This window comes from Pseudoalteromonas sp. CO348 (assembly GCF_004208845.1).
GTDB lineage: Bacteria > Pseudomonadota > Gammaproteobacteria > Enterobacterales > Alteromonadaceae > Pseudoalteromonas > Pseudoalteromonas maricaloris.
In genome coordinates this window covers 230,686-288,356 of sequence record NZ_SGPI01000040.1, presented here as the reverse complement: position 1 = coordinate 288,356, position 57,671 = coordinate 230,686, and the positions used below count along the sequence as shown (strand labels likewise).

General features: G+C 42.1%; 42 protein-coding genes and 1 pseudogene (2 of these 43 only partly in view). 16 read left to right on the top strand and 27 right to left on the bottom strand.

The window, feature by feature from the left end; genetic code table 11:
* Positions 1–922, bottom strand: partial view of a phosphopentomutase gene (locus EXT48_RS22285; RefSeq protein ID WP_130165831.1) — the 5' portion only. It extends 290 nt beyond the left edge of the window; 922 of the gene's 1,212 nt are visible here — the first part of the coding sequence; it begins with the start codon at positions 920–922; its stop codon lies beyond the left edge, outside the window.
* 308 nt (positions 923–1,230) lie between these two features.
* Here EXT48_RS22285 and udk point away from each other — a divergent pair, with 308 nt between their 5' ends.
* On the top strand, positions 1,231–1,860 hold the full coding sequence (gene udk / locus EXT48_RS22280) for a uridine kinase (RefSeq protein ID WP_010603723.1): 630 nt from the start codon (positions 1,231–1,233) through the stop codon (positions 1,858–1,860).
* A 12-nt stretch (positions 1,861–1,872) separates the two neighbouring features.
* Entirely contained in the window at positions 1,873–3,096 is a 1,224-nt protein-coding gene (locus tag EXT48_RS22275; RefSeq protein WP_010369948.1) for a NupC/NupG family nucleoside CNT transporter, read from the top strand.
* Between the two features lie 170 nt (positions 3,097–3,266).
* On the opposite strand, the gene EXT48_RS22270 is transcribed toward EXT48_RS22275, so the two are convergent.
* Positions 3,267–4,151: a DMT family transporter gene (locus EXT48_RS22270; protein WP_130165830.1), complete on the bottom strand. Its 885-nt coding sequence runs from the start codon at positions 4,149–4,151 to the stop codon at positions 3,267–3,269.
* 140 nt (positions 4,152–4,291) lie between these two features.
* On the opposite strand from EXT48_RS22270, the gene EXT48_RS22265 reads away from it, so the two are divergent.
* Together EXT48_RS22265 and EXT48_RS22260 are read left to right on the top strand one after the other, a co-directional pair.
* Positions 4,292–5,281, top strand: a complete 990-nt coding sequence (locus tag EXT48_RS22265) for a WD40 repeat domain-containing protein (protein WP_130165829.1) — start codon at positions 4,292–4,294, stop codon at positions 5,279–5,281.
* A 386-nt stretch (positions 5,282–5,667) separates the two neighbouring features.
* Positions 5,668–6,090: a hypothetical protein gene (locus EXT48_RS22260; protein ID WP_240703432.1), complete on the top strand. Its 423-nt coding sequence runs from the start codon at positions 5,668–5,670 to the stop codon at positions 6,088–6,090.
* A 67-nt stretch (positions 6,091–6,157) separates the two neighbouring features.
* Here the strand turns inward: EXT48_RS22260 and EXT48_RS22255 are convergent, their stop codons facing one another.
* The 3 genes from EXT48_RS22255 to EXT48_RS22245 all read right to left on the bottom strand — a co-directional run bounded on the left by EXT48_RS22255 (position 6,158) and on the right by EXT48_RS22245 (position 9,392).
* A complete protein-coding gene (locus EXT48_RS22255) occupies positions 6,158–6,409 on the bottom strand; it encodes a DUF2999 family protein (RefSeq protein WP_010369956.1) in 252 nt (83 codons plus the stop codon).
* 8 nt (positions 6,410–6,417) lie between these two features.
* A complete protein-coding gene (locus EXT48_RS22250) occupies positions 6,418–7,617 on the bottom strand; it encodes an RsmB/NOP family class I SAM-dependent RNA methyltransferase (protein ID WP_240703428.1) in 1,200 nt (399 codons plus the stop codon).
* A 335-nt stretch (positions 7,618–7,952) separates the two neighbouring features.
* Complete coding sequence (locus EXT48_RS22245; RefSeq protein WP_130165828.1) at positions 7,953–9,392, bottom strand: chitinase; 1,440 nt, start codon at positions 9,390–9,392, stop codon at positions 7,953–7,955.
* 206 nt (positions 9,393–9,598) lie between these two features.
* On the opposite strand from EXT48_RS22245, the gene EXT48_RS22240 reads away from it, so the two are divergent.
* Both EXT48_RS22240 and EXT48_RS22235 read left to right on the top strand, forming a co-directional pair.
* Positions 9,599–10,156, top strand: a complete 558-nt coding sequence (locus EXT48_RS22240) for a GNAT family N-acetyltransferase (RefSeq protein ID WP_130165827.1) — start codon at positions 9,599–9,601, stop codon at positions 10,154–10,156.
* A 1-nt stretch (position 10,157) separates the two neighbouring features.
* The gene (locus tag EXT48_RS22235; RefSeq protein WP_130165826.1) at positions 10,158–11,492 is read left to right on the top strand and encodes an FAD-binding oxidoreductase; all 1,335 of its coding nucleotides are present in this window, start codon (positions 10,158–10,160) and stop codon (positions 11,490–11,492) included.
* Between the two features lie 42 nt (positions 11,493–11,534).
* On the opposite strand, the gene EXT48_RS23955 is transcribed toward EXT48_RS22235, so the two are convergent.
* From EXT48_RS23955 to EXT48_RS22180, 10 genes are all read right to left on the bottom strand, one after another.
* Positions 11,535–12,221 (bottom strand): porin, encoded by a 687-nt coding sequence (locus EXT48_RS23955; RefSeq protein WP_240703427.1) that lies wholly within the window; start codon positions 12,219–12,221, stop codon positions 11,535–11,537.
* A 483-nt stretch (positions 12,222–12,704) separates the two neighbouring features.
* Positions 12,705–13,391 carry a porin gene (locus tag EXT48_RS22220; RefSeq protein ID WP_130165825.1) on the bottom strand — a complete coding sequence of 229 codons (687 nt, stop codon included), beginning with the start codon at positions 13,389–13,391 and terminating at the stop codon, positions 12,705–12,707.
* Between the two features lie 246 nt (positions 13,392–13,637).
* The gene (locus EXT48_RS22215) at positions 13,638–14,333 is read right to left on the bottom strand and encodes a hypothetical protein (RefSeq protein ID WP_240703426.1); all 696 of its coding nucleotides are present in this window, start codon (positions 14,331–14,333) and stop codon (positions 13,638–13,640) included.
* Between the two features lie 160 nt (positions 14,334–14,493).
* Positions 14,494–15,477: an HD domain-containing phosphohydrolase gene (locus EXT48_RS22210; protein ID WP_130165824.1), complete on the bottom strand. Its 984-nt coding sequence runs from the start codon at positions 15,475–15,477 to the stop codon at positions 14,494–14,496.
* On the bottom strand, positions 15,477–18,755 hold the full coding sequence (locus EXT48_RS22205; protein ID WP_130165823.1) for an MHYT domain-containing protein: 3,279 nt from the start codon (positions 18,753–18,755) through the stop codon (positions 15,477–15,479). Before EXT48_RS22205 ends, EXT48_RS22210 begins: the two co-directional genes overlap by 1 nt.
* Positions 18,756–18,933: 178 nt before the next feature.
* Positions 18,934–20,001: a lipocalin-like domain-containing protein gene (locus EXT48_RS22200; protein ID WP_130165822.1), complete on the bottom strand. Its 1,068-nt coding sequence runs from the start codon at positions 19,999–20,001 to the stop codon at positions 18,934–18,936.
* Positions 19,991–22,366, bottom strand: coding sequence for an ABC transporter permease (locus EXT48_RS22195; RefSeq protein ID WP_240703425.1), 2,376 nt, complete (start codon positions 22,364–22,366; stop codon positions 19,991–19,993). Before EXT48_RS22195 ends, EXT48_RS22200 begins: the two co-directional genes overlap by 11 nt.
* A gap of 82 nt (positions 22,367–22,448) precedes the next feature.
* The gene (locus tag EXT48_RS22190; protein WP_130165820.1) at positions 22,449–23,105 is read right to left on the bottom strand and encodes an ABC transporter ATP-binding protein; all 657 of its coding nucleotides are present in this window, start codon (positions 23,103–23,105) and stop codon (positions 22,449–22,451) included.
* Positions 23,106–23,213: 108 nt separating this feature from the next.
* A complete protein-coding gene (locus tag EXT48_RS22185; protein WP_130165819.1) occupies positions 23,214–23,906 on the bottom strand; it encodes an SDR family oxidoreductase in 693 nt (230 codons plus the stop codon).
* A 142-nt stretch (positions 23,907–24,048) separates the two neighbouring features.
* On the bottom strand, positions 24,049–24,435 hold the full coding sequence (locus tag EXT48_RS22180) for an STAS/SEC14 domain-containing protein (RefSeq protein WP_039496489.1): 387 nt from the start codon (positions 24,433–24,435) through the stop codon (positions 24,049–24,051).
* A 170-nt stretch (positions 24,436–24,605) separates the two neighbouring features.
* Here EXT48_RS22180 and EXT48_RS22175 point away from each other — a divergent pair, with 170 nt between their 5' ends.
* From EXT48_RS22175 to EXT48_RS22150, 6 genes are all read left to right on the top strand, one after another.
* The gene (locus EXT48_RS22175; RefSeq protein WP_039496487.1) at positions 24,606–25,409 is read left to right on the top strand and encodes a putative porin; all 804 of its coding nucleotides are present in this window, start codon (positions 24,606–24,608) and stop codon (positions 25,407–25,409) included.
* 144 nt (positions 25,410–25,553) lie between these two features.
* Positions 25,554–28,805: a S41 family peptidase gene (locus EXT48_RS22170; RefSeq protein ID WP_205992132.1), complete on the top strand. Its 3,252-nt coding sequence runs from the start codon at positions 25,554–25,556 to the stop codon at positions 28,803–28,805.
* A 298-nt stretch (positions 28,806–29,103) separates the two neighbouring features.
* Positions 29,104–31,416 carry a ferritin-like domain-containing protein gene (locus EXT48_RS22165; protein WP_130165817.1) on the top strand — a complete coding sequence of 771 codons (2,313 nt, stop codon included), beginning with the start codon at positions 29,104–29,106 and terminating at the stop codon, positions 31,414–31,416.
* Between the two features lie 13 nt (positions 31,417–31,429).
* Positions 31,430–32,380 carry a DUF692 domain-containing protein gene (locus tag EXT48_RS22160; RefSeq protein ID WP_130165816.1) on the top strand — a complete coding sequence of 317 codons (951 nt, stop codon included), beginning with the start codon at positions 31,430–31,432 and terminating at the stop codon, positions 32,378–32,380.
* Positions 32,380–33,255, top strand: coding sequence for a DNA-binding domain-containing protein (locus EXT48_RS22155; protein ID WP_130165815.1), 876 nt, complete (start codon positions 32,380–32,382; stop codon positions 33,253–33,255). Before EXT48_RS22160 ends, EXT48_RS22155 begins: the two co-directional genes overlap by 1 nt.
* Before the next feature lie 111 nt (positions 33,256–33,366).
* Positions 33,367–35,313 carry a winged helix-turn-helix domain-containing protein gene (locus tag EXT48_RS22150; protein WP_130165814.1) on the top strand — a complete coding sequence of 649 codons (1,947 nt, stop codon included), beginning with the start codon at positions 33,367–33,369 and terminating at the stop codon, positions 35,311–35,313.
* Positions 35,314–35,364: 51 nt separating this feature from the next.
* Here the strand turns inward: EXT48_RS22150 and EXT48_RS22145 are convergent, their stop codons facing one another.
* The 4 genes and pseudogenes from EXT48_RS22145 to EXT48_RS22130 all read right to left on the bottom strand — a co-directional run bounded on the left by EXT48_RS22145 (position 35,365) and on the right by EXT48_RS22130 (position 40,297).
* On the bottom strand, positions 35,365–36,474 hold the full coding sequence (locus EXT48_RS22145; RefSeq protein ID WP_130165813.1) for an alpha/beta hydrolase-fold protein: 1,110 nt from the start codon (positions 36,472–36,474) through the stop codon (positions 35,365–35,367).
* 203 nt (positions 36,475–36,677) lie between these two features.
* Positions 36,678–37,078, bottom strand: a pseudogene (locus EXT48_RS22140) (hypothetical protein).
* A gap of 401 nt (positions 37,079–37,479) precedes the next feature.
* The gene (locus EXT48_RS22135; RefSeq protein ID WP_130165812.1) at positions 37,480–39,384 is read right to left on the bottom strand and encodes a S9 family peptidase; all 1,905 of its coding nucleotides are present in this window, start codon (positions 39,382–39,384) and stop codon (positions 37,480–37,482) included.
* Between the two features lie 121 nt (positions 39,385–39,505).
* Positions 39,506–40,297 (bottom strand): AraC family transcriptional regulator, encoded by a 792-nt coding sequence (locus tag EXT48_RS22130; RefSeq protein WP_130165811.1) that lies wholly within the window; start codon positions 40,295–40,297, stop codon positions 39,506–39,508.
* Positions 40,298–40,395: 98 nt separating this feature from the next.
* On the opposite strand from EXT48_RS22130, the gene EXT48_RS22125 reads away from it, so the two are divergent.
* Together EXT48_RS22125 and EXT48_RS22120 are read left to right on the top strand one after the other, a co-directional pair.
* Positions 40,396–41,118 carry a type 1 glutamine amidotransferase gene (locus EXT48_RS22125; RefSeq protein ID WP_130165810.1) on the top strand — a complete coding sequence of 241 codons (723 nt, stop codon included), beginning with the start codon at positions 40,396–40,398 and terminating at the stop codon, positions 41,116–41,118.
* Positions 41,119–41,454: 336 nt separating this feature from the next.
* The gene (locus tag EXT48_RS22120; RefSeq protein WP_130165809.1) at positions 41,455–41,946 is read left to right on the top strand and encodes a hypothetical protein; all 492 of its coding nucleotides are present in this window, start codon (positions 41,455–41,457) and stop codon (positions 41,944–41,946) included.
* 158 nt (positions 41,947–42,104) lie between these two features.
* Here the strand turns inward: EXT48_RS22120 and EXT48_RS22115 are convergent, their stop codons facing one another.
* Positions 42,105–42,881, bottom strand: a complete 777-nt coding sequence (locus EXT48_RS22115) for a complement resistance protein TraT (protein WP_239982044.1) — start codon at positions 42,879–42,881, stop codon at positions 42,105–42,107.
* A gap of 156 nt (positions 42,882–43,037) precedes the next feature.
* Between EXT48_RS22115 and EXT48_RS22110 the strand changes: the two genes are divergently transcribed.
* On the top strand, positions 43,038–47,138 hold the full coding sequence (locus tag EXT48_RS22110) for a VWD domain-containing protein (protein WP_165384135.1): 4,101 nt from the start codon (positions 43,038–43,040) through the stop codon (positions 47,136–47,138).
* An 813-nt stretch (positions 47,139–47,951) separates the two neighbouring features.
* Positions 47,952–48,764, top strand: coding sequence for a reverse transcriptase family protein (locus EXT48_RS22105; protein WP_130165807.1), 813 nt, complete (start codon positions 47,952–47,954; stop codon positions 48,762–48,764).
* Positions 48,765–48,904: 140 nt separating this feature from the next.
* Here EXT48_RS22105 and EXT48_RS22100 read toward each other — a convergent pair whose 3' ends face one another.
* The 7 genes from EXT48_RS22100 to EXT48_RS22070 form a co-directional block, all read right to left on the bottom strand.
* Positions 48,905–49,651, bottom strand: coding sequence for an autoinducer binding domain-containing protein (locus tag EXT48_RS22100; RefSeq protein WP_130165806.1), 747 nt, complete (start codon positions 49,649–49,651; stop codon positions 48,905–48,907).
* A gap of 10 nt (positions 49,652–49,661) precedes the next feature.
* Complete coding sequence (locus EXT48_RS22095) at positions 49,662–50,900, bottom strand: bifunctional 2-polyprenyl-6-hydroxyphenol methylase/3-demethylubiquinol 3-O-methyltransferase UbiG (protein WP_130165805.1); 1,239 nt, start codon at positions 50,898–50,900, stop codon at positions 49,662–49,664.
* Positions 50,901–51,467: 567 nt separating this feature from the next.
* The gene (locus EXT48_RS22090; RefSeq protein ID WP_130165804.1) at positions 51,468–52,454 is read right to left on the bottom strand and encodes a Calx-beta domain-containing protein; all 987 of its coding nucleotides are present in this window, start codon (positions 52,452–52,454) and stop codon (positions 51,468–51,470) included.
* Between the two features lie 9 nt (positions 52,455–52,463).
* Positions 52,464–52,952 (bottom strand): hypothetical protein, encoded by a 489-nt coding sequence (locus EXT48_RS22085; RefSeq protein WP_128727492.1) that lies wholly within the window; start codon positions 52,950–52,952, stop codon positions 52,464–52,466.
* The gene (locus EXT48_RS22080) at positions 52,952–53,590 is read right to left on the bottom strand and encodes a glycine zipper domain-containing protein (RefSeq protein ID WP_165384134.1); all 639 of its coding nucleotides are present in this window, start codon (positions 53,588–53,590) and stop codon (positions 52,952–52,954) included. The genes EXT48_RS22085 and EXT48_RS22080 overlap by 1 nt, the downstream gene beginning before the upstream one ends.
* Complete coding sequence (locus tag EXT48_RS22075) at positions 53,580–55,715, bottom strand: hypothetical protein (protein ID WP_130165802.1); 2,136 nt, start codon at positions 55,713–55,715, stop codon at positions 53,580–53,582. Before EXT48_RS22075 ends, EXT48_RS22080 begins: the two co-directional genes overlap by 11 nt.
* Positions 55,708–57,671, bottom strand: partial view of a hypothetical protein gene (locus EXT48_RS22070; RefSeq protein ID WP_130165801.1) — the 3' portion only. The gene runs 238 nt beyond the window's last position; only the last 1,964 of its 2,202 coding nucleotides appear in the window; its start codon lies beyond the right edge, outside the window; it ends in the stop codon at positions 55,708–55,710. Before EXT48_RS22070 ends, EXT48_RS22075 begins: the two co-directional genes overlap by 8 nt.

Below are 57,671 nucleotides of genomic sequence, written 5' to 3'. Positions count from 1 at the left end.
CCACTGCATTTCTGCGGTGACCAAACTTTTCGTCGAAGTCGACTAAGTTGGTGAAGATAAGGCTGTGGTCTGGCGCTGTGTCCATCACTTCGCTTGTCTTTGCTAGCAGATTCAAAAGACCCGGCGCTTTGTGTTTTTGCGTGATCCCTTGATGCGCATAAATATCTGCAATTTTACCAATACTAATTACTTCGCCACCGTCATTGGCTAGCTTATCTAGCACAGTCGGCGAAGGTGGTAATACCGAATAGTCTCGGCGGTTACCAGTACGAATAAAGTCGGCACTTGAAGTGCCTATAAATGGCCGCGCAATCACTCGTCCTATATTCATTTCATCAAGCAGTGCCCGTGCGATTTCACATACTTGATAAAGCTTGTCAAGTCCGAACGATTGTTCATGAGCGGCTATTTGAAAGACGCTATCAACTGAGGTGTAGCAAATCGGCTTACCGCTTTGTACGTGTTCTTCACCCAGCTGTTCTAAAATCGTTGTGCCCGACGCGTAACAGTTACCCAAAATGCCAGGTATGTCTGCACGTTTGCACAATTCATCTATAAATTCTTGTGGGAAACATGGGTTAGTATTTGGGAAGTAACCCCACTCAAACAATACTGGCACCCCTGCCATTTCCCAGTGGCCAGACGGCGTGTCTTTGCCACTCGATAATTCTTTTGCATATCCCCAAGCAGCACTTGGTTCTATGGTTTGCGCCACGGCGCAAGCTTCTTTACCTGCAGCTTCACATGCTGCAATAAGGCCGAGTTTAGAAAGATTAGGTAAGTCTAACGCTTGTCCTTTTTCTTCTTTATACGCCTGCAATAAATGAGCGAGAGTATTAGCGCCTACGTCACCAAACTTTTCTGCGTCCGGTGCTGCGCCAATGCCTAGGCTATCCGCCATTAAAATGATTGCTCTTGCCATAGATACCTCTCTATACTGCTCAGGCTGTTATTTATTCTTAAATACATGGTTACCTTAAGCGTTGGTTACTTTATGTTTGGTTAAAAAAATCGTACAGGACATAAGTCCGCTGTCATAAAATAGTCACAAAATTCACGAAAAGCTGCGATCTTGCTAATTTGGCTCTGTCGCCCTTAAGCGGACATAAGTCCTGTTTTGAGTCCGCCAAACCCGTTAAATTTGCTCATTAAGCGAGGCAAAAGAGATTAATCGTGTCTTTTTTGCTATTGTGATCTTCCAACATAAACAACTGCTGGGTGTGAACTTTAGTGACACGAACTATTATAGCCATAGCTGGCGCATCTGCGTCTGGTAAGTCTCTTTTTAGTCAAACGATCTACAACGAACTAGTGAATGAGCTTGCCTCAGGCACTATCGCGGTAATCGAAGAGGACGCCTATTATAAAGATCAATCGCATTTACCTATAGAGCATCGTACTCAAACGAATTATGATCATCCTGATGCGTTTGAACACGAGTTGTTACGCGAGCATTTAACTAAGCTTCGCCTAGGTGAATCCGTAGAGGTTCCTACCTACGATTACGGACAGCATACACGTAGTGATAAAACCCGAATAGTAAACCCTGCTAAGATACTAATCGTCGAGGGTATATTACTACTGAGCGATCCTGCATTAAGTGAAGAGTTTGATATCAAGGTGTTCATTGATACACCTTTGGATATTTGTTTGCTGCGTCGCATGCAAAGAGATATAGAGCACAGAGGAAGAAGTCTGTCATCTGTGGTAGAACAATATCAGGCGACGGTAAGACCGATGTTTTATCAGTTTATCGAGCCATCCAAGCATAATGCCGACTTGGTTGTGACCCGTGGCGGTATGAATCGCGTTGCGATTGATATTATTAAAAGTAAAATAAAATATTTGCTACAAGAATAACGGGAAATTGGCATGACAACAATTATGAGCTTAGTGGGCATGATGATGCTCCTAGGCGTAGCATTTGCGTGTTCGACAAATCGCAGTGCTATTAATAAGCGTACCGTAGGCGTTGCATTTTTATTGCAAGTCCTTATTGGTGGCTTTGTACTCTTTATTGAAGCGGGTAAAAATGTATTAGCTTCAATGTCTAGCGCGGTTGCTAAAGTGATTAGCTATGCTAATGACGGTATCGGTTTCTTGTTCGGACCATTAGCCAAACAAGACTCGCTAGGGTTTATCTTTGCGATTCAGGTATTACCAGTGATCGTGTTCTTCTCAGCGCTCGTTGCTGTGTTGTATCACCTTGGTATTATGAACTGGATCATTAAAATTTTGGGTGGTGGCTTGCAAAAGCTGCTGCAAACGTCACGACCAGAATCGCTTTCAGCTACGGCAAATATTTTTGTCGGCCAAACGGAAGCCCCTTTGATCGTAAAACCGTTTATTCCAAAAATGACGCAATCAGAGTTGTTTGCAGTTATGGTGGGCGGCTTGGCGACGGTGGCAGGCTCTGTTATGGCGGGCTATGTGGCGATTGGTGTTGAGCTTAAATACCTCATTGCCGCGAGCTTTATGGCAGCTCCTGGTGGTTTCTTGATGGCAAAAATGATTGTGCCAGAAACCGAGAAGCCACACGAAAACCTATCTGATGTAGATAGTGGTGATGATAAACCAGTAAACGTAATTGATGCAGCTGCATCAGGTGCATCAAGCGGTATGCACTTGGCACTGAACGTCGGTGCGATGCTACTTGCGTTTGTGGCACTAATTGCGCTACTAAACGGTTTACTAGGCAGTATTGGTGGAATTTTTGATTACCCAACACTGACGCTACAAGAAATTTTAGGCTACGTCTTTGCCCCTGTTGCTTGGCTACTTGGGGTACCTTGGTCGGAAGCCGTGACGGCAGGTAGTTTTATCGGCCAAAAATTGGTAGTTAACGAGTTTGTTGCCTACCTAGATTATATGAATTATCGCGATACGTTGAGCACGCACACTCAAGCGATTGTCACATTTGCTTTATGTGGATTTGCTAACTTATCGTCGATTGCCATCTTACTAGGCGGACTTGGTGGTATGGCCCCAAGTCGTAGAAAGGATATCGCTCGCCTAGGGCTCAGAGCAGTGTTAGCAGGGTCTATGGCTAACCTCATGAGTGCAGCAATTGCAGGTTTCTTCCTCTCGCTAGCTTAGAAACTTATTGAGATAAGCCGCAGTTGCAAAACAATTGGTTGGTTGCTTTAAGGGGTTAAAGTGACCACACTAACTTGAACGATACTTCACCAAAGGGCCTTTTAGGCCCTTTTATCGTTTCTGAGAAACACTTTTTTGACCACCCTTCTTAAGAAACCAGTACCTCTCACCTACAGCTCCTTCATCGCTTTTGATGGGAATATCTTTTCTTGTAGCCCAGTTACTAGGCTGACTCCTAGCAAGACTAAAATACTGCCAAGGATTGTGTTAGCACCGATTTGCTCTTGCAAAAAGAGATGTCCCCATAAAATCCCAAACACAGGAATTAAAAAGGTAACAGATAAAGCAGATGCAGCGCCGAGATCTTCGACTAACTTAAAATAGAGAATATAGGCAACGCCCGTACATAATATGCCAAGTCCAACTACTGCACTTATCACTGTAGAGTCAGACGTTTCTCTCATTGGCATAAACCAAATAAAAGGCAATACCAATAGCGCAGAGCCCCATAAGTTACCATGGGCATGATTGAATGCGCTCATTTTTGGTGCCGTTTTGGTGTAATGAGAGGCCACCGCATAGCTCATAGTCGCACACAGGGTTGCAACAATAGGTAACCATGCACCTTCGTCCAATACGGTGCTATCCAACCCAACTAGCGTGATAACACCTGCAATCCCAAATCCACACCCTAGCCACACCGACTTTTGCGTTGGCACTTTTAGCCAAAACACACTGATTAACACCCCCCAAAATGGTGCGGTTGAATTTAAAATTGAGAGCATGGAAGCATCAAGCGTTTGCACAGCATAAGCGAATAACATAAAAGGTAACGCTGAGTTAAACAGTCCGAGGATTAAAAAGTGCTTTTTGTACTGCCAAAAATGTAAATTACGCTTTAATACTAAAGCAACCGCGGCGAGCGTTAGCGCACCAAATAAGACTCGAAATTCAATGAGTACAGCAGGACCAAGGACACCGGCAGCCACCTTCATAAATAAAAATGAGCCACCCCAAATTGCGGCAAGTAACACTAAACCAAGAAACCCTTTCACTCCATACTCCAAGGTTAATATTAATGGAGCTTTACCTTACGCCGATATATAAATACAGCACAAGCCATTTTTGGTACTGTCATTAGGATGTGTTTAACTTTCTTTGAGAAAGAGGGAAAGGCTAAAACTTAAGGTATAGAATGAGACTCGCTTTTTACGCAATGATAGTCGCTTTGCTTATCCTCACCGGATGTAGCAAAAGGCAAACTCTAGAGCCAACAGAGCAAATACAATTGACTCAGTTGCCAGTCAGCCTCGCCCAACTTTCCAGTGACGCGGCGCTAACCTTATTACTCATTGATGATCATTTACTACAAGTATGGGATAACCAAAGCCAACAGCTGATTAAACAAATCGAAGGAAGTAAATACCAACTTACTTTTCGTGACGCTTTAATAGCGCCGAGCAAGCGCAGTATTCTGAGTATTTCGGACGCCCAACTCAACATCTGGCAATTGCACTCAAACGAAGTTGTCAGTTATCCATTACCTGAGTTTGACTCATTCATTCGCGTTACCAAGGCCCAGTGGTCCAGCGACGAGCAGTTTATCGCCCTTGGCTACAATGACGGTAGCGTACTACTTTTGAGTTTAGACGAGCGGATCATCACCAGAATAAACCTTCATGAAAGCAGCATTACACATTTGATGTTTAATCGGAGTTTAACCTCGCTCTACTCGGCCTCTTTAGACGGTCACGCTAAAAGGCTTGAGTTAACTAGTAAAGAAGTCACTGTAGATTATGAGCTGCCTCATCGTATTACCAGTTTGGCATTATCACAAAATGAACATTGGCTGTTCGTATCTGACGCCCTGCAAGACCAAAAATTCATTGATACGCGTACAGGTCAAGCAGTGTTATCTCTATCCTATCCTCAGCGCTTCAAGTTTTTTCGTAGTGCGCAGTTCGTCGCTGACGACAAATTTCTGCTAACCACCTCTTCCAAGGAATATATTTCGCTATGGGAATTAACGTCGGGAAAAGAGATTGTCAGCTGGCCAATTACACAACTGAATCTGGGCAGCACCGTTTATGATGTACACATCTCCGATAGCAATGTGCTTACGACGATAAGTTCAGATGGGGTATTAGAAAAGTGGGCCTTAACACCTATATTGTTTGATTATTAGAGACAAAAAAAGGTAGCATTCGTCGATAAGAAAAAATAATAAATACATCTATGGAACACGCAAATTTTGACAATCAATCGCACTGTTTAAATTGTCACACTCAACTTGTTGGCGAGTACTGCTCAGGTTGCGGACAGAAAAAAGCGTCGAGACTGACCTTTAAACACTTACGCATTTTGCTTCAAAGCGCACTGCTTGAACTCGAATCCCCTTTTTTTAAATTACTTTTTGGATTATTACTTCGACCTTTTAAGACCATTCTTGGATACTTGAATGGACAGAGAAGCCGTTTTGGTAATCCCTTCAAGTTTAGTTTTATTCTACTCACCGTGATCGTGCTTGCCTCGCATCTACTTGAAATCAGCTTCATATCCAGCAGTCAACTTTTGGAATCGAAAGAGCAGCTCAAATGGCAATCTGAAATCGCACTATATGAAGCAACGCACATTTATCGCGTCTTTATTCTGGCATTCTTACTCGGATTAGCCTCTAAGCTAGTGTATCGTTCTGCGCCCTACACAATGCTGGAGTACGCTATAGGACACCTACTCATTCTAACCCTAAGCATACTGATATTCTCAATTCCACTAATGCTGGGTATCTTCGCCGAGCAGCTTTATGCAATTTTTTCGCTCTTATTTTCTGGTTTGTACAGCATAATACTTAACTATAAAATGACGGAAAATGAGCTAATAAAGTGGAAAAATTGGGGTAAGGCAATACTTGCCTACGCGATAGGATCGACCCTATTTTCTGGTATTCTCGGATTTTTATTTGGGGTGTACGGTGGTTTTACTCACAAGATTTGATCTGCATGTGAGTTATTTAGCTATGCCCTAGACAAGGCTGAGCTTGTCTAGGGCATAGCCATTAATACTACTGTTTTAGCTGTGCTTTTGCAGCCTCAACCTTTTCAAAATCAAGACCTAATTCGTTAACTGCTTCTTTGATCAATGCAGGATTTTGCATTACCAAGCCCATCAACTGCTGAAGCTTTTCGGGTGGAATACCTAGTTGCTGAATAGTCGCCATCGCCATCATTGGATTTTCAGTCAGCTGGGTAAATACCGCTTGGATCTGTTCATCCGAAATATTGTGCTCTTTAAGTAATGCAATGATTGGGTTCATCTTGTTTCCTAACTAATTTTTACTAATCGTGCGGCGTAAAAACCGTCAAATTCTGAATTTACTCCTGGAAGTAAATGTAGTGAGTCTTCTAACTGCCAATTGGGGTTATTTGCCAAAAAGCGTTCAACCTGCTGCTCATTTTCAGAAGGAAGAATGGAGCAAGTTGCATACACCAGTTTGCCGCCTACCTTACACATTTGACTGTAACGCGCCAGAATATCGGTTTGCAAAGCAATAAGTGTGTCTAAATTTTGCGAATTCAAGTGCCACTTTGCATCTGGATTCCGCTTTAATACACCAAGACCAGAGCACGGCACATCCAATAGCACGCGATCAAACTTCTCTTTTTGGCGCTTAATGGTTTTATTGTTTTGAATAACACGCGTTTCAGCAACATGCACACCTGCACGTTTCGCGCGTTGTTTCAACGTTTCAAGTTTATGTTCATGGATGTCCATAGACAACAAGCGACCTTTATTCTCCATTAGCGCCGCTATATGTAAGCTCTTGCCACCAGCGCCTGCACAGGCATCAACCACTTTATGGCCAGGCTGTATTTCTAAAAAAGGCACAATTTGCTGAGAACCTGCATCTTGCATTTCAAACCAACCCGCCTGAAACGCTTGAGAGCGAAACAGATGGCTATTGGACTCAACTTTTAGCGCAACATGAGAATCAAGTGCAACCTGTGAAACCTTGACCCCCTCTTTTGCTAGAGACTCTGTTACTGTCGCAATATCGCTTTTTAGGCTATTGACTCGCAAATATTGTTGGGCACTTTGATTTAGCGCGGATGCAACCGCTGGCCACTGCTCACCCAGTTGCTCATTCGCAACCTCGTTTAACCAATCAGGTAAAGATAAACGAACGGCTTGAGGCGCCTGCTCAATTAAGCTTTGCAGCTTTTCCAGATTATAACGCTCGGTATCCACCCACTCTGGAAGCGGCTGCGCTGTAACAACTTGGCAAGTTAACCAGTAGCCAAAGCCATCTAGCGGCATTTCTTCATGCTCAAGTAGGTAAGCCAGTAACCGTTTAAAGCGGAAGATATGGTAATAATTGCTCACCACATACTGCCTTTCATCAAGGTTCCACTGTGGGTTGTTCTGTAGTAATTGAGTTAATGCTTTATCGGCATGAAGAGAAGTATCTAGCACATGTTCAATGCACTCAGACAGGGTTTGGACTAACGAGCGAGTTACAGACACGATATGGTCTCGATTATTGCTAAAACACTATTTTAGCGCGCATACCATGGGGCATCAATTAGAGTTTATGATCTTTGCCAGAGAATCTTAAAAGTTGTGGGGCAAATATAGTAAGCCCCACAGCTATTAGCTTATTTAACCTGAGGTTTGGATAAGAAATAAACTAACTCATTGTTTTTAAAAAAATATTAAATTATTTCCTTGTCTAGCCAGAGAGTTTTAGGGGTAATTAGGCGAATTTACGCACCAATAGCTTGCTATTGGAAGTGAATTCAACGCAGTTAGCGCTAAAACTGGCTGCTAGAAAGGCATTAATTATCCGAAGCTCAGGTTATTTAGTTAACCGCTAACCAAGGACCCGAGCCATCGGCAGTTGGGATATTTCCTTTGGTCCACCACTTGGCTTCGTAGATCACACCATTGTAGCTCGCTCTATCACCTTTTAAGTAAACCTTGTCGGCATCCCAAGCAGGTACACCGTCAACAGGCGGTTCAGTCGGGTTGGTTGGTAAGTCATCAACGACACGAACTTCAGGCCAGCTTGCGTGTGATTGATAAAAGTTTGTCACGCATTTCTCGTAGTCTCCCGGCACAAGTGCGGAATAAGCTGTTTGATACCCCACGAGTTTGCACTCAAATGAATAACCTCCTGGGCGGTCTGCATAATAAGCCCAATCACCTTCCCAGTTGGTGTAAAGGACATCAGTCGCGCCGTCGAGGTTTAAGCTGCCGTATGGTGTTTGCTGCCAACAGGTATTTTCTTCATCAGCTTCAATGGTGATGTTGTAATAATGCGAGAGTCCTTCCCAATAACGAATGCGGTTAACGGGCTGACCTTTGTCTTTATTTTGCGCGCCGCATTCAATACCACCATTGATAATATTAATCGTGGTACCAAAGCCATAACCAATCCCCGCCTCACTTTCACGCAATGATGGCGTCCAAGTTCTATCAATAACGTGTAACATTGCAGGTTTTGGTGCTTGCGGCGTTAAGAAAAACCAAATTGCAGACGCTAAATTTAGCCAAGAGTCTGCTACTAGACCCGGATTGTTTAATAGCACTGTTGCATCACCATTAAACATGACTTCACTGAATGCGCCATAGTTGAAGTGATATGAAAGCTGCTTAGCGCCTCGGCCAAAATATCCTTGCCCTGTCCCGCATGGCCAGCGACGATTCTGCCAGTCATTTTGTCCGCACCCCGTGGTATAGCCAGCTTGCCCTTCTGACCAACCCATTTCACGCACATGAACCAATGCTTGTTGCCACTCTTCTAACCCGAGAGGGTTATCAGAAGTGTTGTCTTTGGCAATATGCCCCCCCGTTTCTTGGGCAAAATGCGCAAATGCAGTCACGATTGAGCGTTTACAGATTGCGTCGGCGTCTCTGCCATCAGTATAGTCGCCACAAAATGCGGGAAACTTGCCAATAGCACGCAAAAAGCGCGTATAAGTGTATTCAGGCGCCGCCATTTGCGTAAGAAATTGCCACTGGGTTTGACCAAATACTCGCTCAGCTCTTTTTACATTATCTGGATTACTGGCAAGCCCCGGCGCAATGGCCTCTACAACCGCATTATTTCTCGTTTCCAATGCTTTTGACCAAATCGCATACATTGGGTTACTGGTCTTCGCGCTCTCGGCATTATCCAACTCTATTCGAGAAACAATATAACCATTGGGGTTTTGTGGATCGGGTTGCGGACTCATGGCCATCACTTGACTTGCAGTTATGGCAAGCGAAACTGCGGTCGCTAATTTTAGACTGTTCATACTTTTCCTTTACATGTTGTTGTTAATAGTGGAACCCACCGATTCAACAATTATTAACAAAATGACATCGCTGTCAAATTTTGTTCACTTTTTATTATTGCCACTCTTCTATAAGCGCCAGTTAAAATTGCTGAATCTTCGCGTTTTTGGTACATGATCTAAAGTGGTATGCTAGAACCCCACCGTAAATAACAACAGAGCAGCCTATGAAAATTATTCCTTTACAACCAGAACATTTCGAGCGTGTTATCGCACTTGGTAATCTCGTTCATGGTGATAATTATCTTGATAACGCAGGCATTGAACAAATGCGCCAAAAAGGCTGTAAAGACGGTATAAATGCTTCCTTTGTTGCCCTAAACGATGAAGATGAGTTACTCGGCTTCAGAACGTCATATAGTGCCGGACAATGGCCTATAGATAAGTGGAGTTCACCGTCTTTGTGGCCGGTTGATCAAAATGATATGGCATATTTTAAATGTATCGCGGTATCACCGAACGCACAGGGCCAAGGTATTGGACCCCAATTACTAAAACACGCAATAACAGCATTAACACAACAAGGCGCGAGAGCTGGCGTTGCTCATCTTTGGAAACAAAGCCCAGGTAACGGAGCCGTTAAATACTTCACTAAGGCCGGTGGCAAACTGATTAAAGTCCATGATGATAAGTGGTTAGATGACTGTATCTATCACGGCTATGTTTGTACTATTTGTGGTACTGAATGCCATTGCCAAGCAGCAGAAATGGTATTGGAGTTTTAAGATGTCAGGGTTTGATCCACTCACTCAGCCACATTGCCAAGGCCAAGCTTTTGCCAATAGTTACTGGGCTGCAACTTGCCCTTTAGGTGCGCCCACCCCTTCGCTAGATAAACCATTACAAGTAGATATCGCGGTGATCGGTGGTGGTTTTACGGGCTTACTTACCGCCTACCATTTGGCAACCACTCATCATCAAAGCGTCGCCCTATTTGAAGCAAATCAAGTTGGCTTTGGCGCGAGCGCGAGAAATGCGGGATTTGTACTACCAAGTACGGGACGGCTTGGTTATGCGCAACTGGCCAAAAAGTATGGTCTGGATGTCAGTAAAGCCATACATCAAGAGTACAACAACGCCGTTGCTTTAGTCCGTGAACATATCGACGCCAATCACATTGATTGCAACGTGCAAGCATCTGGCTATTTGAAAGTTGCACACAATCAGCAAGCATTTTCGCTACTAAAAGCGCAGTCTGAATTTCTCACTGCAACCATGGGTAGCAAGAGCCATCAATTACTGTTTCGGCAGCAACTGACCGAAACCTATATGCACAACCAGCAAGGGTTTGGCGCATTGCGATTTGACAACGCGTTTGGTATTCACCCTTTGAAGCTGTTGCTAGGTTACAAGGCATTAGCTCAGCAAGCTGGTGTGCAACTTTATGAAAACAGTCTGGTCACCCGCCACCAGAACCAAAATGGCAACCACCAGCTCGAAGTGAACGGCCACAAAGTCTCAGCAAATAAGGTAGTGATCGCAGCGAATGCCTATGCTCAGCGACAGTTTTCACCGTTAACTCAAGGGCGTTACTTGCCTATTTTAAGTAGTATTATCGTGACTGAACCACTCAGCGACGAGCAACTCGCAGCCAATGGCTTAATCACAGAGCAAGTCGTCATGGATACCAGACGGCTTAAATACTACTATCGTCGTCTTCCTGACAACCGTATTTTGTTTGGTGGGCGAGGCGCGGTGTTTGGCCATGATCAGGACAATGCAAAATATCAATACAACTTGCGCTCAGCACTTAACGATTGCTTTCCTAAACTCGATGTTAAAGTTGATTATTTTTGGAGTGGTTATATTGCCGCTGCACTGGATGACCTTCCTCATATCTACAGCGAAAACAATACCGGATATGTACTTGGATATTGCGGCTCAGGTGTAGCGTTTAGTGCTCAGGCAAGTATTCGACTTGCTGAAAAATTAATGGGTCTTAAAGTCCCTAATTTACCAATCTATACTAAGCCACTACCCAAGTTTCCGATGCCGCAATTAAGAAGAGTAGGCCAACTCGCGTATTACCAATATGCTCAGTTGATGGATAAATACGCTTAGCAAATTAAGAAGGTGCGCCCATCACGCACCTTTTTTCAACGACTAAAAGCTATAGCGCAGATTAAAACCAACGTTGTTGTACACATCAGCATTTCTATAGTTTAGATTTGCAGAAATATTATCAGTAAAATGGTAGCCAATCTCAGCAAGGTATACAAAACTACTTTCTCCTTCCTCACCATTGATGCGTTCAAACCCAATACCGGCCCTCGCATCAAATGAGTCTACTGAGCGCGCATAAGCCAATTCAAGATGATAAAGATCGGCATCGTTGTTAGCTGATACGTCAATTTCATTTCTATAACGGTATTCACCGTTGATAATATATTCCACTTCCGCAGTTGCATCCATTTGCAACTTGAGCCGAGAATAACCACCATATAAATCAAGCGATGATTGCTCTGATAGTTGAAATTCATGACCCACTAGTAAAGTAAATTGTTTCCAGTCTGTATCAACTTTTGTTTCGATGATTCGAGCGCCAACGCCACTAGCGATATCATTTTGCTGACTGTTTTTATCACTCGATATTATATAGGTACCTTGTAGGTAAAATTGGTCGAAGGATTTTTTTGCGCTCAGCGCAATCCCTGTTGGTTTTATTTCGCTCAGCTCTTTGATTGAGATTTTCCCATAACCTATCTCAACGTAATCTTTTGACTGCGCGAAGCAATTTGAGCTTACCAAAGCTAATGAAAGGCAAGCAGCTAACTTAACTGTAGAATTCATGATCATCTCCTTATCTATCTACATAGTAAAGGTCGGAGAATAACAAGGTTTTGTTGCACGTTTAAGTGTTTCTAGAATAAAAACACCTTTAATATTAATTTATTTAACCTGAGGTTTGGATAAGGAATGAGCTAACTAATTGTTTTTAAAAACACATTAAATTATTTCCTTATCTAGCCAGAGAGTTTGGGCACCAATAGCTGGCTATTGGTAGTGAATTCAACGCAGTTAGCGCCTGATTTACTCCTTTAAATTGAGCAAGTGTTAAGACTAATTGGTATTACATGCTGGGTGCGATGCTAAAAGCTTAATTTGATATGAAAACTCGAAGAGATGAACACGAATGTCAGAGAAATAATAGCTTGGTGTTAACAGGTATAGTAGCAAAAGTTTGGATTAGAACATGCATTTTGTTTTAGATACGATTTCTACTGAAAGAAACCGCATCTTACCTAGGGACTGTCGACCCTAGTAACCGTGATATCAGAAACTATATCTTAGGTTTACACCAAAGTTATCATATTCGTCTGCATTTCTGTAGCTAACATTAGCCGAGATGCTGTCGGTAAATTGGTAACTAAGCTTGGCTAAGTATACAAAGTTAGTTTCGCTTTCATCATCTTGAATACGTTCAAGACCAAGACCAACACGTGCATTCAGAGCTCCGAATGAATGCTCGTAGGCAGCTTCAATATGGTAATGATCGCTCGTGTCACTCTCTTTATCAGAGAAGCTTTCTTGATAACTATAGCCATCGTTATAAGCAATATCTGCGATGCCTGAGTAATCCACTTCTAATTTGTATCTAGAATAACCACCATATACATCGACAAAGCCAGCATCTGTTACATCAAACTGATGACCAACTAAAAGGGTAAGATAGTTTAAATCTGTCTCAACTTTAACCGTTGTTTCTATATTTGCGTAATAATCGCTTTCGATTAAAGTACCTTTAAAATCATCACTTAATGCAGCATAAGTACCTTGAAGATAAAAGCCGTCAAATGCCTTATTTACCGTAACTGCGATACCCGTAGGCTTGAATTCATCAACGCCATCAAGCGTGATTTTTCCATAACCTAGTTCAACGAAGTCTGTTGAGTTTGCTAGGCTGGCTGTTGATGCAAATAATGCAGATACTAATGCCACTTGCTTTAAAATTGAATTCACGATCCACTCCATCATTCTCGTATTTAATTCGTGGCGCATACTACGGCAATTACATATAAATACAACCAGAACCCAAAATAAATACAAAATGACTTTGTAACAAAGTTTGTTACTATTAATCAATGCATTAACTTGTTCGGGTTCAGTCAGTGTCGTAAACTACGCGGAAGAAAATTAGCTAGGCGCTTTGGAAGTGGATGTTATGCCGTTCACAACAAGATTAACGGCATAACAAGGGCATTGTAGTCAGAAGCTATACCTCAAATTCAGACTGAGAGTATTGTAGACCTCAGCATTTCTATAGCTCACGTTTGCGGAAATATTATTGGTAAAACGATATCCAACCTCAGCCAGGTACACTAAATTATTCTCACTTACATCATCCTGGATCCGCTCAAAGCCAACACCTAGCCTAAAATTAAGGTCTACATGAGTATAGTCATAAGCAGCTTCTAAATGATAATGATCACTTGACTCATTAGCCCCTTGATCAAGAAATAATATAAGCTCTTTATTGGTGTAACCATCATAGTACATCGTATTGACTAAGCCTGAATAAGCTATCTCCAGTCTATGCCTAGAATAACCGCCATAAATATCAATAAGGCTATGATCATTCAAATCAAACTGCTTACCGGCCAATAGGGTATAAGCTCTAGAGTCAACATCGAAATCTAATGTAGTTAATACGTCTTCTTCTGCACCATAAACTAATCCGGTAACCGCGACGTCATCAGCCATAAGAGCAGAAGAACCTTCTAGGTAAAGCCCACCAAACTCTATATTTGCTGTAATGACAAAGCCTTTAGGCTCAATCTCACTGACGTTATCGAACGCTAACCGACCAAATCCAAGCTCCATAAAATTTGTTGAACTGGCGATGCTAGGTAGTGAAGTTAACAAGGCGGTAAGACTTATTGCCATAGTTGAAACTGAATTCACAATCGTATCCTTGTTGATAGTTCCATGGTTAGAACCCAATATAGATACAAATTATTCGCATGGCAAATGCTTTACAATATATGCTGCCTAAAAATGCCTTACTACTCTCTCTATGCTCACAAGAATTAATCTTCAATTAGCCAGCGAAGATAAACTCCCCTCAGTCATACTGCGCTTTAATCTTTAGGATTTCTGGTAGGTTTTCATCGAGTAATTCAACTAATTTTGGGTCAAAGTGCTTACCACTTTCAGAATGAATGAAGGCCAATGCCTTTTCGATAGGCCATGCCTCTTTGTATGGGCGCTTTGAAGTAAGTGCATCAAACACGTCTGCAAGTGCACAGATCCGCCCTTCAAGCGAGATTTCTTCTCCTTTTAATCCTTTTGGATAACCGCTTCCATCAAATTTCTCGTGGTGCTCCATTGCCATTAAATATGCAAGCTTGACGAGTTTTGAATCAGAGTCCGCGAGTATACTTGCACCCAGCTCAGCATGTTGTTTCATCACCTCATACTCTTCGGCATCTAAGCGTCCGGGTTTCAGCAAAATGCTGTCGGCAATTCCGACCTTGCCAATATCGTGCATCGGGGCGGCGAGCATCAAATCTTCAGCATACGCTTCCGGTAAACCACAAGCTTTAGCAAGCACAAAGCAGTAGCGGCTCATTCTCGCAATATGTTGGCCTGTTTCATTGTCTTTGTATTCCGCCGCCTGACCGAGCCGTTGCATCAGTTCAACGTATGCACTTTTAAGCTCAGTGGCACTGACTAAAGACAAGTGCGTCTTCACTCGGGCTCTAGTTATTGCAGGGCTGATAGGCTTTGTGATGTAATCAACACCACCTAACTCAAAACCTCGAGCTTCGTCAAACTCTTCACTCAAGGCGGTCACAAAAATCACAGGGATCCTCGCCGTAGTAGGGTCTTCTTTTAATTTAGAGCAGACTTCAAAGCCTGTCATTTCCGGCATCATAACATCAAGTAAAATTAAGTTAGGTAGTTCCTTATCAACTAATTCCAACGCCAATTTTCCTGACTTTGCAAACTTCATACGATATTGATTGCCCAGCGTTTGCTTTAGAATTTGCAAATTTGTCGCTTCATCGTCAACGGCTAGGATCAGAGGCTTGTGTTCATTTATCATTACACATCAGTACTCATTAATTGTGCGAGAATTTCCTCCGCACGTTCAAATTCAAAATCATCCAATGCATGTTTCAACGCCTCTACCTGGCTTCGGTAAGTGAGAGGGGCACTCTCTAGCAAAGCGTCAAGCACATCATCCTCGACTTGTGCCTCATCTATCATCTCTTTTACTTGTGGCAAGTTTTGCTTAAACAAAAAAACGTCGCCCTCACTCAACGCGTTGGTCACGACTTCTTCATCACTTAGCCCAACCACGTCGTCTAGTTTTTCAATAATGAGCGCCATTTTGGCTCTCAAGCGCTCGTCAATTTCCTTTTTACGCTCGATTTGCTCGAGCAGACCAAATAGCGTCTCCAAAGCCAAGTTTCCAGCAACGCCTTTGATAGTATGAATACTCTGTAGTACATCATTCGTAAACTGACCTTCGTGCGCAAAGAGCGCTATCACTTCTTCTCTTTTACCTTCCCAAAAACGCGCCAACTCTTTTAAAAACCGAGCTTCACTGCCCCACAAATTTATTGCTCTAGCTCTATTTATAAGCTGTTTGTTGCTGGTTTGTCTTACTCCAATCGCCGTATGAGCAATATTGATATTGAGCGTCTCAGCAATGGTGCGAGTTAAATCTTCTATCACCACTGGTTTTGAGGCGAATGCGGCCATACCAGCAGCTTTTGCAGCGGCTCTATCCTCGCCCAACACACTCGCGGTGAGTGCGATTACCGGTGTCTCTTGTTGCCTATTTTCTCGTTCATATGCTTTGATAGCGCGCGTCGCCTCAAGTCCATCACAACCCGGCATATGAATATCCATTAGAATAAGATCGTATTGTTGCGCTTTTGCTTTTTCGATGGCCTCAAGCCCATCTCCTGCGACCTCTATACTATGACCTTGCTTTTCAAGTAATAAGCTCAACAATTCAGTATTTTGTTGAATATCATCAGCAACCAATATATTTAACGGGGGAAGCTCGACATGAACATCTTGCGCTATTGTGAATGCCGCGATTTTCTTAAGAGGCACAGTAAAGTAGAAAGTAGACCCTTTTCCAAGCTCACTATGAGCCCATATTTTTCCACCCATTAACTCGACTAGCTGGCGACTAATGGTCGTCCCAAGGCCTGTGCCACCAAAGCGGCGACTCATGCTCTCGTCGGCCTGCTCAAAGGGGTTGAAAATAGAATCTAGTCTATCGTTGGCAATCCCTATACCTGTGTCTGCAATTTTAAACAGTACATAATCGTCATGGGATGACTCAACACTAAGCTCGACACTGCCCTGTGCAGTAAACTTAATGGCATTACCCAATAAATTAACCAGTACCTGCCGTAAGCGGTCTGAAGCACCATGATAAGTTTGATGCAAACTGTGACTCATCGTGAGCTCTAGTTTCAAGCCCTTTTTCTTTGCTTGATACCAAAACGTCGATACCACATTGTCGAGTAGCTCAGAAATACAGAAATCATTTTCAATCAGGTCGAGCTTGCCTTGGTCCAGCTTAGCGGAGTCTAAAATATCATTAAGTAAGTGCAGTAGCGCCTTTGCACTGGTAAGTATCGTATTTACATGCTTACTTTGATCGGGCTTCAGTTCAGACTCTCTCAGTACTTCACTAAATCCTAAAATAGCGTTCATCGGCGTGCGAATTTCATGACTCATGTTCGCTAAAAACGCTTGCTTGGAAGCTGCTGCGCTTTCAGCGATGCTTTTCGCGGCACGTAGTTCGTCTTCCATGTTCTTGCGCTCGCTAATATCAAGTAATACGCCCGCAATACCCTCAACTTTACCCGCTTGATCGTATTCAAATGAACCTTTATCCAGCACCCACTTGGTATGGCCTGACTTGTGTAATATTCGATACTCCTGCGAGTAACTCGCTTTGCCGCATTGCAGTGCTTGTTCAACCACATCGTTTGTTAAGCTTTTATCGTCTTCAATAATCAAGCTAGCAAAATGAACTTGCCCAGAAATAAACTCCTCTGCTCGATAGCCTGTAAGCTGCTCGACAATGGGACTTACGAACGACATTGTCCATTCGCTATCAATCCGGCAGCGAAACGCCACGCCAGGCATATTATTTAATAGTGTTCGATAACGCGTTTCCTGCTCAATCAGCGCTTTTTCCATTTGCTTTTGGGCTGTTAGGTCAGTGATAAAACCCACATAAAACGCACTTTGGTCTTTTAGCTCTACCTCTCCTATTCCCAATCGGATAGGCACCAAATGCCCTTGCTTGTGTAGCGCCTTGATTTCACGGCCAGTCCCTTTAAATTGTTCAAGGTAAGCGCTGTTGAATGATACTTTCGTTTGCGCTTCTTTAGGTAAAAACACCGCAACATTGCGACCAAGCGTTTCTCGCTCAGACCATCCTAAAATTCGTTCAACTAACGGGTTACAGCTCTTAATAATACCGTCACTATTGATAGTGATGATCCCGTCAACGGCTGTTTCTAGGATCGCCGCAAGCCTAGATTCATTAGCGGCTTTGTCTGCAGCCACCGAACGGTACTTGCTCGCAGTATGAATAAGCGCAGATAAAGCGCTAATGATCATACTGACAGCAGCAATAAACAATGCGAGTGACTGTGTGTGCTGATCTTGCATTTCTTGGCTGATTATTGGTGAGTCAGATACAAATTTTGCCGCCTGCATACCCGTGTAATGCATTCCCGATACCGACGCCCCGAGCGCCAAAGCACCTAAGCACCTCACGACACTGATATTGTTGTCGCTGACATAATCGCGCAGCTTACTTCTCGTTTGAATTGCAATGAAGGCGAGTGACACTGCAACAATAATGGATAAACCAAAAAGTGTAGGGTCATAGCCCAACATAGGGCCAAGCTGCATGGCTTCCATACCGCTATAGTGCATGGTACCAATACCGGCCCCCAAAATGACAGCGGCAAGCCCCTTAACTGCAAGTGTGACATTTGGTCGAGTTATCAAATCAAACGAAACCCAACAGCCTAAGAAAGCGGGGAAGATAGACGCCGCAGTAAGCCAAGGATCGTAATCCACTTCTACACAGAGTGAGAACGCTAACATGCCAATAAAGTGCATACTCCAAATACCACCAGCCATGGCCACAGCACCGCCAAATTTTGCGAGTCGATTTATACGGCTATTTTGGTTTTGCTCAGCAAAGTCGATCTGGATAAGCGTAAAAAATGAGGCAATAACAGCCACCAGCACAGATAATGCCACAAGCGTAGCATCATAAGTTCCGTTGAGTAGCAACTCTGGTGCGGGGTCGGTTACAAAAAACGTATTTAACATAGCAACACAGATAGTAAGATATTCTTAGAGTCTAGCTTTCTAGGACTGAGTTTGACAGAAAAAAGCGCTGTCAAAACAAGATTTCAGGATAAATTCATGTTTATTGTGGGCTAGTACTATCTCACTAGGAAATATAAAGACAATATAGGTACAAGTTAATCGGTATAGCCAATGCGGGCTATTCGTATCCGACTAGCTCAGCGTACCCTTCACCGGTATAGCCCCCGGACACTTTTACTCTTCCTTCCCAATACGGGATAGTCAGCTGATTTCTCGCATCACGATTGATAGTTTCGATCAGAATAGCAGGACTGTGCTTTAGCCGTAGTTGCCATTTAAATGGATAGCTTACTCCATCTAATGAAACCTGCTCCAAAACACTTAATTGAATATCCTTATGCGCTATTTCTGTCGCGCTACCCTCAGCTGTAATTTCAGTGCCTCGGCAATCTTTGTAGACTTGTTGGCTATCACGAATGCAAAATACCATTAGTGCACCATTCGACCTGTCTTGACCGCGAATGCTAAACCAGTCCCAGCCGCGTTGTGATTTGCTGATAAACGAGGAAGACCATTCTCTATCGAACCACGCGTCACCGCTGACTTGATGTGTTTCACCTTGAAAAGTAAGCTCACCCGAGACGCTTAAAAAAGGATAGCTGTAGTACATGGAGGCATGGCCGTCGGACGTTTTTTCACTGTAGCCATTCTTCCCATGAAGCACTATTGGACTTTTTCTCAGTGTTAAATTAACACGGTTTTTTTCTTCCTCAGCATGGAGCGTTAACGGAAAAAATGTTTCCGTCTCACTGCGCAAATACCAATTATCTAATTGCGTGATAAATGGGTCCGCTTGAATTTTTACTTGTCCTGCTCTGCCATAACGTTCGAATGCTTGGTGCCTTATATTGTCTTGAATTGCAAAATGCGCAAAGTATAACTCACCATCCCACCATGGACTGACATATTGACCGCTGACAACTGAGGTTCTAAATAACGTCCATTGAACACCAAACTCTTGCCCTGAATCACTTTTTAAGTTTGCAGTAACATACCACCATTCAATGCCTTGGTCCGGGTGACTGCCGTGATCACGTGGAAAACTTAACTGATATAATGGAGAGACCGGATCGCCCAACTCAAGATTGAAAAAATCACGTTTTGAAGCAGGCGCTTCTGATAGCTCTGGTGTGCAGCCAACTCCCACGATTAGCAGTAATAAAACGATAAAATAATTAGTCTTCATACAACAGATCCGCAGTATCGTGACGACTCAGTTTGAGTAGAGGTAGTACACTAACCAGCAAAGCTAAACCAAAAATGAAGGTGATAAAGACTGCGATCTCAAGATAAGGTAATAGAAAAGGGATCGTCCAACCGAAGCCAATTGGCATCACAAATTTAAGCAAAATCCAGCCGAGCATTCCCCCAAGTATCGTCGCCAGCACTAAACTCACAAGCAGAATAACAGCGCTCTGTGCTAATTTAATGGCAAACGCTTGCCAAGTGGTAACGCCTAATGTTTTTAAGATGGCCAAAGGTTGAATTTGCTTAGCACCGAGTGTCAATAATGATACCCACAAACCAAATAGCGCGATAGCAACTATCATTAAATTTAACGCGTGTGTTGCGTAAAACGTATGTTCAAACAAACGCGTAGCGTATTGTTTAAAGTGCTGATTTTGAACCACTTGAGAGTCGTTTAAATGGAGTTGCTGTATGACCTTTTGCTTAAATAAAGCGGTATCAATATCTGGCTTTAGAACAATTGAAAAACCATATGCTTCATAGTTAAGCCCAGCCTTTTCAATTACATCACTAACAGCGACGAACACCGCGCGCTGTTCACCATAATCGTAATAAAAACCCGTTATCTCACAGTTAATATGCTTTTTGCCTTGCTGCAACCGAATACGCTGGCCCATCTTTACGCCATACAATAATTTGCTTGGCTCATTAGCAAGACACCCACTCACGTTCTTATTCGCATCATAGTAAAGCACCTCATTATTAGAAGGCGATCCCGAAAGTAGCGTAAGATTGTAGTGATGTTCGCCAGAGCGACCAAAGCTAATCAAACTTGCAGGTAGAGTATCTAGTTGACGTGAGCTCAGGCCATAACTTATCTCTGCACGCCAAAATACACCAACCTTGTCGATATCTTGTTGGCTTAAGAGCCATTGATATTGCACATCGGTAACTTCACTAGGCCTCACATATAGATCTGCGCTAAGGCGACCATCTAAATGGATCTGCAAAGCTGAACTAAAACTGCTCACCATAATTTGCAACCCTACGGAAGTGCCAACCGCAAGCAATACAGCATAAACACTGATTGCAAGTACTCTGATCTGCTCGCCACTGTCTGCTTTCATCCATTTAACTAATGGATGCTGAGTTGGTATGCCTTCAAACACAGCTCGTAGTACCACTGGTGTTATCATAAAAAAGAGTAACAGAAGGCAAACGCATAACCCAAGCGCATGAAATGGCGCTTCGCTACCAAGATAAAAATACCCAGCGGCCACAGCCAGTAGACCTCCACTCACTATTATACTCTGCCAAGATTTGTAAAAAGTAAGAGGCCTTACTTGGCAATAGGCTACACTGGCGAGTACCAAAAGGTTTAACACAAATGCTTGCAGTACGACTAACCAACTGAAATGAACCGGTAAACGCCTATCTAATGCAAATAGGCTCTCTAACGCCATAGAGATCTCGCTCACCAATAAGTTTGCCCCCAAGAAAGCCACACTTGCGCCCACCAGTGCGGCAATCAAGCTTAAGACGAGCACCTCAATGACTACCGCTGCGACTACATTTGCTTGAATACATCCGAGTAGTGTGAGTTGCTGATGTAGTTTTTTTCTTGCGTGCAGACAAAGTTTTATGGCGTTAAAACTTAAAAAAGCGCCAACTACGTAGCCTAGGAATGCAAGTGCTTGCAGGTTGAAGAAAAATGCCTTCGACAACGAGTCGAATGACTGTGCTTGTGCACTTTGCAACTGAGCTTTGTCACCAATAATCTGCCTAACCTTTGTCTCATCCAATACTGCATTTGAGATCTCTATATAACTTATTCGACCTGCTGAATTCAGTAAATGGTCAACTAATGCAATATCGGCTAATGCGACATCACCGGTCAGTTCCGATACAACAACGAAGTGTACATCCGTATCAAGAAGCTTGATCACTTCATGCCTACTGAGCGACAACTGTTGAGCCATCGTGTCAGATACGTAAATTGTGCTAAATCCAAATTGTAACGATGCAGTTTGGTTGCCTAACTTGTCTCCCTGTGATTGCGCTTTAGGCACAGACAGCCATTGCAAAGTATTAACTCCTTTGATGCGAAGCCTATTCCCGCTCGGCAGGGTAAGCACACCTTCCAAAACAGGCTCAGCAGATACGACTCCTGCGTTTCGAAGCGCCGTCCATACATCGGCAGTCAACAGCTCGCGGCCTACGCTTGGCCGAACAAAGTGGCTAATTGGATTGTTAATAAGTGCGCTGGTTTGCTGATAGCGATCTGTTGCTTCTTGATTTAGTCCTCGAATTGAGCCAAGCAAAGCACTACCCAAGGACAAGCCAAAAACGAATAGCAAAAACAACCAAAGATGCCTTTTGTAGAACAGGATAAAAACTGTGAGTATCAGTCTAATTTCTGATAACGCGCTCAGCCTCTCCATCGTTTTAGCCATAAGCACGGTTATTTTGAATGGTGATTTTTCTATCGAGGCTGTCAGCAAGGTGTTGGCTGTGCGTAACCATAAGCAAGTTAACGCCTTGCTCTTCGCACAGTTCACGTAGAAGTAATACCACTTCTTCGCTTTTCGCGGCATCTAAGTTTCCCGTCGGCTCATCGGCCAGCAATAACTTAGGCTTGTTGATCATGGCACGTGCGATACCAACTCGCTGCTGCTCACCACCTGACAATTGCTGAGGCAAGGCTGTTAATTTATGCAAAATCCCCAATCGCTCAGCCAGCGCATTAACATCGCTTTGCTTTGGGTTCAATTGATTGAGCTGGGCTTGAAAAACGATATTGTCGTAAACAGATAGAGGTGCAAGCAATTGATAGTGCTGAAATATCATCCCCAAACCACGACGGTATAGCGCCAGCTCAGTATCATTAAATTGAGTAATATTTTGGCCATCAATAACAATGCTGCCGCTATCAGGCCTTAATAAACCACCAATAAGATGGATAAGTGTAGTTTTACCCGACCCACTATCGCCAACAATCGCGACCTGTTCTTTAGCGGCAATACTGAGGCTAAGCTTATCTAATACGGCTCGATTCACTTCACCATCACGACGCGTGAAGACTAAGTTTTGAACTTCTACCACTATATGCACATTCCTTTACTACTATGTGGGCGCTACTCAATGCATCAGTCTCGTTAAGTAGCCAGGATCTTTTATTTCTCGTGTCAGCGCAGGTTAGCTAATGTTTAACTACCAAGGAATAGCATCTCCGCTATAGTCGTAAAAACCGCCGCTTTGTGCATCCACAAAATGAGATAACACGGAATAGATCCCATTTGCAGACTCATCTGGGGTAATTAACGCATTAGGGCCACCCATTTCCGTTTGGACCCAGCCGGGATGAATAGCAACGGTGCGGATCCCTTCACCCAGCAAATCATTTGATAGGCTTTTTACCACTGAGTTTAACGCCGCCTTCGAACTGCGATAGATATAGCCGCCACCTTTGGTATTCATGGTGTGACTGCCAACCTTGGAAGAAATGGCTGCAAAAACCTTTTCATTGCCGTTGCAAAGATGGCTGTAAAATAGCTCTGCAAGTCGCATGGTGGAAAATACATTAACCTCCATCACTTCTCGCCACGCTTCTATATCAGTTTCACCAAACGCATAGTCTTTCGGCCCATAAATGCCCGCATTGTTGATAACAATATCGATGGCAACAGGGGCCAGCTTCTCGCTTAATTCTTCCATCTGGTCGTAATTGGTCACATCTAGGGCAAATACTTGGAGCTCAGGAAAAGTTGGCGCAAGAGAATTTAGTTCTGAAGCAATAAGCGGGTCTCGACACGTTGCTAACACGTGCCAACCAGCCTGCAGATAGGTTTTAGTTAACGCAAGTCCAATACCGCGGTTTGCACCAGTGATCAGTATTTTTTTCACAGTTGAAGCTCCTAAGCCGTTATGACAAAAGCCAATGGTGTTAATTCACTATACTGATGATAGGTTGAATAATCCACTTTTTGCACACGTGATTAGCGCCTCAAGCCACAGCGCACAAATCATGAATTTAATTCAACTTTAATCATTCTCGCTCATTAAGCCAATTCAGCGCATCTTCTTTATCATCAAAATACTTCACTTTACCAGTAACAAACCAGTTACCTATTGTTGCAGCAAGTCGATGCCAGTTTTTACCGCCATATATTGCTACTTTGGCAAATTCAGTGCTATGCTCAAAGGCGAGTCGGAAGTCATCCCAGATGGCTCTTGGCTCCCAGCCTTCAAAATCAGTCGCATCAAGAAATGCATAGATTTTAGGCGTTGTTACTGCTTTCAGTGCACTCTCGATTATTGGTGTAATAACAACATAATCTTCATGAGTGAGTTTACCTGTAGGCTTAAGTGTGAGATAAATATCATCTCCAAAGCGCTCAGTGCCTATTGATATACCATGGAATGAATTCGTCATGTTCTCTTCCTTTATGTTTATCTTATAGATAAAAAGCATAATTAAGTCTCAGCTTTTTTGCCAATATCCAAACTTTTTTCATTATTGTCAGCTTCCGTTCAGATTTCTAATACTACCATGCGCGCCGTTGAGTCGATGTAGCTCAATATATGGAAATTAAAGGGATGACTATGAAAAAACTACTATCTATCGCAGCTGTTTCACTACTTGTTTCAGCAGCAGCTCAGGCTAACACTGGTAACGTACAAAAAGAGTGGTTCAACACCGCTAGTTACACAGATTATGACTATGATGGCTCTGACAACCGCGCACTGATGCTTTCTTCTCGCTATTTCTTCGCACCTCAAGAATCAGTAGGCGTATGGGATGACTTTGGCTACCTTGATACGGACAGCAATGTAGGCGTAAGTTACTTTAACGATGATTATTCAAATGCTTTCTCTGCTGGTGGTGAAGGCTTTATCACTAAAGAATGGTTTGTAACTGCTGGCATCGCAGATCTTGGCGAAGCTGACGACCATTACTCTTTCGGTTTTGGTTACCTTTACAACGACAACCTAAAGCTAAGCATTCGCCAAGAAGAGTTTGAAAACGGTGATACCACTTGGTTCAAAGCTGAGTACAATCACGAACTAAATTCTACAGATTACATCGGTTTCACAGTTGAAACTGAAGACGAATTTGATTACCTAAACCTAAGTGCACGTTACTTCATGCACGTTGGTGGTGACAGCTACTTCACAATCGACTTAGAGCACAACCGTATTGATACTGATGGTTTTGACGACAACGTAACAAACGTGCTTGCAAACTACTACTTCACTCGCAACTTTGCGCTTGGTCTAGGTTCATATGATTCAGACTTAGCAGTAGAAGCTAAATACTTCTTCAACGACACTTACTACCTTAAAGGTAGTGTAGTTGACACTGACGGCGGTGAAACAAGCAACCTAACTTTTGTTGCTCAGTTCTAAATCAACACATGATTGAGGTACATCTGTACCTCCCCCAACTACTCAACACCTCTTCGCGACCACACTCCGCGTTGGGGTGTTTTTTCACATTTTGAAACAAGCTACTCATCTAAATTGGGTGCATTTCGCTTATCAAGCGTTATTATGTATCAAAATAATAACGGAAATGCCTATATTATGATGAAGATAAAAACACTCGTGCTCGCCATTGCTGCGGCAGCCGCGCCTTTTGTTTCAGCGTATCAGACCGAAGATACCCGCCTACTCCGCTTTCCAGATATTCACAAAGATAAAGTCACTTTTGTATATGCTGGCGACATTTATATTGCCAATACCAACACAGGTAAAAGCCAACGTCTGACTGACCATATTGGTTTTGAGACTTTCCCTAAGTTCTCTCCAGATGGCAGCAAAATCGCTTTTGCCGCTGAGTATAATGGCAGCCGTCAAATCTATGTGATCAATGCTGATGGTTCAGGATTAAAGCAACTCACTTATTACAACGATGTTGGGCAAATGCCTCCTCGTGGTGGGTTCGATTACCGTGTGATGGATTGGACGCCTGACGGCAAACATATCGTCTTTAGAGCAAATCGAACACCGTGGGGCAAACGTATGGGTCGCCCCTATATGGTACCAGTAGAAGGTGGACTTGAGCAGCCGATGGCCATCCCAGAAACTGGCGGAGGTATGCTTTCCCCTGATGGTAGCAAGTATGTTTACACGCCAATCGACAGAGAGTTTAGAACCTGGAAGCGCTCTCGTGGTGGTCGAGCACAGGATGTTTGGATTTACGACCTTGAAAACAATACGTCTAAACAACTCACGACTGACAAAGCCACAGATCAGCAACCAACTTGGGTGAATGACAGTATTTACTTTGTGTCTGATCGTGACTACACGCTCAACCTTTATAAATATCGCGATGGCAAGTCACCGGTTAAAATGACTGACCACAAAGATTTTGACGTGCTGTGGCCATCAGCCGGACCAGATGCCATTGTCTACGAAAATGGCGGTTACTTATATCGCTTTGACGAAGCGACAAAGACAACTAAAAAGCTAAAAATCGATGTTGCTGGTGTGCGTCAATATGCCATGCCATATAGTAAAAACGTTAGCGACTTTATCGATTCTATGGATATATCACACGATGGTAAGCGTGCATTGTTTACTGCCCGTGGTGAGTTATTCTCAGTCCCAGTAAAACAGGGTCCAACTCGTAACCTCTCTTACACACCAGAAGGCCGTGAAATTGAAGCAAGCTGGTCACCGAATGGCCGTTATATTGCCTACATGAGCGATAAAACAGGTGAATATGAGATCTATCTCAAAGATAGAGCAAATAACAACAAAACCATTCAGTTAACCGACAACGGTACCATCTGGCGCTTTACGCCAATTTGGTCGGCTGATAACAGCAAACTGCTCTTTGCAGATAAAAACCACACGCTATGGTGGGTCGATGCGAAATCTGGTGATATGCATAAAATTGATACCGCCAAATACGACGAAGATGGTCTAACCGAATATACTTGGTCACCAAACAGTGAAGATATTGTTTTTGTTAAAAACAATGAAAACCGTTATGCCTCGCTTTGGCACTATAATACCGAAGATAAAAAGGTCACTCGACTGACTGACAACATGACCAGTGAGCGTAATCCTACTTTCTCGCCTGACGGTAACTACATTTATTTCACTTCTGAGCGTGACTATAACCTCACCTTTAGCAGCTATGAATTTGATTATATGTTTAATAATGCCACACGCATTTATAGCGTTGCGGTGAATAGTGAGATTAAGCCACTTAATGCCTTTGAAAGTGATGAGTTAAGCATTCAATCAGACGATGAAACGAAAAAGGACAGCGAAAAACAAGCAAATCGCATTGAGGCCAACGGCTTTATGTCGCGGGTTGTATCACTCTCAGCCCCAGCGGGTAACTACGGTGCGCTTACAGGTGTTGAAGGGGGCGTACTAACCTTAACTGACGGTGCGTTAAAGCTCCTCGGCACGGAACCAGATAGCAAGCTTGAAACCGTCGCCGAAGGCGTAAGCAGCTATAAAGTTGCCGCTGGTGGTAAGCACCTGATCGCTCGCGCTGGTAACAACTTCAGTGTAATTGCACCAAAGCCAAAGCAAGATTTAAAAGCCAGTCAGCTTGATTTATCTAAGATGACACTGAAAATCGACCCGCAAGTTGAGTGGCAACAAATGTATGTAGAAGGCTGGCGTACCTTACGCGACTGGTTCTACGACGAGCATCACCACGGTCAAGATTGGGATGCTATCTTGGAAAAGTATCAACCACTTGCCAGCGCTGTCGCACACCGTAGCGACTTAGACTATGTACTTAGCGAAATTGCGGGTGAAATCAACGCAGGTCACATTTACGTACAATCTGGTGATGTCCCAACAGCCGAGCGCAAAAAGCATGGTTTACTTGGCGCAGAAATAAGCGCTCATCAGTCTGGCTACGTAAAAATTGAGCGTATCTACAAAGGTGAGAACTGGCATGAAGACTACCGTTCACCACTCGATGAAACTGGCGTGAATGCCAATGCGGGAGACTACATCATCTCGGTAAATGGCCGCTCGGTAAAAGACGTGGTTAACTTCTACGAGCTACTTGAGAACACCCAAGGCGAGCAAGTTGAGCTGGTATTGAGTAAATCACCAAATTCTGATGGTAGCTGGAAAACCACGGTAAAACCTGTCGCCAGCGAGCAAGGCTTACGTTACATGGCATGGGTTCAATCACGCGCAGACTATGTGGATAAACTATCAAACGGTAAGATTGGCTATGTTCACCTGCCAAATACTCATTATGATGGTAACCGTTCATTATTTAAGAACTTTATGCCACAAACGAGCAAAGATGCGCTGATCATCGACGACCGTTATAACGGTGGCGGCTTTATCCCTGAGCACATGATCACTTGGCTTGCCCGTAAACCACTTAACTATTGGAAACGCCGTGGTGTTGAACCAACAAAAACACCTTCGTTTGCACACGATGGTCCAAAGGCGATGCTTATCAATGGTTATTCAAGTTCGGGCGGTGATGCTCTACCTTACTACTTCCGTCAGGCGGGCCTTGGCAAACTGATTGGTACTCGCACTTGGGGTGGTCTTATCGGGATCTCTGGCAATCCAAGTCTTGTTGACGGAGGTCAGGTTATCGCTGCAACCTTCCGAATTCTAGATAACGATGGTAATTGGATTATAGAGAACGAAGGCGTCAGCCCTGATATCGAAGTGATCGATAGACCAGAACTTGTTCATGCAGGTAAAGATCCTTCTGTCGAGCGTGCAGTGAAAGAGCTACTGCAAGAGTTAAAAGATAGCCCGAAGAAAACACTGACAGTGCCTCCTGCACCATCTAAGTTCTGAGCGCGTTACTAGCTCCTCAAAGTGGTTTAAGGCTCTGACTTTAAACCACTTCTTTTATCCCTTTCAGCTTATTCGCTTTGTGCCCCTTAAATAAGTTATAAAAAAGTTACCACCATGTAATATCTCGTAATCGATCTTATCTCTTTTTACGACTACTTTTTATAACGAGTGTTCATCGCTCACCGTCATCAACTTGCTTAAATTTTGAGTTGTCTTGGATAAATATCCTATATCCTAACTTATTTTTTATTTAAGCCAGTGGTATTGCACAACGTTCACCGTCACAAAGGAGCAAACCATGAATGTGCAGAACAAAACAGGCCCATCGGTAGAAGTAGATAAAGAGATTGATGCCAACATCCTCTTAAGCAGTGCACAAAAACAACAAATTAAAGCGCGCAGTAGCGAGTATAAGGCTGCTGATTTATCTTGTCTGAAAGCAATTGCGCAAGCTGCGATTAACGTGGAGTTATTCACAATCCCACTTTATATGACCGGCCTCTACTCGATTCAAGGTACACACCAGATTGCGGACTCTTCAGATCTCTATCCCGGCCGTTACTGGCCTGGACTTGGTCCGACTGCAGGATACATACCTTCAGAACGATTGTCTCCTTACGACTACGATTTAGAAGACAGGTTTATTGGTTTTAGTGATTCTGAACTTAATGTCAATGAACAGGTGTTTAATGGTGTTTATAGTGTATTTATTGAAGAGATGCTGCATCTGCAACTCGCTTCTAATATGGCGAGTAAGTTAGGGCTCACACCGAGCTTCACCAGTCAGGCGTTAATTGACGAAAAATTCGGTTGGAAGTGCTACAACAATCAAAGCGGTATTCCACATATTTTGGACTTTGCAGACTGTACTACAGACTTATCTAAGCTAAGCCCAGAAGTTCAGGCTTATTTCGAACAAATTTTTCCTGGTAAAACATTACAAGACCTGCGCGTTAACGCAACAGAGCTGAATAAAGAACAGACCTTACTCTTTATGCTGATAGAAGAGACTGAAGAAAACGCTAAAAAAATTATTCAGCCGCAGTTTTTAGAGCCAGATGCAAAAACAAAACAGCCGAAATATTTTGAACAAGCACCATACAACTGGTGGAAACCGGATTACACCGAAAGTGATTTGCCACTATTCGGCTCAATTGGACACATGTACTTGAGTTATTGGGACTATATTCAAATTGAGTATGATGATAACACAACTCTACTCGACTATGCGCTTTCAAAGGCTGAAGCAAACGACGCTAGAGCACAGAGAAACTACTTTAATGAACGTCCCGATGATGCTTCATATCAAGCCCAATTTCCTGAAATAAAGGGCTCTCTTGACACAAGTAATGAACATAATTTGTTAAAAGAAGCACTCATGAATAATGTGAATGCAATCACAGATCAAGGTGAAGGTGACGGCGTTGCAAAAATGATATGTTTACGCTGGGCAGAAGAATCTTGGGCCCAGAATGTTTTGGGTAAATTACAAAGTGCGGTTAATCCAGCTCACCCGAGCACTGTAGATGCACGTTTTCAACCAAATGAACAAGCTTTAGAGCACGACTATAAGAGCACCGATGGCAAGCCATTGTCCGGTTCAGCCTGTGCCCGAATAACCAACAAATATAAAGACCACTTTCAAATTTTCACCGATACTATGAAGCTCATTGTTAGTTATGAAAAACCAACAACGGCTCATAAAGAACGCTACCTGACTTGGTCAACTTGGTTTGCTGAGGGTAATAGTTGGACGAAGGCATTATTGGATCCCAACGGCGGTGATGAAGCTCACGTAAGTAACCCACAACTTCCACCAGTAGATAGCGTAGTGCACGCGCTCAATAATCTTAGGGAAACAGACAAAAAAACGCAGGAAACAAACAAGCTATTTAGTCAATCTGCGGTAGGCACAATTAAAGGTCTAACTACAGCACTTGATCGTTATTGGTCGGGTAAAACCAGTGAATTTCCGGGCCCTGCAATGGGTGGCTCAGGCGATAGGATTTCGATTTGCTGGGCAACCACAGGAATTGCGCCAGATTTAGTAACGGGCATCGCCCCGCAAAATCCGAACACCCTTTATCACGCCTGCCAAGGAATGAGCTATACCAACATAGGTTCGGATGACTTACCTCCTCCTGAGGTTTATCACAGTTGTAAGGGAAGTAACGACTGTAAAGCACAAGGTGGCTGTGGTTTTGTTCATAGCACAACGCCCGGCGGTAGCTGTGGTGGTAGCGTATCAACAGGGCCAAAAAGTGCACCTGCTGATAATAAGTGTAATAACTTGGGTGGGTGTGCGGTGCCTATCTCAGCCTCTCAACTCTTCCCAAAACTTTCCGATGAAGAATACGATATGCAGTTATTTAAGTTTAACCTAAAAGATAACAGCTTCTCTGCTATTGATTACACTTATCCGAAAGGCCAACAAGCTCCAACCGATCAATCTACAGATCATGTGCTAATGCCATATAAACAAGGGGATGCCGTATACGATATTGCTTGGCAAGCATACTGCAATGCCAATGGTTTATTGAACGAAGATGGCGAACCTAAAGAGAAGCCAAAACCTTCAGATATTCGTCTAGCTCTTCCTCCATCAACTTGATAGGAAAGATAGCATGACAAATCCAATTCGGACGCAGCAGCTTGCTGCGTCCGCTATCGAAAAACTCACCGACTTGGGGTTTGGTGTTGGCCTGAGAAGCCAGCACTATCCCTTTATTATGTCCCATTTAGAGCGCGGTACATCACTTGGCGTCGACTGGTTTGAAATCATCAGTGAAAACTATATAGATAATCACGGCTATGGTCGGCATGTCCTCGTTCAGTTAAAGGAACAATACCCGCTAGTGATGCATGGTGTGTCAATGAATATTGGTAGCAGTGACCCACTTAACTTTGAATACTTAAGCAAGCTTAAGGAGTTAAGTGAATTCGTTAAGCCACAGCTTATTTCCGATCATTTGTGTTGGACAGGCCTCGCTGGTTTGAATAGTCACGATCTCCTACCTATGCCATTAACTGACGAAAGCCTACAACACGTTATCAACCGTGTTGACCAAGTACAGGATTTTTTAGAGCGGCCTTTGGTACTTGAGAACCCATCAACATATCTTGAATTTCAACATTCAACTCTCACTGAAAGTGAGTTTTTTAGTGAGTTAGTCACCGCAACAGGCTGCGGTATGCTGTTGGATGTAAACAATGTTTTTGTTAGTAGCTTTAATCACGGATTTGACGCCGAAGCGTTTATTCGTCAGCTCCCCCATGAGCACATCGTTCAAATCCATCTTGCCGGTCCTAGCGACTGCGGTGATTGTTTGATAGACACTCATGACCAGCCAGTACCCGCCAAGGTTTGGCAGCTTTACCAACTGGCGCAGCAGTTAACGGGTGGCGTGTCTACCCTACTAGAATGGGATGCCAATATTCCCAGTTTTCCAGAACTCGTTGATGAGTTAAGTAAAGCAAAACTGGTACTGACAGGGCATATTCCAAAGCAAGATACCGTTACTAACACCAACGCGCTGTCAACTCCAATCGTCAAAGAGCGAGCAGAATTAACATAATGAAAACGCCAGACTTAACGCAAACTCAGCAGTGGCTTAGCACCGTTTTAATGGTACGAGGCGACCTACCACAAAAGCTCAATACCGCTGCAAATCCGCATGGTTTAACGCTGCATGACTGTGTAAAAAGTAACAAAACACTGGGAGCCATGAGAAGAGTAGACATCTATGCTGCAGGCTATGTGATGCGTTTAGTAGAATGTCTTCGGGGAGAGTTTGCTCTACTTTGCCAGTTTATGGGCGATGAAGTATTCGACACCTTCGCCAAAGCCTTTATTGTCACCTTACCCTCAGAGTCTTGGACACTACATCAACTAGGCTCACGCTTCGCTGATTTTTTAGCACACACTAAACCTAGCGGTGATTTTAATGCCCACCAGCAAGCTATGTTTAGCTTGCCTTCAGAGCTGGCTAAGTTTGAAAGAGCCAAAGCGCTTGCACTGTTAAAATCAGGACCGGAAACCGAGAAATCAACAGCGCTAATAAACGAGATTGAACTCCTTTGCGGCATTGCCGAAGACTTTGTCATGTCGGTGCCAGAATCCGTACAACTCATTCAAACCGATTACCCTTTGCTTCCTCTTATAACCCAGCTTGAGCAAGCAAAACCGTACACCTTGCCAACGCCTGAGCAAACGCATATTGCAATATCGCGCCAACAATATCGCATCAAAATGAATGTATTAAATGACTGGCAAGCGGATTTATTACTGCACTTGAGAGAAAAACCGCTGCGCTATCAAGAAGCAATAACCTACTGTGCTAAGCGCATGAATATGGAGACTCAAGTATTGAGAGCGCAGTTAGCAGTTTGGCTGCCAAGCGCGATTAATAGGGGGCTGTTTATAATTCAAAATGAACCAGCACCCTGCTGATCCAATTTTCTAATAAAGGTTCGGTTGTTAAAGTTAAATAACTCTTGATGGGTTATTTTTATAGGCAATACAAGATAGACTAGCTGTATCGACTGCTGTTCCCAAGTAATAATGATAACAATCAATAACCGTAAGCTAGACTTAGCCACGGGTGAACTTATCTACCTTGATGAGACAATCAAATTAGAGGCAAAGGTGCTGGCGGTATTTGAAATACTGTATCAGCATCGCGGAACGCTTGTTACGCAAGAGCACCTACTTAATTCTGTATGGCAAAATACCGTCGTCGCCCCAAATGCACTTCAACGATGTATCGCTCAGCTTAGAAAACTACTTGGGGATAGTGATAAACGTATTATCCAGACTTTTCATAAAAAGGGCTATCGTTTACAAGTTGGGGATCAGCATACTAATTTAAGCCAAAAGCTGAGAACCTATATTCTCTATTTCGCAGCTTTCATCACCCTCTTCGGTATGTTGTTTATCTATTCAACTATGCCAAAAGCTAATTTCCAACTTTCAGAGGTTACACCTGTAAGCTACGGATTGGAGTTGGAAAGCACTGCGACACTCACCTCAGGTAGAAGGTTGTTATATGTGGCCAGAACGCCGCAAGCAGCGGAACTAAAAGTAAAGGATTTGGATTTCCAAACAACTAAGTTAGTTACCCGTGCATTGGATTTTGTTGGCAAGCCTCAGCTTAACAAAGATGGTAAAAAAGCAGTACTCATTGAAACACGCAAAACAAAATCACAAGCTAAGTGTCATCAAGCTATCGTCGTGTTACCAAGGTTTGCTGCCAGAAAAGTGATCTCTCCTTGCTTGAATAGCGAAGTACAGCAAGCCTACTGGGTTGGTCATCAAGTGTTACTTATCGCCAATAACGGGTATGCCCTTTTTACTCCGCACTCAGATTCAGTCACATTTACTTCTTTACCTATAACTGCAACAATTTTAGCGTCCTCATTTAATGAGGGTCAACTTACTTTACTCACCCAAGATCCAGATAAAGAGGCTTATCTCTCTAGTTATATAATTAGCAGAGAAAACGAGCTTTCTCTTCTTCAACAAGAAAAATTGTCTGGTGTAGAATTGGATCGTTCGCTGGTGCTAGTAAATGGGCCAGATACAACACATATACTTTCAACCGCATCTGCGCTCTACATTTTCCAAAACCTCCAGCTTGTACAAACCATTCCTGCAATCGGCTCAGAATCGTTTTACATCACTGAATATCTTAAATATAACAACTACTTAGCGACACAAGTCCGAGAACAAAAGCAGATTAATATTCAAGACAACCACTCTACAAGCCGACTTACAATCAGCCACTACGACGAGCTATCAGGGCAATTCCAACCAAGTGGAAATGCCATTGCATTTCTCTCTAATCGTACAGGTACCAGTGAAGTTTGGTTAAAGCAAGAGCAGCAAGAGATCCCACTCACCCATAACGGACATATCTCGTCTTTTATCTGGACAAAAGATGGTAAACAATTGTGGGCAGCGTCAAAACAAAGCTTACTAAAAATCAATTTAGTCACTGGCATTGAAGTTTTCCCTGCTTTATTTGAAAAGCAAATTATAATGCAATCAATTGAAATAAAAGGAAGTAACTACCTTCTCATCAATGATCTTGGCAATAAACAGCTAGTACTTTTCGACCCTGTAACCAACCATAAACAGCCACTTTATCAGGGGCAGGTTCACTGGGCACAAATACAGAAAAACGGTACTGTCTATATAGCCACACCAGATGAGCCAAACTTAAAAGTACTCGTCAACAATTCGCTCAAACCACAGCTAATAACAGACAAAATTACCTTGCATTGGCGTTTTTACCTACGTGGGAATGAGCTGATTATTCCCGACAAACAGGCGACTATCTGGCGCTATAACGTCAACACGCAAGTTTTGGACATATTGGGCAAATCTGACGAGCAGACTCGCTTGATCACAGATGTTCAACTACATCCTTTTAAGATTTTAGCTGACTCACCAAAAACACTTAGCGCAAACCAAGTTAAAGTAAAAATAACAGAACCAGAAAACCACTAATATAAAGGTGGCTCACACATGTGCGCCACCTTTATATCACTCTTAATAATGCTAAAGCCGAGACAATACTTGTTCAATATACTGTTTGGCTTCTTCATTTTTTTGCTCTTTTGCTAGCAGCAAGGCACGCTTTAGCTGAAGTGTTGCTTGTGTTGTATCGCCCGCATTCAAAAGAGTCTGCCCATAACGTAAATTGTAAATAACAGAGTTAGGCATAGTCGTAAGTAGCTCATCGAACGCGTTTTTTCCAAGTATTGTATTGCCTTGCGCGAATAAATATTGCCCTAGAGCAAGCTGATTGGCATTAATATCAATCGAGTACCCATAGCGCTGTTCTAGTTTTTGGTGATATTCTCGCAACCCATTCAGGCCTGACTTGTCAAATTGAGCATAATCTTGAAGCTTTATTGCGCCAAGAATATGTTGTAATCCATGTCTTAGCGCTAGCTGTGCGCCTACATGATAATGATGTTGACTTAAGTCTTCCAACATCAAATGTTGGTGTCGTTTTGAAACGGCGAGCGCAGCAAAAAACGGCCTATTTTCGTCAAAGCTGCCAAGACTGATATATAGGTTATTGGTAAGTTCGCCCTTGGCGATGTTGTCACTAATATCTTCTTTTAGTTGCTTGGGAAGTTGACTCCAAACTGGCGCAGACAATATCGCGCCTTGGAAATACCCGGGCATCTTTCCTAATAAATTCAAAGCAATCGCCGCCCTGCTTGAGTACCCTTCAATGACTTTAAACGGCGAAAGATTAAACTGCCGTATCAATGTTGGTTCAACTTCACTTGCTAACACGCGAGCTAGCAAGGCAAAATACGCTTGGTCAGATAACTTGTCAGCCCCAGCAAAATTCAATTTGGGCACTCGCACAATCACAAGTTGCGGGATAGGTGAAAAACTAGTGTGACTCAACCAGTCCACTTCAGCTTTCAGTACATCAAAACGACTCTCTCCCGCAGTTGTATAAAGCGTCGAGTATGGCTCTTTTCGGTTAACATCAAAATCAAAAGGCAAATATATTTGTACATCAACAGGCCCTCCCACTAACTTTGAACTCACAGTGATATGCTGTAATTTTGAGGCTATCTGAGCGTGAGTAACTAACGCAAACAACGCGCAATTTAACCACATCAAACTTTTTAAAAGTATTTTCATGCTTTTCTCCATTTTTGGCTAAGCTTATGAAATAAAAACTTTTAAAACTTGATGCATTGCTTATTTTTAATTGATGAATTGCTGATGTGGCTCAATGGGAGTTTGTAAGAGGCTAAATATCAGGTGCTAACAAACATGGTTACCTAAGTCGCAACGTTTAGCACAGTGACTATGGTTGTAAAAAGTGATGCTACGAAGGCTTATTAATTTCGCGTATACACGTTAAGCAACGGAAACTTGTTCTCACCGAAGCCAGTGTGAGTGAAAGCGTTTCACCGCCAGCAAAACTTTCAGAAAGCTTCATCGGCGCGATCCTTTGCCCGTTTGCTGTTAGTGCCAGCAGGTGTTTTTGTGTTAATGTCCGACGCCCACTCGATTGGTTTTTAATCGTGATCATTGCCCAGCGTTCACCGTTTTCGTTACTCATTAGTACCGCGTTAAGTACCTTGAAGTCACTGATATCTGGGTAAATATTGGCATCATTCGGAAAAGCCAGTTCCATATTGTTAGGCACTACACTATCAATCGTTAACGCTTCTTCAGCTGCCTGCGTATTCACAGCCAACATAAGTAACCAAAAACTACTTATTATCCTTTTAATCATTTAATTTTCCTTCTATTTTCCGTTGACTAATTCAATTTTTGGGCACGACAATACTAGCGCAGCACCAAGGTTAAACTGCAAAACAAAAATGCCAGACTACACACTGTGCGATCTGGCATTTTCTTAACTAACCTGAGGTTTGGATAAGGAATTATCTAACTCATTGTTTTTAATACCATATTAGATTATACCCTTATCTAGCCAGATAGTTTTAGGGATAACACCGCTTCCGCGTCCTGCTCTCGCTAAGGTACCTACATCCTGTAGGCAAGGCTAATTTACGCACCAATAGCTGGCTATTGGCAGTGAATTCAACGCAGTTAGCGCTAAAACTGGCTGCTAGAAAGGCATTAATTATCCGAAGCTCAGGCTAACTACATTGTTGACAGTAGTGGTATCAATTATAGAGTTTCTTCTAACCACTTGAAGAATTCACGCTGCCAAACTATTCCGTTTTGCGGTGTCAGTACCCAGTGGTTTTCTTCAGGGAAATAAAGGAAACGGCTTTTCAAGCCACGTAGTTTAGCGGCTTGGAAAGCTTGCATCCCTTGGCTCAGCGGTACACGGTAGTCTTTACCACCATGGATCACGAACATAGGCGCATCCCACTTATCCACATAGCTAATTGGGTTAAACTGATTGTATGCTTTGTTGATGGCCGCATTGTTTTGCTCCCAGTACGCGCCACCCAATTCGTTGTTCACAAAAAACATTTCTTCGGTTGTGCCGTACATACTGCGCAAATCAAAAATGCCACAGTGCGCGATAAAGGTTTTGAAGCGGCCATCATGATTGCCAGCTAAGTAAAACGCAGAATAACCACCAAAGCTCGCACCAACTGCCGCGATACGTTTGTTGTCAACGTATGACTCTTTCGCAACATCGTCGATAGCGTCAAGGTAATCTTGCATTACCTTACCACCCCAATCTTGGCTGATATCTTTGTTCCATTTCACACCGTGTCCAGGCATACCACGACGGTTTGGCGCAACCACAATGTAGCCTTGTGATGCCATCACTTGGAAGTTCCAGCGGAAGGAATAAAACTGTGATAACGGCGACTGTGGACCACCTTGAAGGTATAACAGTGTTGGATATTGCTTACGCTTATCAAAATTAGGTGGGTAGATAACCCAAGTTAGCATGTCTTCGCCGTCTTTTGTCTTCACCATTCGCTTTTCAACGTTCGGTAAATCCAAATCAGCATAAAACGCCTCGTTCACATTTGTCAGCGCAACAAGCTTTTTGCTATTCAGATCAAAGCGGAAAATCTCTTTTGCTTGATTCATGCTATTGCGAGTAACCACCAACTTACCGTCTAAGGCAGCAACAATGCTATTTACATCAAACATGCCCTTAGTTAGCTGCTGAATTTTTGGATTAGCTTTGGTTTTGGTGTTCACCGCTACTTGAAATAGCTGGATTGTGCCGTCAACAGGTGCAATAAAATAAATATGCTTACCATCATGACTCCACTCAAAACTGCTTACCGTACCGTCCCAATGCGCAGTTAGATTGATTTCTCTGTTACCCAACTTAACGATAATGTCATTTTTATCCGCCTCGTTACCCGCTTCATCCATACGTAAGAAAGCCAATTGCCCAGTCGACGAGAACTCTGGGCTTTTATCATAACCCAAGTTTTGCTCGGTTAGATTGGTGGTTTTCTTGCTGGCTAAGTTATAACGGTAAATATCTGTGTTGGTACTGCTCGCATATTCTGCGCCAGTCAGCTTTTTACTGACGTAGTAGATATTTTCACCTTTTGGACCCCAAACATAATCGCTTGAACCACCAAATGGTGACGTCGGACTATCAAAAGGCATCCCTTTCATAATGTCGACTTTTTCTTCTGTGATTAGATCCTGATAGAACACATGTTTAACACTGCCGTCTTTCCAGGTATCCCAATGGCGGTAGTTTAAATCATCAAATACATACGCATCTGCTTGCGTAAGCGCTTTGTGTCTATCCGTGGCTAACACAGCTTCAACATTTACAGTGTCATGAAATAGTTTTTTGCTGCCATCTGGTGAAATGTTGTCGTCTGACAATATCCCTTGATACGCGCTTAAAAGCTGGGACACCCCACCCTTTAACGGCACTTGATAAACTTTGCTATCAAAGTCATTGTTTTCAACGTTTGGCGTTGTAACTCGATAAATCACATGGGTGTTGTCTTTAGATAATCCAAGCGCACTCACGCGCTTTACTTGCCAAAGCTTATCTGGGGTCATTACCTCTTTGGCAACTAACCCAAAACTTGGTGCTAATCCTAAGCTAGCACATAAAAGAATTCGCAACATCGCGAAATGCCTCCAATAATCAAATCCCGCCTAGACTACATAAAGCGAGAAGAACTTAAAAGCATTCGCGATAAGATACTTTCGTCTCTAGCGCAAGTAATCTGAAAGTAGCAGAAGTTGCTCAAAATAAATTTACGTTGTGCTGTAAGTTGGCAATTCGGTACTTTCTCGGTGTTTGGTTGAACAATTTCTTAAACGCTTGAACAAACGCAGAGTCAGAAGCGTACCCCAACTCAATAGCAATTTCCTGTATGCTCTTTTGCGACCCTAACAATTGCAAAGATAAAACTAACCTCACATTTTGTCTCCACCGTGAAAATGATTGAGAAAACTCTCTTGAGCACAATCGCGACAAAGTGCGCTCAGAAGCGCCCACTTTTGTTGCCCATTCCTTTAAAGTAAATGGTAGATCCGGTTGCTCTTTAAGCTGTAAGAAAATGGATAAAAGGCGTTTATCGGTAGGTATGAGTAGGGGTATTTCATAACGGTTTGCGATCGTGATTTGATCCCGCAATACCGTTAACAAATGTGTGATATTGGATTGTGCTTGAGTGAGCGTCTCGTTTTCAAATAGCAACAAAATGAGCGCTTTAATAAATGGCGTTACCAAACAGGATTTTGGTTCGTCTCCATACTGAACATATTTGTCGGGATTAAGGTAAATCGCCAAAAACTGTGTATCCGTAATCGCTATGGATTTATGCACTGTATTTGCGGGTATGTAGAGCATGCCATTGTGAGGAACAATCCCGCTTTTATCGCCGATACTCGATTGTAATAGCCCCTGCAAAGGAAACACAATTTGATGCCACGAATGTGAATGGAAGTCATCAATATAGCCAGAAGCCATATTCGTCGTTTTAGTTACGATTTGTTTATCAGAAGAACCTTTGATGAGGTCATTAGCTTGCATCTTGGCGACTTATCAACATTAAACGTCTGTTAGTATAAGTTACGCCATCCAAATTTAATATACCATCTACAGCCTATCGTTAATTAAAAGGCACAAAGATGCATATTCACTTTATCGTTCATGAACATTTTGAAGCGCCCGGCGCCTATGAATCTTGGGCAAATAAACGCGACCATACCATTACCTACTCGCGAGTTTATCAAGGCGAACCACTCCCAAAAAATGCCAAAAACCTAGATTTTTTGATTGTAATGGGAGGACCTCAAAATCCGTCGACAACTATTGAGCAATGCCCACACTTCGATACAAAAGGTGAGCAAGAAGTCATCTTGAACTCGATTACCGCCGGAAAAGTCGTGCTTGGTATATGCCTAGGGTCGCAACTCATTGGTGAAGCATTAGGTGCAACATTTGAACCTAGCCCTGAACGTGAAATAGGAAAATATCCGATAAGCTTGACGGAAGCTGGGATGACACATCCATTATTTAGTCATTTTGGAAAAGTGTTGGATGTCGGTCATTGGCATAATGATATGCCAGGGCTCACCAATGGATCACAAGTGATTGCATATAGCGCGGGGTGCCCAAGGCAAATTGTCGCCTACAGAGACCTAGTATACGGTTTTCAGTGCCATATGGAATTTACCAAAGATATCGTCGCATCACTGATTGAAAATGACGACCTCAATGACGCTTCACAGTATCGATTTGTAGATGAGCCAGAGATTTTGCTGAACCATAACTATGACGAAATGAATCAAAAACTGCACGACTTTTTAGACAAGTTAGAAAGCTTTTATAAATCAAAAGTTGAGTGTTAATCATATTATTTAACCTGCCTAATTGCTCAGGCTAGCGGCCTCTGTACGTCTAAAAAATATAATTGCTTATTAAGGAAAATTTAGGTGTAATGAATAAATAATAAGCGCTGAGCAATGCAAGGAAAGCTTACATAACAAATAGCTAAGCTGATTAAACTAACTAAGAGCGCTAAAGCCTCTAAAAAGCCTATTTTTTTCTAAGTAAGTCCATAGCATAAACGACACCAACTCTGTCACACCGAGCAGGTGACGGCTCAACCCAACAAACGATTATGCAACACAAACTGCATGTCGCATAAATACTAAATTTTTATACAACTACGGATAGCCCAGAGTATGCCCAACCCTTTTATTCCTGAATCGTTCAAGCCTCCGACGTTTTTTGATAGTGAAAATTTTCACTTCAGAGTGCTTGAAGAAGAAGTTGCTGAGTTAGACTTTGAAGCAGTAATGTCCAGTCAAAAAAGGCTACAAGGAATATTTGGCCCTGAAACTGAGTGGCCTAAAGTTAATATGACCCTCGAAGAAAATATAGAAAGCTTAAAGATTCATAAACAAGAATTTGAATCAAGGGATGCTTTTGCATATTCCATATTTAACAATTCAAAGGAAAAATGCCTAGGCTCTGTTTATATAGATCCAAGCCGTTCACTAAATTATGACTGCGAAGTCTACTTGTGGATTCGAGATGATAGTATTGCGTTAGAAAAAATACTTTATCAGACTGTCTTAAATTGGCTTCAATCAGTGTGGCCTTTCTCAAAAATAGCACTACCGGGCAAGTCGATTTCATGGAAAGATTGGACTCGTGAGTTAAAAGTTGTATAACAAGCCAATAAAGCACTAACACAGACCCCACCACAATTCGCATCTATATTATGATGGGTGTCTGCTATTCGCTATAACAGTTAAAAATAAATGGAAATATAGTATTGGCACGTTACTTCCATGCTAAAACTATATTTCCAATATTACCGCACACCTAGCTACAACAGGCCCGAAATAGAATTTACTAAACCTTGAACTAGCTTGGGTCGAGCCTCAACGAATTCCAGATTTACTTTATTCGCTGTAGAAACGATCCGTGTTTGATACTTTTTACGGTCAGTCACCTCGTTTGAAGTTACTGATTTATAGCCTGAGTTACCTTGCTTTAGTTTAGCTCTATTTCCTTCTTGTACTTCAACACCAGATTTCGCGCGCTCAGAAACCTGTAAGTCAGTAACAATATTAAAATAAACATCTTCTACCATTGCGTCAGCAACAAAGCCTGCAGCAGCGCCAAGCAAGCCTGCTGCTGCTTGCCCTCGACCACTACCAAACTGAGCACCAACAATAGCACCCGCGACAGCCCCACCATAGCCTTGGGCTAAAATTCCCCGATTTTCATCAGCGGTTGTTCTGCCTGCTTTGAGAATATTCGCTTGGATCCAAAAGTGCGCTGCATCTGGGTCATTAACAACCTTGTAGCCTTTTGACAGTAATGCAGTTTGTATCTCGTTAGCGATGACTAAATCCTGCTTATCCGATGTGTTCCTGAGTTGTAAAAATACTGTACGCTTGTCCTGACTGACTGGGTCAAGAAATATAGAGTCGCTCATTTTAGTTTCAACTCTTAAATCCCGCTTTTTCACCGCAGTGTGCATCGCATTACAACCAACTAATTGCATCACTAGAAAAAATGAGCATAGCGTAAAAACCAATTTCCAAGCACCGAATTTAGGTGTCGATATAAAATGTTGTGATATAGCTCCGTGTTCCATGTCCATAAACCCTTCAATTTTGTTAACACTCAGATAATTTATTCAATGAATCAATACTGAACAAGGTGGAAATTTCGACCCTGTTTCATGCTGCTTTTTTCACGCATTCTTATTTTTCAAAGCAACTTGCTCTCGCTCAAATACATAAGGATGGTTATGGACCTGCATAAATACACTCCTCTACGCACAACCCTAATTACGCTGTTAACAGGCGCTTTAGTCGCATGCGGTGGGGACTCAGATAACGATATAAATAAACCAACAAACAGCCTACCGATTGCTCAAGCAGGAGAACATCAAACGGTCGATGAAAAGGCAACCGTCACATTACACGGTAGTGGCACAGATAACGACGGAGTGATTCAAAGCTACCAGTGGCAGCAACTTTCAGGCCCCCCTGTTTTGTTAGCAGACCAAAGCAACGCAACTTCCTCGTTTGTGGCTCCGGATGTCACAGAGAACGAAGAATTAAGTTTCGAGTTAACGGTTATTGATGATAAAGGAGGAAGTGCGACTGACCAGGTGGTTGTCACCGTAAACAACCTGAACAACATAACGATTCAATTGCAAGTACCTCAGAGCATCGCGAAAGGATCGTGGGCACAATTAAAAGCAGATATATCGAGTGCCGTTGAAATTGACAGCATCGTATGGGAAGAATCAACAGATATAGAGCTTAACATTGATAACGATAAACCTGATTTTGCTTCACTAAAAATCCCTGAAGACTACACTGGAGATAACCTTGAGTTTACGGTCACAGTCTCAGATAAGTCAGGCTACTCTACCTCTGCAAGCACCAATGTGGCAGTTGCTGAAGCAATAGATTTTGTTGACTACACAGGTGACCATGACGAGCAACCGCTTGAAGATGCTGAAGTCATAGCTACATTAGACCCGAGCAGCGAATTGAAGCCAGCAACAAGAGGCGTTGACGGTTACACAACCTTCATCGTTGATGGCCAATCGGGAGTAGAAATTACCCCGGAGATGGGTAGACTCACAATCACCGCAGGTGCGTTAAGCGACATACAAGTCGGTGATATTATAGTCGGTGTCACCGCTGATGATGACACCGGGTTTATGCGTGAGGTTCTTGATATTAATGGTAATGTTTTAACTACTTCCCATGCACCATTACACAAAGCTTTTCCAGATGCTGACGTTAAACTAGACCTTGTTATAACGAACCAAGCTGCAACACTTAATCAGTCGGTTTCAACTGCTAATAACACGGTACAGTCAAGTGTAGATATTCCTATCTTAACGTTCTCAAGAACACTGCAGCAAAAACTAAGCCCTGAAGTCACGTCAGTTGTAGAACTCGAGATGAACTCAAGCGCTACAATTGGGATAGAGTTTTCAATTATTCGAGGTGAAGTAACTCACTTTTCTACAATTGCTCAAGCAGATTATCTAACTAAGACCTACCTTAATGCTGACTATGAATATCAAGGCAGTCTGAGCAAAAGCAAAGTATTCAACCCTATAGTCAACAAAAACGTAAAGCTGTTTGTTGGACCAATACCTTTGTTTTTGAACGTTAAACTACATCCGCAACTAGGTGCTTACTTGGGCGTCGCAGGTGAAGCCCATTTAAAAATGGGTATTAGTGCTTCAGGAGAGTATAAAACCGGATTCAAATATCAAAACGACAAACTGAGCCCAGTTAACAGCTTTGTACCCGTCATATCTCAAATTGGACCTGAATACCAACTATCAGGTGAAACATCAGCAAAAGTAGAAGCCGAACTACAATTTATGCTTTCTGCTTATGAGTTATCTGTCGCATTACCTTTTGGTAATAAAATAGAGTTAGATGGCCCAGGAGCAGGATTAGCAATGGGGCCATATGCTGAATATATCGCAACTGCAGAACTTAACAATACACAACAGACAGTCAAATGCAGCTTAGCTCTATCATTAGGTTTAGGTGTTGATGCCAATTTAGATTATGGATTTGTTGGAGATATTCTTGGCTTAACCAACGAAGAAAAAAACAAAAATATTCCTCTTTACGATTTTAATCGACCAATTTGGAGCTCTGAAGTTTGCCCATTTGAGACTCAATTCAATACGCTTACAGGTGCTATTTCCGATGTTGACGGCAGCCCCATAACGGGTGCTGATGTTTCACTAACAAGCGTTAGCACTGGGCTTTCTCAACAATTATCATCCGATACCAGTGGCGCCTTTAGTTCTTCACCACTCGCGGTTGGTGATTATCATGTCATCGCTTCTAAATCGGGTTTTCAACCAGAGCGCATTACAATCACTGTTACCGAGGACACCAACCAACCAGTTCAATTAATTCTGCTCAGTGGTGAGCCCGTAGATGATAGCAACCCAATTGACGACAACCTAGGCAACCCGCGCAAACAAGCTCGTGTCACAGGAGACCCAAATTTACGTACGTTTGACGGCTTAAACTATGGATTTAATGGCGTTGGTGAGTATATCTTAGCCAAGTCCAATATCGACTCTTTTGAGATTCAGGGCCGTTATGTCGCAGTCCCTGGCAATCAACATGTGTCTTTCAATGCCGCTGTCGCCGCAAATGTAGCAGGAACAAGAGTCACCTTTTACCCAAATGATGAAGGCCTTGCCATACTTATTGATGGTCAATTACAAACACTAAATAACGGTGCTCGTGCGCTTCCTAATCAAGCAAGTATCTTTAAACAAAATAATCGTCATTACGAAATAACTTGGCCAGACACCTCATTACTAAAGGTGTATCGACGGGGTGAGTTTGTCGAGACAGAAGTGCTTTTACCAAACTCTCGTGCGGGCAGCGTTAATGGATTGCTTGGATACTTTGATGGCAACGTCGACAATGACTTAACGGATGCCAACGGCAAGCAAATTGAAGACAAAGGTAACTTTAATCAACTTTATGATATTTATGGCAACAGTTGGCGTGTAACATCCGAATCCTCTTTGTTCGACTACTTCAATGATGAGACTCCTGAAAGCTTCGTTGATCTCAACTTTCCACGAACATTGTTAACTCAAGCGAGGTTAGAGGCACAAATTGGTAGTGCGGAATATCAAAGGGTTAAAGAATTGTGCCAAAAGTATGTAAGCATAAAAAGTAGGCTTGAAGCATGCATCATAGATGTTGCTTTAACAGGAAACGAAAGCGATTTAAGCGCTTATCGCGCAATTTCGGAGCCAACATCTGAGTTAACATTAAAAGTTCCACCACAAATCACAATATTGTCTCCAACACCTGGCGCAATTTTGAGTAGTAACATCTTAATAGAAGGCAAGATTGAAACAGTTCAATCAAGTATCGCCAAATTATTTATTTCTATAAATGGAGAGGCCAAAAGAGACATTAGTTTTGCGCTAAATAGTGGCAGCTTCGCACTCACTCAACCAGCGGAGTCTTTTGTTCAAGGTGAAAACAACATTATACTCTATGCGACAGATAGCAAGGGGAGCCGAGCAAATTCAATTATTGGCTTTACATTTGACAGTAATGTCGCACCTGCAGCTGGTGGAGATTTAATTGTATTCAATGATGTCAATATTCTAGATAATGAGCGTATTTACATAGCCGATAACACACAGTTTGCGAAAAACCTAGCCAGCTTTTCAGGAAACAGCCTCCGTGCCCAAGGTTCTAAAATAGTTCTAGATCGATCTCACGACTCTCGCTGCAGTTGGTCATGCCAATCTATTAATTACCTGTACAGTACTTGGGAAGATTTAGGCTTTGAAGTTATTACATATCAGTCACTAGAAGATTGGGATCTTGATGACCCACAAATAAAACTTATCGTACTCTGGACTCCACTTAACTCATATTCTCCGGATGAAGTCAGTCGCTTAAAACAATTTGCTGCGCAGGGGGGAAGAATTGTATTTGTCGGTGAGCACGAGCTTTTCTATGGGCTAAAAGGCATTGAAGTCGAAAACAAATTCCTTATCAGTATGGGGGCATTTATGCGTAACATTGGAAAAGATGTATACGGCGGCGACCATTATTTTGATGTCAGTGAAGATAACCAACATCAAACAGTTCAGAATGTAGAAACTTTAGTGTTCAACAGAGTATCACTACTCTCTCTCGGTCCAAACGACTACCCCTTGGTGAAAAGTGCCGATGGTTTAGACGTAATCGCAGGAGTTGCACGTATTGATATCAATAATCAACCCAATGAACGCCAACAATATTACTTTATGCTACACCAGAGTAATAAGCCCAAAAACCCACCATCACCTATCGTAAGTGATCGCTCAACAAACTAAAAATAAAATAGGCCCACTCATGCACAATTTGATGAGTGGGCCATAAAACCTAGCCCTAGTCGATTTAATTAGAGACCACAGCTAAACCACCTGACGTTAATAAGCCAGAATAACAGGGCTAAATTAAACTTGGCTGTTGTATGTGTGTCAAAAAGCGGACGCTTGGTACTAACTCGCATTTGCCTCAAAATAAGCTAGAGAAATCTAACTCCCTAGTGTTGATTAATAAATAAACGCTCCCATAATATAATTACTTGGAAAACGGGAATAATCTCACACCATTGGGAAGCGTTAGTTTCCGTGGGGATAACACCCTAACCCTTTGCGCGCTCATCCGTTCGTCGTGTCGTCGTATTACTCTTATGACATGTATCAATGAATGACGTGTAGGCCGTTCGGTGAGAAACGAACGGTCTTGGAATCTAGAGGATAAAAACTGTTCTTTTCTCCCGTCCTTAAGTTACGCGTGAGACGGTGGCAATCGCCCCGGTAACTATGAGGATAACGTTATGTCTGATACAGAAGACCCAAGTAAAGAAGAACAGACCCGAATGCGGCGACGTAAAGTCGTTAAACATCTAGTCAAGCCATGTAAATGGCTAACTAAACTCTTGGCTATCTATAGATTTTATAGATGGGTTAAGGACCCGATAAGCAACTTTTTGGAGTGGCTCGTCGAGGGTGATGGCTCGGGACCTCTAGATAACTATATCGTTGGAGGAATGAGAACTGAGAACGCGGAACCGTTATCCGATAGATCAATCGCCCTTATATAAATTACAGGCAAAAAGGAAGCTAGCCGAGTTACTCAGTATGGACCTTAAAGTCTTACTGAGCTTATCCGAAGACGAAAATAACTTCCGAATATTCACTATCCAAAAGAACGGCAAAGATCGAGAAGTCCAAGTCCCGAAGTCAATCTTAGAGCAAGTCCACAAGAGGCTATTTAAGCTCTTACAGCGAATAGAAACTCCTGATTACCTCCACTCAGGGATCAAGAAAAAATCACATATAACGAACGCCAAGACCCACGAAGAAGGCTCCGCGCTGGTCAAACTAGATATTAAGAAATATTACCCGTCGACGAAACGAGAAGCTGTCTATCAGTTTTTCAGAACCTGTTTATTCTGTTCGCCTGACGTATCAAAAATACTTACAAATCTAGCTTGTGTTAATGGTCATATCCCGACGGGGAGTCCTTTAAGTCAGATCTTAGCGTTCTTTTCGTCTTTGCCGATGTTCGAAAAAATAGACGAGTTGTCCGCTACTAATCAGATAACCTTTACGGTCTATGTTGACGACTTAACGTTTTCCGGAAAGGCTGTCCCAGGGGCTTTTATTTGGGAGGTTAAGAAGCTAATACACGGTTACGGTTATCAGTATCATAAAGAGTTCTCTAGTCCTCCCGAAAAGACCAAGCTAGTAACTGGCGTCGCAATTAACGACAAAGGCTTACAAGTCCAAAATAAACACCATGAAGCGATCCACAAGTTATACGTCGAGTATATCGAAGGAACCTTAAAGCCTGAAAACAAGGCGAAGCTTCTCGGGATGTTAAGTTCCGCTTCTCAGGTTAACGAACGTTACGAATCAATCTTTCGGCATTTATTAAGGTTGGAGAAATGATGAAGAGTCAGTTAGCCTACTTCCTCTTGTCCAAAAATAAGTTGGCATTAATATCCACTCCTCGCTCAGAGTAACCTGCCACATTAAAGATAAACTCGTCCGTTAGTGTGATAAGTCAGATATGAAATACTAGCGTTAAATCAACTAAAGTAGTGCCCTAGCGAATAGAGCAATTTGTCTTTTGGAACATTTCCGTGCTTTTTTCTAAATTTATCAATTACTTTTGCAGCGTAGCGATAGGTTATTCCAATATGATCTTCAATTTGCTTCATCGGTTTCCCCGAAACCAAGTATCGCATCACTTGACGCTCTGTATCGCTCATTTTTATATAATTGTCGTATAACTCAGCAACTAAGTTTGGATCTGAGAAGATTTTGCTGTTCAACGCTGAGCAAAATAATCCGATTTGTTCTTCATTTTCCTGTACGAGGTGATTAAAGTCTTTATCACTTAAATTGCTATACAAAGTAACACAAGCGTAGCCTCTGTGGTCGCACATGAGAGGGACGACAAAACCGTTATTGAGACCAAATTCGTTTTTTGCATGGGTCAAGGTAGCAACTTGTAACTCTGTGGGGTTGAAACCATGTAGGTCCCGCCACCAGTTTATTGGATTTCGATGACCAGCAAGTATTTTAGCTACGAAGATATCTGTCTCAGGCTTAAAAATTTCATTTTCTTGATAGTACTTTAAATAATCCAGAGGGGCGTTTTCGGTGGCTAGTATGATAGGCATTTGGTTCAAGTGTTTAACAAATTCATGGCTTGGCAAAAAACCATAAATTGCGCTATCAAATCCGATATGTGAGATGGCACGATAAAAACTTGCAGTGTATTCTGCTTGATTCGAAGCATTCAACAAATCGACTAGATCTTGATAGCGCATTTTTATTTTCCTACTTTTTAGCTACGATTAAATTCATTGCACCATGAAAGTGAGTGCAATCTCTGTTTGTTACAGACAGTCCAGCTTGTTCTAGCCAATCTTCAACTTTATCTAAAGTATAAAACGAATGTTGGTATTGTGTGACAAATTGTAAATTCAATCTCTTAAAGTCCGCAACAGCAGGATTGCCACTAAATTGCGATTCATACAACTCAATCATCATTTCCATGTGAGATTTTGTCATGTTTTCATTGGGGTTTGCGATAATTAACAGACCACCCGGAGCAAGTAAGTTATAGCAGTGTTTAAAAACCAAAGACGGATTATCCATCGCGTAAACACTGTTTATTAATGTAATCACGTCGTATTGATGCGTATTAACAAACTCTTCTAGTTGGACATGAAATGCTTGAAATCGCTGTGGTTCTTTCAGTCTCTGCAGATTGGCGTTGGCTTTTTGCACCATATCAAGAGACGTATCTACACCGTGATAAGTAGAAACTTCACCATTGACAAAAGCGGCTAAGTTTCCATTTCCACATCCAGCATCCAGAACAACTCCTGACAACAGCGGAGAAATTGTATTATAAAGTTCAACTTGTGGTGGAGTAATAATAGAGTCAAATGCACTACTATATTCATCCCAATGAGATTTATTCATAATTTCCCTTTTAATTAGACTATCACTCTTATTAAAGCAAGATGATAAGTTTCGATTTAGGAAGCGAAGCCCCCTTTGCTTTATTTCTTTCGTTTCAACAACTAGAGCAGATATTTTTCTATCAACCCCAATATCATAGTTGCAATCATTTTTAATCAGTATAGCGTTAAATAACTTTTTATAAAAATCAACATTCCCTCTCAGGATAAAAAACAACCGCTCATAACCCATCTGTTGTGCTTTATCTAATAACAGGCCATAAACCACTCTGGTAATTGCGACATCTTTACTCGATATACTAAGCTGGCCGACAACTGCATCCTTTTTAGGGTCAAAACCATCACTTAATGATGCCCTTACTTCTTTCCAAACATCCTCATCTTCATACGCGCTGCTCAGTCCAAAAGTGGCTATTGGATTATGTGGAACTTGGCTTATATCACTAAGTAGGTATAGAGAAGTACCTTTACCTAAGATTTTATCTTTAGTAACTCTGATAGCTGGAAAGTTTTCCACATAGTTTTCTTTCAACGTTTTAACTGCGACATCAATATTATTTAAATTACATGCTTCTATTTTAAAAGACATAGTAAATTCCTCTCATTCTGTTTTTAAAGGAGAGGTAAAATCTGTCTGCAGCCAGAGTTCACCTTACATCAGGCGTTTGCTTGTTTGCCCGATAGACATAAGGTTAAGGCGATAATGGCAGATGCCAGAGGCCGATATTTGGAAAATCCAAAAACCAATAAGCCATTTAATATCAATTAGTTAATGTATTAGGAAGGAAATAGGAAATAGATTGGAAGTAAAGAAAGGTGCTACTTGTAGCACTTGATATAAAAGGATCTCAAACTAGCTCAGTATTTTTACAAACGTCAGTTACAGACAACCCTCTGCCAGCTCTTTAGTCAGCAATCGTTTTGCTTGAAAGTTTTGCAGGTAAATATTGTAGTTCGATGTAATGGCTGAACTTAAACACCTTAAGCTGAAGGCTCGTGGTATTTGAGGGTGCCTCAATGAGCTATTGCTAACTCATCGAATAATGAACAAAAGTTCTCTCGATTTTCACTTCTGTTGATGGGGAGTATGCAGCAGCGCTGAGTGCGCTGCCCATTGGCTTAGTTGAAAGCTAGCCCAATAAATAAGCAACTCAGATTAGATAACACTTCCATTGTTATTTGCTTTCACTTCAAGTTTTACTACCTCACCTAACTCCTCAAGCCACTTAGGCGAGTTAGAAACTCTGGAACTCAAGTAGTCAAGTAACTGAGCTTTCATCACAGTTGTTGCTTCATATTGAGTATGAAACTGTTGTTTTTTCAGCGCTTCAAGGTGGGCGTCCAATGTATTTCTCAAAACATTAGGGTCCAAATCTAAAGCTTCATTAAACAGAACAATGTATTTTTCTCTCGCTCTTTGAATATTATCTTGAGTATCACGGTAATTCTTGACCAAGTTAGCCTTTGGGTTTTCTTTGGTTGACAAATAGTTACCAAGGATCTCAAGCTGTTTCAAATCATTCGAAAGGTCCGCTGCAAGAGCTGAAAGGTTACTTACCAAAAGGCTGCTTTTTTCCACTAAGTCTTTGTTTACTCCAGCTTCGACAATCATCACGATATGTGACGGCTGCCCTTTCACATTTTTCAGCTTAATGTAAAACATTTCATTGTTTTCATAGACATCAGAGTCAGGAATAATTGGAATATTTATTGATTTTTGCACTTCACCAGGCTGGAACTGTAAAGCAATATCAAGGGCTCGATAGTCCTCAGCTGCTTTTGCAGTACCATCTTCTGTTATTAACTCAATCTGTTGTACTAAATCAATGTTGGCTGTTCGATGAAGAGTAACTTCCACGACAGCACTAGACTCTTGAACTTCAGTCTTCACACCAGAAAAAGTAATATTTTCATATTCTTTAGGAAAGAAATATGGATAAGACAGCGCTGCTAATGTTGATAAACAAAGTACCCAACAAAAGGAAGTAACAAACGAAAAATGCCAACGTGCAAACAGTAATGGCTGAGCACAAACACCACACTTGTTGGCATATGATTTAGTAAATAACTTATGCGCCCGAGCATTACTACAGTGTTCTATATTGCTGCAATAATATTGTGCTTTTATTGGTTTAATCGACATCTACATTACTCAAAGTATCATATCTATTTCTTGTGCTAGTGATTCAAGCTCACTCTCTAGCTGGTTTAGCATTTGCTGTTGTCGTGATTCGCTTGCCGCTTCTTGAAATTGTCTCAAGACCTCCTCTCGACTCAGGCCGAGCCATGGGTAACGTGTTTTCAACTGGCTAATTTTTGTCTGATTAATACGCTCAAGACCTTTGTATGTTTCTATCTTACCCAGCAACGCATCATGGCTTGCAATTAAAGCGTTTAACTTCTCACTTTGTATTACTATCAACTGCGTTAGTTGTACCTTGTCACTTTCAAGCTCTTGATTTTCTTCTTCAATCGCATTCATTTGAGCTTCGATATCCACTACCCTTCGGTTTAGCTGTGCCTGTCGTTGCTTTGCTTTTTCTTCGCTCCATCCATACAACCCACCAGTTGTTGGATCACCTGTCGTCTCACAACCTGATAGCAAAGACAAAAACAAGCAATATATAACCCGCTTCAGCATTAGTATAATTTCCGTCTATCTAATGAAGCTAGCTGGGCTTGCATGACTTCTAGCTCGTTCTTTTCAGCAAGAAGTTGTTGAATAACCGTTTCACTATGTGAGGCTAATTGCACAGAAACGGTTTCTCTTTCTTGTGCCAGCACATCCTTTTGGTACTGAATTTCTTCAGTCAATATCTCGACTAACTTAGCTGACTTGGAAACCGCTTTAGACAGGCTATCTTTTTGCGTTTCTAAGCCACTATACTCAGCACTGCGTTTTTGAGACTCTGCCTCAATGCTTTCTAACTGCGCGGTATAACCTTCTATTTCCAAATGAATTTTTTCTCTTTCATTTTTTGCTGCGATAAGTTTCTCTTGTGCCCCTTTAATCACATCTTGCATATATAACTCAGTATTAGCGTAATCCTGCTTCTTCTTAACCACACTCTTGGCATAAAGATCACCGGCAACAGCACCAATCAATGCACCAATCATAGCGGCTTGCTTATTGTCACCTAACACCAAACCAAGCGCACCACCAATGAGTGCACCTGTCGATGCTCCCTCAGCTCGAGTTTTAGTGTCGTCAGTCATTGCACACCCGGATAGCAAAGCTGTCATGATTGAAGCAGCAACAAGGTTTTTTCTACTTTTCATCGTTCGTTTCCCACTGGTTATTGGATTTAGTAAGTACATCAGCTAATTCTTCGATATCGCTCGAGGCATGGCTGTTAGGGGCAGGCAGTAGCTCTTCTATGGTCGACTCTTTAGTATTTAAATGACGGTAATCATTTTCGATACGCTCTTTTTCTTCTAGTAAGTCCTCAAAATCATCGCTGTCGCGCAGGAAACTCAACCTTCTTTCTGTAACTTCGTCTGCCAGCTTTTGCTTTTCGTCTTTGCTTTGTTTTAAATCAACTAAACGCTGCTCTAAACGCATACTATCGACATCGGCAATTGATTTGAGCTTACGATCTCTACTATCAAGCTGCGCTTGGATCAGGCTTTCGTCTTTAATTTCTAGTCTTTCAATCAGTAGATCCATTCCTCGACTGCGCCTCAACAGAGCCGATACCTCACTGAGTAATTCATCTTGTAACTTTGCGTTATATTCACGTTTGTTTACCCAAAGCGTAATGGAAGGGATAAGTAATGTTGATGCCTTGAAAAGCCTAATAACTTCCTGTTTTATATCTTCTAGTTCATTCTCAATCGCCAATTTTTTACAGACTCTATCGTCATTCCCTTTAAGGGCTGTGTTGGTATGACGCTCAGGAGAATCGATTCGGTAACCAAAATCCCATTTTTCAAACGTTTCCCAACTATGTTCACCACCGGCATCACTGACGACTAGACCGAGCACTTCAAATGCGCCACTGAATGAATACTCGGCACCAATCCCGTCTTGTCCACCAAAAAAATGCTTAAATTGGATTGGTATTTTTTTACCTCTTAGCTCTTCAAGCCTCATGGCATCTTCAGATTCAACTGCCATAAGTGACTTAATACTTACCACCAAGCCATGTTGTTCACTTAATCGTTTGCCAATCTCATCTTCAAGTTGAGGCCGGATTAATTCTTCAAACTGACTTAATGCTTTGTAATGATTAAACTTGTCATTCAACATCACTTCTTTGCAAATGTCGTGTACTAGTACTTTTATTCTGTCGAGAATTTGTGCTTGCGTTATCGCTAACAAATCAATCTGATTGTCGTTTTCACTACTTGCAAATAAGTGACGGTATTTTTCAAACTCTCCTTCTTTCGCCTTAACTTCCATGCGAATATTTAACCGTACACGGCTACCAAACATCCCCGTTTTAAATGCGCCATCTTCTTTATCAAACGTGAGCATCAACCCATTCAATAACCTCAGCGGAGCAATGTTTGGTAATGTATGAAATGAGTTAAGTTCATAACCAATTGCAGTAGCTTGTTGCTTAACACTATTTTTAACCTGATCGGAGATAGAGACGTCTTGACTCGTTGCCGTTTTGAAGTTGCTCAGCAAATCCATTTCAGATTTGCCCAAAATATGCTGACGGATTGCTCTATCAATACCCGCTTTCATGTGTGCTACCACCCCCTCGATATCGCTAATTTCAGACTTGCGATAGGCTTGGTAGTTATTCAATGTCATTTGACATTCGGACGTTACTTCTAAGCCCGTTTCTTTAATCTTGGTACTATATTTAAATTCGGCATATCGCTCTGGTGCGTTACGCAGTGTGAAGCCAATATTAAAATCCATTCCTTTTAATTCTTGCTGCATTTGCTCGCACACCGACGTGTTTAATTCACTGCTTTCTCCACGCTGTAGCTCTAGCTGATAAAACTCATCTAATAAGTTGCTATTTTGTGAGTCCAAGCATTTCTTATACATTTTCGACATGCAGTGATGCAGGTGCTTATCTATTAAATTAAATAATCCTTTTTCCGGCGTGCCGGACATACTTAAGATTTCGACTAACTTATGCGCTTCAGTTTGATCTGTAATTTTAAGCTGAAAGGTAGCGTAAAACTCTAGTGCAATCTCACTTGCACCTTCATGCCATTCAAATGGAATTTTGCTAATGACGATTGGTTTTGTATGAGATTTAACAAAGAAATATTCATAATGTTTCTTATTAAATAAATCAGATAGCAAACCTTGCTTGGTTACGATTTGGTTGGTTTTCTTATTCCAAGTGACAACAAACCCCTCTCCATGAACTCTCGGATTGTGAAAGTTAGTATCGACTTTTCTGATTAAGTTGCTCAAATTAGAGATGCTTTCATGCATGGTAGGATTCTCTTCTAGGTTTTTTAAATTGTTTAATAGCTTCGCTTAACACGCCTTTTTTTAGCTTTAGTAGCATCCTCTGCTCTTTATCTGATCTACAATTTCTGTACTGCTCTATCGCCTTGTCTCGCTGAATTCTTAAATCCGCTTTAATTTGCTCGTACTGTTTTCTGGTGCAAGTAATGGCAAACAATTGATTCAATCGTTTGAATTTTTCATCCAACTCCGTAAGCATCATGTCGTAATGCTCATATTCACTTTCATCAGAGACATATTGCGTTTGGATCAGCGTTTGTTTTATATAAATCGATGCAGTTAAAAATGCAGTGATATTTCTCTTCTTTAGGCTTTCATTCAAACTAGGCATCGCTAGCAGTGGGTAAATTAACTCTTCCGCCCCCTCTTCAAACATTAACGTAATCAAGTAAAAGGTGGCCTTATCATCAAGTTGATTATTTCCCTCTAACACACGATGCATAAGGCTAAAAACAAAAATCCTTACAATCATTAAAGTTAAAACACACTTTTCACTATCGGAAGGTATATTTTTTAGTATTTTTAATAAGTGAGATGCATCTGCATATAGATAGCCAGAAAAATAGTAACGAAGCACTGCAAATCCAGGGCGCATATTATTATCATAAAACCCAAGTTCAGAGTTTTTAGAAAACACATACTCCAATGACAAAACTTCAGATTCACTTTCAAACTCAATTGAATAAGCTAGAGTATTAAATAAAAAATAGAGGTGATTTTTGAAGTCATACACCTTCGATTTAAGATTATTTTCAAAGGTTGACTTAAACTCTGGAACCCAATTATCAATATGAATTTCTAAGTCTGATATAGATATTAGACCTTTCTCTTTTTCTTCCACTTGCCATAGTAGTTGACAAATAAATTCATCGATGGCCAACTTGAATCTATCTTGATAAGAAAGCGCCCTAACAAACGAAATAAAATGAATTATTTTTGAATTTTGGCACTGACGATATCGCTCAAAAACTTTTAATAGGTAATCACTATTAATAGTAATTACCCCAACTTCAGAAAGCTTTAAGTAGAAGTAGGCAAGGTCTGAAAAAAGCGCATCTATATCAAGGAGTTCATTTGTTATATCCTGATCAAAAATGACTTCTTCAATAATTGCAGAGAGTACGGCTAGTTGGAATGGGTTGTTTGTAAGCAACTTTTCTCGATATACGCTCGCTTGCTTAATCGAGCTTAGCCGGATACAACAAGTACCTAAACCCGACGGTGATGTGAGCTCAAGCCCAGCTAATTTCAAAAATGCATCAGGATCTTGCTGCCAACGAGCATAAGCATGAGTTAACGCTTCTTCTCCTTCTCCCACTTCTTTAGCTTGATCTAATTTATGGTCAAATGCTTTAGCTATGACATTTTGAAACAACACCAGTGGCATGTTGTTAAACCAACAAGTTAGTGTAATAACTAAACAGTCCAACCAATCGTCGTTATCTAGTGCTGCTACAGGTAATGAGTCATGTGTAAAGTGAACTGCAGGCTGCCAATAACCAAGCATGGAACTTACAGAGTTGAAACGCAGGTATTCTTGGATCCTTCTAGGACAATCACTATCGCCTTTACTATCCAATACCATAAGCAGCGTCGCCTTACGTGCTTTTAGTTTAGACGTCAGTGCATTTAGATTTTCACGGGTTTCGATAAAGCGCTCGAAACTTTCTAAGTCTTCTACTGGCTGCCTAATAACATAAGCGTGTTGACTTTCTACGTAAGGAAATTTTGAATCTAAGTACTCAGTTATTCGACATGAATTATGACGTATGTAGTAAGATGATATGTCGGTGTGCTGTAAAGCAGCAGCGATAGCCTCTGAGAGATAAAAGGCATTCTCGTTATTTTTTTCAATAATCAGCCAGTTGTGACAAACGAGGAAATTGTTAAGTTCGGCTAACTTGATGTCATCTAAAATGA

What these genes read in the sequence shown, in the direction of transcription:
- EXT48_RS22275 (WP_010369948.1), top strand. Translation starts at nt 1,873, where the DNA reads ATGACAACAATTATGAGCTTAGTGGGCATGATGATGCTCCTAGGCGTA.
- EXT48_RS22265 (WP_130165829.1), top strand. Translation starts at nt 4,292, where the DNA reads ATGAGACTCGCTTTTTACGCAATGATAGTCGCTTTGCTTATCCTCACC.
- EXT48_RS22255 (WP_010369956.1), bottom strand. Translation starts at nt 6,409, where the DNA reads ATGAACCCAATCATTGCATTACTTAAAGAGCACAATATTTCGGATGAA.
- EXT48_RS22245 (WP_130165828.1), bottom strand. Translation starts at nt 9,392, where the DNA reads ATGAACAGTCTAAAATTAGCGACCGCAGTTTCGCTTGCCATAACTGCA.
- EXT48_RS22240 (WP_130165827.1), top strand. Translation starts at nt 9,599, where the DNA reads ATGAAAATTATTCCTTTACAACCAGAACATTTCGAGCGTGTTATCGCA.
- EXT48_RS22235 (WP_130165826.1), top strand. Translation starts at nt 10,158, where the DNA reads ATGTCAGGGTTTGATCCACTCACTCAGCCACATTGCCAAGGCCAAGCT.
- EXT48_RS23955 (WP_240703427.1), bottom strand. Translation starts at nt 12,221, where the DNA reads ATGAATTCTACAGTTAAGTTAGCTGCTTGCCTTTCATTAGCTTTGGTA.
- EXT48_RS22210 (WP_130165824.1), bottom strand. Translation starts at nt 15,477, where the DNA reads ATGATAAATGAACACAAGCCTCTGATCCTAGCCGTTGACGATGAAGCG.
- EXT48_RS22205 (WP_130165823.1), bottom strand. Translation starts at nt 18,755, where the DNA reads ATGTTAAATACGTTTTTTGTAACCGACCCCGCACCAGAGTTGCTACTC.
- EXT48_RS22200 (WP_130165822.1), bottom strand. Translation starts at nt 20,001, where the DNA reads ATGAAGACTAATTATTTTATCGTTTTATTACTGCTAATCGTGGGAGTT.
- EXT48_RS22180 (WP_039496489.1), bottom strand. Translation starts at nt 24,435, where the DNA reads ATGACGAATTCATTCCATGGTATATCAATAGGCACTGAGCGCTTTGGA.
- EXT48_RS22175 (WP_039496487.1), top strand. Translation starts at nt 24,606, where the DNA reads ATGAAAAAACTACTATCTATCGCAGCTGTTTCACTACTTGTTTCAGCA.
- EXT48_RS22170 (WP_205992132.1), top strand. Translation starts at nt 25,554, where the DNA reads ATGTATCAAAATAATAACGGAAATGCCTATATTATGATGAAGATAAAA.
- EXT48_RS22165 (WP_130165817.1), top strand. Translation starts at nt 29,104, where the DNA reads ATGAATGTGCAGAACAAAACAGGCCCATCGGTAGAAGTAGATAAAGAG.
- EXT48_RS22160 (WP_130165816.1), top strand. Translation starts at nt 31,430, where the DNA reads ATGACAAATCCAATTCGGACGCAGCAGCTTGCTGCGTCCGCTATCGAA.
- EXT48_RS22155 (WP_130165815.1), top strand. Translation starts at nt 32,380, where the DNA reads ATGAAAACGCCAGACTTAACGCAAACTCAGCAGTGGCTTAGCACCGTT.
- EXT48_RS22150 (WP_130165814.1), top strand. Translation starts at nt 33,367, where the DNA reads ATGATAACAATCAATAACCGTAAGCTAGACTTAGCCACGGGTGAACTT.
- EXT48_RS22145 (WP_130165813.1), bottom strand. Translation starts at nt 36,474, where the DNA reads ATGAAAATACTTTTAAAAAGTTTGATGTGGTTAAATTGCGCGTTGTTT.
- EXT48_RS22135 (WP_130165812.1), bottom strand. Translation starts at nt 39,384, where the DNA reads ATGTTGCGAATTCTTTTATGTGCTAGCTTAGGATTAGCACCAAGTTTT.
- EXT48_RS22130 (WP_130165811.1), bottom strand. Translation starts at nt 40,297, where the DNA reads ATGCAAGCTAATGACCTCATCAAAGGTTCTTCTGATAAACAAATCGTA.
- EXT48_RS22125 (WP_130165810.1), top strand. Translation starts at nt 40,396, where the DNA reads ATGCATATTCACTTTATCGTTCATGAACATTTTGAAGCGCCCGGCGCC.
- EXT48_RS22120 (WP_130165809.1), top strand. Translation starts at nt 41,455, where the DNA reads ATGCCCAACCCTTTTATTCCTGAATCGTTCAAGCCTCCGACGTTTTTT.
- EXT48_RS22115 (WP_239982044.1), bottom strand. Translation starts at nt 42,881, where the DNA reads ATGGAACACGGAGCTATATCACAACATTTTATATCGACACCTAAATTC.
- EXT48_RS22110 (WP_165384135.1), top strand. Translation starts at nt 43,038, where the DNA reads ATGGACCTGCATAAATACACTCCTCTACGCACAACCCTAATTACGCTG.
- EXT48_RS22105 (WP_130165807.1), top strand. Translation starts at nt 47,952, where the DNA reads ATGGACCTTAAAGTCTTACTGAGCTTATCCGAAGACGAAAATAACTTC.
- EXT48_RS22100 (WP_130165806.1), bottom strand. Translation starts at nt 49,651, where the DNA reads ATGCGCTATCAAGATCTAGTCGATTTGTTGAATGCTTCGAATCAAGCA.
- EXT48_RS22095 (WP_130165805.1), bottom strand. Translation starts at nt 50,900, where the DNA reads ATGTCTTTTAAAATAGAAGCATGTAATTTAAATAATATTGATGTCGCA.
- EXT48_RS22090 (WP_130165804.1), bottom strand. Translation starts at nt 52,454, where the DNA reads ATGTCGATTAAACCAATAAAAGCACAATATTATTGCAGCAATATAGAA.
- EXT48_RS22085 (WP_128727492.1), bottom strand. Translation starts at nt 52,952, where the DNA reads ATGCTGAAGCGGGTTATATATTGCTTGTTTTTGTCTTTGCTATCAGGT.
- EXT48_RS22080 (WP_165384134.1), bottom strand. Translation starts at nt 53,590, where the DNA reads ATGAAAAGTAGAAAAAACCTTGTTGCTGCTTCAATCATGACAGCTTTG.
- EXT48_RS22075 (WP_130165802.1), bottom strand. Translation starts at nt 55,715, where the DNA reads ATGCATGAAAGCATCTCTAATTTGAGCAACTTAATCAGAAAAGTCGAT.